Annotated in this window: 49 protein-coding genes and 1 riboswitch; of the genes, 16 read left to right on the forward strand and 33 right to left on the reverse strand. The window is 36.9% G+C overall.

Going from position 1 to position 44495, the window contains the following annotated elements:
• Positions 1–674 precede the first annotated feature (674 nt).
• Both ACFVS2_RS26715 and ACFVS2_RS26720 read left to right on the forward strand, forming a co-directional pair.
• A complete protein-coding gene (locus ACFVS2_RS26715) occupies positions 675–896 on the forward strand; it encodes an acetyltransferase (RefSeq protein ID WP_390239439.1) in 222 nt (73 codons plus the stop codon).
• 158 nt (positions 897–1054) lie between these two features.
• On the forward strand, positions 1055–1315 hold the full coding sequence (locus ACFVS2_RS26720; protein WP_390239440.1) for a hypothetical protein: 261 nt from the start codon (positions 1055–1057) through the stop codon (positions 1313–1315).
• Between the two features lie 733 nt (positions 1316–2048).
• Here the strand turns inward: ACFVS2_RS26720 and ACFVS2_RS26725 are convergent.
• Complete coding sequence (locus tag ACFVS2_RS26725; RefSeq protein WP_390239441.1) at positions 2049–2690, reverse strand: hypothetical protein; 642 nt, start codon at positions 2688–2690, stop codon at positions 2049–2051.
• A gap of 363 nt (positions 2691–3053) precedes the next feature.
• Here ACFVS2_RS26725 and ACFVS2_RS26730 point away from each other — a divergent pair, with 363 nt between their 5' ends.
• The 3 genes from ACFVS2_RS26730 (at position 3054) to ACFVS2_RS26740 (ending at position 4663) form a co-directional block, all read left to right on the forward strand.
• Positions 3054–3446 carry a hypothetical protein gene (locus ACFVS2_RS26730; protein WP_390239442.1) on the forward strand — a complete coding sequence of 131 codons (393 nt, stop codon included), beginning with the start codon at positions 3054–3056 and terminating at the stop codon, positions 3444–3446.
• Positions 3447–3491: 45 nt separating this feature from the next.
• A complete protein-coding gene (locus ACFVS2_RS26735) occupies positions 3492–4109 on the forward strand; it encodes a M48 family metalloprotease (protein ID WP_390239443.1) in 618 nt (205 codons plus the stop codon).
• 125 nt (positions 4110–4234) lie between these two features.
• A complete protein-coding gene (locus ACFVS2_RS26740; protein ID WP_390239444.1) occupies positions 4235–4663 on the forward strand; it encodes a hypothetical protein in 429 nt (142 codons plus the stop codon).
• A gap of 425 nt (positions 4664–5088) precedes the next feature.
• Here the strand turns inward: ACFVS2_RS26740 and ACFVS2_RS26745 are convergent, their stop codons facing one another.
• On the reverse strand, positions 5089–5430 hold the full coding sequence (locus ACFVS2_RS26745) for a hypothetical protein (RefSeq protein ID WP_390239445.1): 342 nt from the start codon (positions 5428–5430) through the stop codon (positions 5089–5091).
• 261 nt (positions 5431–5691) lie between these two features.
• On the opposite strand from ACFVS2_RS26745, the gene ACFVS2_RS26750 reads away from it, so the two are divergent.
• The 6 genes from ACFVS2_RS26750 (at position 5692) to ACFVS2_RS26775 (ending at position 10553) form a co-directional block, all read left to right on the forward strand.
• Positions 5692–6279, forward strand: a complete 588-nt coding sequence (locus tag ACFVS2_RS26750; protein ID WP_390239446.1) for a hypothetical protein — start codon at positions 5692–5694, stop codon at positions 6277–6279.
• 102 nt (positions 6280–6381) lie between these two features.
• Positions 6382–6600 (forward strand): hypothetical protein, encoded by a 219-nt coding sequence (locus ACFVS2_RS26755; protein ID WP_390239447.1) that lies wholly within the window; start codon positions 6382–6384, stop codon positions 6598–6600.
• Positions 6601–6750: 150 nt separating this feature from the next.
• The gene (locus ACFVS2_RS26760; RefSeq protein WP_390239448.1) at positions 6751–7989 is read left to right on the forward strand and encodes a hypothetical protein; all 1239 of its coding nucleotides are present in this window, start codon (positions 6751–6753) and stop codon (positions 7987–7989) included.
• 23 nt (positions 7990–8012) lie between these two features.
• Positions 8013–8615: a hypothetical protein gene (locus tag ACFVS2_RS26765; RefSeq protein ID WP_390239449.1), complete on the forward strand. Its 603-nt coding sequence runs from the start codon at positions 8013–8015 to the stop codon at positions 8613–8615.
• Complete coding sequence (locus ACFVS2_RS26770; RefSeq protein ID WP_390239450.1) at positions 8615–9118, forward strand: hypothetical protein; 504 nt, start codon at positions 8615–8617, stop codon at positions 9116–9118. Before ACFVS2_RS26765 ends, ACFVS2_RS26770 begins: the two co-directional genes overlap by 1 nt.
• A gap of 283 nt (positions 9119–9401) precedes the next feature.
• On the forward strand, positions 9402–10553 hold the full coding sequence (locus tag ACFVS2_RS26775) for a tyrosine-type recombinase/integrase (protein ID WP_390239451.1): 1152 nt from the start codon (positions 9402–9404) through the stop codon (positions 10551–10553).
• Between the two features lie 433 nt (positions 10554–10986).
• Here ACFVS2_RS26775 and ACFVS2_RS26780 read toward each other — a convergent pair whose 3' ends face one another.
• A complete protein-coding gene (locus tag ACFVS2_RS26780) occupies positions 10987–11475 on the reverse strand; it encodes a C40 family peptidase (RefSeq protein ID WP_390239452.1) in 489 nt (162 codons plus the stop codon).
• Positions 11476–11654: 179 nt separating this feature from the next.
• Between ACFVS2_RS26780 and ACFVS2_RS26785 the strand changes: the two genes are divergently transcribed.
• Positions 11655–12251 carry a hypothetical protein gene (locus ACFVS2_RS26785; RefSeq protein WP_390239453.1) on the forward strand — a complete coding sequence of 199 codons (597 nt, stop codon included), beginning with the start codon at positions 11655–11657 and terminating at the stop codon, positions 12249–12251.
• Positions 12252–12305: 54 nt separating this feature from the next.
• Here the strand turns inward: ACFVS2_RS26785 and ACFVS2_RS26790 are convergent, their stop codons facing one another.
• Entirely contained in the window at positions 12306–12743 is a 438-nt protein-coding gene (locus tag ACFVS2_RS26790; protein ID WP_390239454.1) for a hypothetical protein, read from the reverse strand.
• A 114-nt stretch (positions 12744–12857) separates the two neighbouring features.
• Here ACFVS2_RS26790 and ACFVS2_RS26795 point away from each other — a divergent pair, with 114 nt between their 5' ends.
• Positions 12858–13283 carry an ADP-ribosylglycohydrolase family protein gene (locus tag ACFVS2_RS26795; RefSeq protein WP_390239455.1) on the forward strand — a complete coding sequence of 142 codons (426 nt, stop codon included), beginning with the start codon at positions 12858–12860 and terminating at the stop codon, positions 13281–13283.
• 17 nt (positions 13284–13300) lie between these two features.
• A complete protein-coding gene (locus ACFVS2_RS26800; protein WP_390239456.1) occupies positions 13301–13618 on the forward strand; it encodes an ADP-ribosylglycohydrolase family protein in 318 nt (105 codons plus the stop codon).
• 82 nt (positions 13619–13700) lie between these two features.
• Here ACFVS2_RS26800 and ACFVS2_RS26805 read toward each other — a convergent pair whose 3' ends face one another.
• From ACFVS2_RS26805 to ACFVS2_RS26815, 3 genes are all read right to left on the reverse strand, one after another.
• Positions 13701–14012, reverse strand: a complete 312-nt coding sequence (locus ACFVS2_RS26805; RefSeq protein ID WP_390239457.1) for a hypothetical protein — start codon at positions 14010–14012, stop codon at positions 13701–13703.
• Positions 14013–14249: 237 nt separating this feature from the next.
• Positions 14250–14408: a hypothetical protein gene (locus ACFVS2_RS26810; RefSeq protein WP_390239458.1), complete on the reverse strand. Its 159-nt coding sequence runs from the start codon at positions 14406–14408 to the stop codon at positions 14250–14252.
• On the reverse strand, positions 14402–15721 hold the full coding sequence (locus ACFVS2_RS26815; protein WP_390239459.1) for a hypothetical protein: 1320 nt from the start codon (positions 15719–15721) through the stop codon (positions 14402–14404). Before ACFVS2_RS26815 ends, ACFVS2_RS26810 begins: the two co-directional genes overlap by 7 nt.
• Before the next feature lie 554 nt (positions 15722–16275).
• Between ACFVS2_RS26815 and ACFVS2_RS26820 the strand changes: the two genes are divergently transcribed.
• Positions 16276–16557 carry a hypothetical protein gene (locus tag ACFVS2_RS26820; RefSeq protein ID WP_390239460.1) on the forward strand — a complete coding sequence of 94 codons (282 nt, stop codon included), beginning with the start codon at positions 16276–16278 and terminating at the stop codon, positions 16555–16557.
• A 519-nt stretch (positions 16558–17076) separates the two neighbouring features.
• Here the strand turns inward: ACFVS2_RS26820 and ACFVS2_RS26825 are convergent.
• The 22 genes from ACFVS2_RS26825 to ACFVS2_RS26930 form a co-directional block, all read right to left on the reverse strand.
• A complete protein-coding gene (locus ACFVS2_RS26825; protein WP_390239461.1) occupies positions 17077–18837 on the reverse strand; it encodes a sensor histidine kinase in 1761 nt (586 codons plus the stop codon).
• A 111-nt stretch (positions 18838–18948) separates the two neighbouring features.
• On the reverse strand, positions 18949–19623 hold the full coding sequence (locus ACFVS2_RS26830) for a response regulator (RefSeq protein WP_390239462.1): 675 nt from the start codon (positions 19621–19623) through the stop codon (positions 18949–18951).
• Positions 19624–19827: 204 nt separating this feature from the next.
• A complete protein-coding gene (locus tag ACFVS2_RS26835; protein ID WP_390239463.1) occupies positions 19828–21756 on the reverse strand; it encodes a hypothetical protein in 1929 nt (642 codons plus the stop codon).
• Positions 21757–21955: 199 nt separating this feature from the next.
• Entirely contained in the window at positions 21956–22132 is a 177-nt protein-coding gene (locus ACFVS2_RS26840) for a hypothetical protein (protein WP_390239464.1), read from the reverse strand.
• Positions 22133–22149: 17 nt separating this feature from the next.
• A riboswitch (cyclic di-GMP riboswitch) is annotated at positions 22150–22235 on the reverse strand.
• Positions 22236–22407: 172 nt separating this feature from the next.
• The gene (locus tag ACFVS2_RS26845) at positions 22408–22674 is read right to left on the reverse strand and encodes a hypothetical protein (protein WP_390239465.1); all 267 of its coding nucleotides are present in this window, start codon (positions 22672–22674) and stop codon (positions 22408–22410) included.
• Positions 22675–22702: 28 nt separating this feature from the next.
• Entirely contained in the window at positions 22703–22942 is a 240-nt protein-coding gene (locus tag ACFVS2_RS26850) for a hypothetical protein (RefSeq protein ID WP_390239466.1), read from the reverse strand.
• Positions 22942–23268, reverse strand: a complete 327-nt coding sequence (locus tag ACFVS2_RS26855; protein ID WP_390239467.1) for a hypothetical protein — start codon at positions 23266–23268, stop codon at positions 22942–22944. The genes ACFVS2_RS26850 and ACFVS2_RS26855 overlap by 1 nt, the downstream gene beginning before the upstream one ends.
• Positions 23269–23418: 150 nt before the next feature.
• On the reverse strand, positions 23419–24147 hold the full coding sequence (locus tag ACFVS2_RS26860) for a hypothetical protein (protein WP_390239468.1): 729 nt from the start codon (positions 24145–24147) through the stop codon (positions 23419–23421).
• 328 nt (positions 24148–24475) lie between these two features.
• Positions 24476–24787 (reverse strand): hypothetical protein, encoded by a 312-nt coding sequence (locus tag ACFVS2_RS26865; protein WP_390239469.1) that lies wholly within the window; start codon positions 24785–24787, stop codon positions 24476–24478.
• 363 nt (positions 24788–25150) lie between these two features.
• Complete coding sequence (locus tag ACFVS2_RS26870) at positions 25151–25714, reverse strand: flavoprotein (RefSeq protein ID WP_390239470.1); 564 nt, start codon at positions 25712–25714, stop codon at positions 25151–25153.
• Positions 25707–26534, reverse strand: a complete 828-nt coding sequence (locus ACFVS2_RS26875) for a phosphopantothenoylcysteine decarboxylase domain-containing protein (RefSeq protein ID WP_390239471.1) — start codon at positions 26532–26534, stop codon at positions 25707–25709. The genes ACFVS2_RS26870 and ACFVS2_RS26875 overlap by 8 nt, the downstream gene beginning before the upstream one ends.
• A 126-nt stretch (positions 26535–26660) precedes the next feature.
• Positions 26661–27371, reverse strand: a complete 711-nt coding sequence (locus ACFVS2_RS26880) for a hypothetical protein (protein ID WP_390239472.1) — start codon at positions 27369–27371, stop codon at positions 26661–26663.
• The gene (locus tag ACFVS2_RS26885; RefSeq protein WP_390239473.1) at positions 27371–28981 is read right to left on the reverse strand and encodes an FMN-binding glutamate synthase family protein; all 1611 of its coding nucleotides are present in this window, start codon (positions 28979–28981) and stop codon (positions 27371–27373) included. The genes ACFVS2_RS26880 and ACFVS2_RS26885 overlap by 1 nt, the downstream gene beginning before the upstream one ends.
• Positions 28982–29091: 110 nt before the next feature.
• On the reverse strand, positions 29092–29859 hold the full coding sequence (locus ACFVS2_RS26890; protein WP_390239474.1) for a DNA cytosine methyltransferase: 768 nt from the start codon (positions 29857–29859) through the stop codon (positions 29092–29094).
• Positions 29860–29954: 95 nt separating this feature from the next.
• Positions 29955–31889 (reverse strand): group II intron reverse transcriptase/maturase, encoded by a 1935-nt coding sequence (ltrA, locus tag ACFVS2_RS26895; RefSeq protein ID WP_390239475.1) that lies wholly within the window; start codon positions 31887–31889, stop codon positions 29955–29957.
• A 719-nt stretch (positions 31890–32608) separates the two neighbouring features.
• Positions 32609–33208: a DNA cytosine methyltransferase gene (locus ACFVS2_RS26900; protein WP_390239476.1), complete on the reverse strand. Its 600-nt coding sequence runs from the start codon at positions 33206–33208 to the stop codon at positions 32609–32611.
• A 186-nt stretch (positions 33209–33394) separates the two neighbouring features.
• Positions 33395–34744 carry a phospholipase D family protein gene (locus ACFVS2_RS26905; protein ID WP_390239477.1) on the reverse strand — a complete coding sequence of 450 codons (1350 nt, stop codon included), beginning with the start codon at positions 34742–34744 and terminating at the stop codon, positions 33395–33397.
• Between the two features lie 247 nt (positions 34745–34991).
• Positions 34992–35282, reverse strand: coding sequence for a DUF2314 domain-containing protein (locus ACFVS2_RS26910; RefSeq protein WP_390239478.1), 291 nt, complete (start codon positions 35280–35282; stop codon positions 34992–34994).
• Positions 35283–35326: 44 nt separating this feature from the next.
• Complete coding sequence (locus ACFVS2_RS26915; RefSeq protein WP_390239479.1) at positions 35327–35635, reverse strand: hypothetical protein; 309 nt, start codon at positions 35633–35635, stop codon at positions 35327–35329.
• A 102-nt stretch (positions 35636–35737) separates the two neighbouring features.
• Positions 35738–39058 carry an ATP-binding protein gene (locus tag ACFVS2_RS26920; RefSeq protein ID WP_390239480.1) on the reverse strand — a complete coding sequence of 1107 codons (3321 nt, stop codon included), beginning with the start codon at positions 39056–39058 and terminating at the stop codon, positions 35738–35740.
• A 165-nt stretch (positions 39059–39223) separates the two neighbouring features.
• On the reverse strand, positions 39224–39733 hold the full coding sequence (locus ACFVS2_RS26925; RefSeq protein WP_390239481.1) for a hypothetical protein: 510 nt from the start codon (positions 39731–39733) through the stop codon (positions 39224–39226).
• Between the two features lie 327 nt (positions 39734–40060).
• The gene (locus tag ACFVS2_RS26930) at positions 40061–40690 is read right to left on the reverse strand and encodes an HD domain-containing protein (protein WP_390239482.1); all 630 of its coding nucleotides are present in this window, start codon (positions 40688–40690) and stop codon (positions 40061–40063) included.
• 198 nt (positions 40691–40888) lie between these two features.
• Here ACFVS2_RS26930 and ACFVS2_RS26935 point away from each other — a divergent pair, with 198 nt between their 5' ends.
• Positions 40889–42025 carry a DNA sulfur modification protein DndB gene (locus ACFVS2_RS26935; protein WP_390239483.1) on the forward strand — a complete coding sequence of 379 codons (1137 nt, stop codon included), beginning with the start codon at positions 40889–40891 and terminating at the stop codon, positions 42023–42025.
• 82 nt (positions 42026–42107) lie between these two features.
• Here ACFVS2_RS26935 and ACFVS2_RS26940 read toward each other — a convergent pair whose 3' ends face one another.
• The 4 genes from ACFVS2_RS26940 to ACFVS2_RS26955 all read right to left on the reverse strand — a co-directional run bounded on the left by ACFVS2_RS26940 (position 42108) and on the right by ACFVS2_RS26955 (position 44175).
• Positions 42108–42398: a hypothetical protein gene (locus ACFVS2_RS26940; protein ID WP_390239484.1), complete on the reverse strand. Its 291-nt coding sequence runs from the start codon at positions 42396–42398 to the stop codon at positions 42108–42110.
• Positions 42399–42708: 310 nt separating this feature from the next.
• Positions 42709–43074 carry a hypothetical protein gene (locus ACFVS2_RS26945; protein WP_390239485.1) on the reverse strand — a complete coding sequence of 122 codons (366 nt, stop codon included), beginning with the start codon at positions 43072–43074 and terminating at the stop codon, positions 42709–42711.
• A 60-nt stretch (positions 43075–43134) separates the two neighbouring features.
• On the reverse strand, positions 43135–43524 hold the full coding sequence (locus ACFVS2_RS26950; RefSeq protein WP_390239486.1) for a hypothetical protein: 390 nt from the start codon (positions 43522–43524) through the stop codon (positions 43135–43137).
• Positions 43525–43665: 141 nt separating this feature from the next.
• Positions 43666–44175, reverse strand: coding sequence for a hypothetical protein (locus tag ACFVS2_RS26955; protein WP_390239487.1), 510 nt, complete (start codon positions 44173–44175; stop codon positions 43666–43668).
• Positions 44176–44495: the final 320 nt, after the last annotated feature.

Below are 44495 nucleotides of genomic sequence, written 5' to 3' on the forward strand. Positions count from 1 at the left end.
ATGATTTACGGCGAAAACGGCGATGTTTGAGTGATTTCGCTGGCTGGATAGCCTATCATGCCCACCTCTCCAAGTAAATGCAATGTTATACATTTCATACAATCCCTGTTGTAGCAGTCTCTATATGCTGTTTTGTTCATTACATTATTCTGTTCATTGTGAAAAGGTGGTGTTGATCTCTGATCAAAGGTGAAGGTTGGACTTCGAATTACATGCGTTTACCGCAAAGACAATGGGCTAATAGTAGCAGGTCAGCATTTTGATGCAAAAGATGTTGAAGCCATAACAGAACGGATCGGACAGATGATTTTGTTAAATAATTGAGGGGTGGGTGAGAAGTGTCGATGACATGTAGCATATGTAACGGTCTGGGGTACACGCTTGAAAAGACAGGGGTTGTATCGCCGCATATCCCATATATTGAGGAAGTTGTCAAAGAACCATGTGAATGTTACCTAAAGGAGCGAGGACTTGAGTGATCAACCTGATTAAGGTTAAAGCGCTGAAAGCAATCCAGTCGCACACAATGACGAACTGGTGTACGACATTAAAAAGAATAAGTGGTGTCAAGGCTCTGAATTCTTCGATGTAGGGAAATCGCACATCAAGGAAATTTATATTGTCAAAGCAGATTAACAGATTGTGTACTCAGGATAATAGGGAGGGCTTCGTTTGTGATTAAGGCAATTCTAAAAAGCAATATTTCAGACTGTGTAATTGAGTCTTCTTATACACCTCATCAATTATTAAGCTTCTCTGGCGAGGAAGAGCTTATCGAAAAAATGTCTAAGTGCGATTGCCAACCGATAGGTGAAACAAATGTTGTTGAATGCAATTGTGATGAAGAGTGGGATGATTACACGTTAGTTCTTGAAGAAGAGAAGTTATCAAATTAGGTAGGGAGGAAATAGCTTGAAACTTTGTACATGTTGTCAGAAAGAAGAAGTGTTCCAACGTGGTCTTTGTGTGGATTGCTCTACTCCTCCAGTTGAAGAAGATGATGAAGAGTAGCTTAGCAAATTAGTTAAAGAATAAAACGAAGGAGATAGTTATTATGGCTAAAGTTTATGAGAGTGATTGGGCAAAGCTAAGTTTACCAACCAAGACTATACTTGAGAGAGTAGATATGACGCGAACAGACGAAGAGATTAAAATTGGCGAAATGGTTGATATTCCATTTTTTAAAGGTGTTCTAACCGATGAAATCGCAGATGAAATTGTCAACTACCAATACTCTGGCGAACAAAAAGGTTATTATACTGCATCAAAAGTAGATGGTGTGGTTAAGATCAAATTTTTGCAACAGGCATTTTAAGATAACGTGTATTATGTGTCCACTCAAAGCAGAAAGGAAAGGGAGACATGACTGGTCATATCACAATCGAATATACAGTTTGGTGTGCATCCTGCTCTAACTGGCACCAGGAGTGCAACATCAGCACAAAGACAGAAGCAATCTCCCGTTTTAGATTAATGTCCTGGAAAAAAGGAAAAGACGGGTGGCAATGTCCACAATGCCAAGGTATCTGTCAGTGTGGTTTTAAGTGGCAGGAACAGGGAATGAAGCATGGTGAACAATGTCCAAGATGTATTAATGTTATAAGAAAAAGAGTTGAGAAAGGATGATTGTAAATGGATGAAATTAGAGAAATGTTGGCAGGTAGTGGATATTCAGAGAAAGAAGTTAAGTCTATGAGTGATGAGCAATGCATGGAAGAATGGGATTGGCTTTGCTCTCGATATACAACATAGGAAGTAACGGACTCCAGGTAGTGTGTAGAATGAAAGCATATTAAAATAAGTAGCCTTAGTCTTATTATCAGGACTAAGGCTACTTATTTATTTCTTATGGTCCTCTTTACTTTGTGCGTTATTTCTTTTCTTGGAGGTTCTCGTGAAAAAATCCATTAATACAATCAAAGCTACTATAAAAATTGACTGCATTAGAGGTTTAACATAGCTGGATTGATCGTATATAAAGTAAGCTAATATCAAGTTGAGTATGAAGGTAATAAAGTATCCAAAGGTTTTAATTATCTCACCTCATCTCAGAACCAAGGGTCTATAATAGTAGATTTTCTCACATCTACTTCAAGATTGCCACCACTATAATTAGAGTTTTTGGTAACCCTTATTTCTTTTTTGATTTCATAGTCTCCAATGAAGTTTCCATTCATATCGAATTTACCTGCTGATAATTCTCTGTAGTAGTATTTAATAGCGAAATACAAGTTTTCTGTGTCAGTCGCTACGAAATAGTAGACACCAAATCCACCAGCAGCAGCTACACCAACTCTACGTGGATCTGGTAATCCACCAGCTTTTGCCCATTCGACCACAGCAGCGCCTAACGCTGTTTTTACTGCTGCCCTGAATTTCTTCGAAGTATTAATGTCATTTGTTTTCATGTGTACATATGGAGTAGGATACGAAGCAGCGGCTTTAATAAAGCTTGATTTAAATTCTGAAACAAGTAGCTGATTGACTTGAGAAATAGATTCAGTTGATGTGTTGACTAACTTCACGTTTCCATTTTCCACTGTGAAATCAATATTGTTCTTCTTCAAGATGGTAACAATTCTTTCGTTGACGACTGGGGTTTTTTCTTCGACTGCTGCGGAAGCACCAAGAGGAACACTGAAAACTACCAACATGCAAATGCTAAACAACATGGCAAAAAACCTTTTCATAATTCAACCTCCTATTGGTATATACTTGCATTTTTTATTTTAATTGGTAATTTTAGGAAAGTAAAGAACTGCCAGAAAATAGATTTCGACAAACAATTTATTGGGCGTTATTTTGAATATAAGGGAAACTCAGATATCGATACTTTCACTATTCAAGCTCAAAAGGGTTCTCTTGATGATCTATGAGGACTCCTATGTTTAAGGATTTCAGCACTTTTGTTTGCCAATCGCAATGCTTTTCTCTCTGAAGTTTATGAGGGAATCTGTTTCTTAGTTTATAAGGAGAATTAAATAGACATATAATCTTCTATGAGATAGTAATCAGGTATTCCATTGGGAATAAAAGCGTAAAGGGGAGAGGGTATGAATATAACAGGAATCATTGAAGAGATTAGAGAAGTTTTCATGCTTGAACATAACTTGAATAACTTCCAGGAAATAAATTGCGGCTATTGTGATCTGTTTGCCCAAGAGGTCTTGTGGAAATTAAACGATTTAAACTTCTATGAAATGGATACACATGAAATCGTGACTCTTGAAGATGAAGAAACAGATTATGGTATCATTGATGAAAATGAGGTCAGAATGAGATTTAACATAGATATTCCACCAAATCTCACAAATGTCCAGATCGGTTATCATGTTTGGATTACGGACAATAAGAGACATTATGATGCTGAATGTCCATTAGGCGTGACAAACATGTTTGAACTTCCGTTCTTTAAACGATATTATAGTCAAATCAAAAAGAGATGATGTTGTCTATCAAAATCAGATGTATCGAAGGGATGATAAATCAACATGGTAAATGTAATTGAAGGAGATCATTATACATTTGACTACGGTTTTGACAAGCTTATTGTTTTTACAACACACAAAGGGAAATATGAAGGGGAAGACGCATATTTTTATCAGACAATTACATGTCAAAATGGACAAGTGTTTGAAAGAATTTATGATATGGAGTTATTTCAACTCAAGGAGGTTCGACTGGCAACCATTAAAGAGATTGCCGAAATGAGAAATCTAAATCCTTACAAAATCGAGCGCTTAGAAAAATGGATTGAAGAGCTGATCATTGAAAACTGGAACATATCGAAGAAGCCTATTCTCGTATTTGATCCGGAAGAAGTGATGAACGTAGCTTTCAAAGGAGCATTTGAACCTTATACAAACAGTTTGATTTTCCGTTCAGAAATGATATCGGTTTTGAGTGAAGAGGAAATGAGAAAGGTATTATTACATGAACTTTGTCATTGGTATCTATATGAAACGAATCAAGCTTACCAGGACAAAGATGTTCGATTCGCACAAGAAATTATTCGTTTAGGAATTGAGGATACGATTAATATCCACAATAAAGAGGCGAGAGAGGCTTATGAAAAAGCAAAAACCCTATTAATATTGAAAGATCAATAGCTCTCTGTAATAGAGAGCTTCTCTGTTTACTTGGGTTAAGTCGCCAAGTGTTCACGAATTCCGTAATCATGGTAAAATATTACTTGCGAGCAATACATAACAAATGCGAGAGAGTAGGGAATTTAATGAAATTAGCTCCGTTAAAACAATGGTATTGTGATCAGTGTGGTAATGTAATTCAGAATGCAGATGATGGCTATTTTGAATGGAAAGAAAATGACGAAGGTTTGAATTACGGATTTAGAATCGTTCATTTCAAAGCATGCCAATATGATGAAAGAACCTTTGGAGCTGATGAACGTGTACAAGACCTTCAATTAGATGAGTATATTGGACATGACGGAATGGTTAGATTGCTCGATATTCTTGCGACGAGGAACTTAAAGGATAAAAATGAACTTCTTGAGGTCTTTTCACGCCTACAATTACCCTATTATGAAGAAGCGCGAACCTACTTTGAAAAAGCTCTTCAAGATGGATATATCGAGGATATTCATGATCAAGGAAATAAGTTCTCATATAACGCATTGGAAATCATCAAGAAATATGCATAAGATTTAATTCGGCTTGGAAGCTCTATTAAGGAGCTTCTTTTTACTTAATTGATGCCTTGCTGTGTAGATATGAGAGTAGTTTTTAGTATGCAACCACATTTGGTTCATAAAAAAATGAACCAAATGTGGTTGCATAACGTACAATTGAACCAAAAATGATTGCAGATATGCTAACAGCTACAACTGTCAGTTTTCAACCGATTTATGCAATCGCTCTGGGTTCATTTTTACGTAATACAACCTATTTTGCTTCATTTATGCAACCACTTTTGCTTCAACGGACAGAAGAAAAAGGGGGAACCTTAGTTCCCTTTAGAGAATTATATTTATTCCGAAAACACATCTTTTCGGAAATTCTTTACATAGGCATCTAATAAGACCCCAAATTGGAGTCTTATTAGATTTGACATACAACAATCGTTACATCATTTTTTGATTTCGGAGATTGCGTCCGTCAGCAATTCTTTATACGCCGATAAATCGAAGCCTTCAAAGAAAACTTGGATTTTCTCCATGAAATTCTCTTTGCCGTTTTTTAGGTATGAACCTTCTTGAAGTTCGTGAATCAGATCCTTCTTTAAAATATCCTTAATTTCGTGTTCTGACTCTAATTCAGTATCGACCGTTTCAAGCCAAGAGTATACAACTTCGATTGTTAGTTGTTCAAAACTATTATTATGCGAAGAATCAATCGTAACTCCCAAATCAATCATTTTTAGAAGAAAATAATTCATTCCTAACAAAGCGTATTTTGTGATTTGACTCATTATTCATTTCCCCTTTATTGAATTGATGTAAAAACCTCACCAGTTTATCTTGTACTCCTTCATTTTAAGCAGTTGTATGGGCAAATATATAAATAAAGACTTTATAATTAAAACAAGCTTTTGCCAAAATAATGATTCTGATATATAATTATGAAAATAAATTCAAATCCTTTACATTGACTATAGTCGATATTTATAGTGGTTTTATCAAAGTAAATTTCAAATAGTTTGAAGTAAATAAACAAGGAAGGGTTTTTGTGCATGGAAACTATTCAAATGATTACGCTACTAAATACGGATACAGGTGAAACACTAAAGTCAGACCTTTTGTTTGTACATGAAACAGGTGTTCCAGATGGATTTGTCATTGCTGACAACCTTTCGCGAGATGAATGGATTAAAATGCTACAAGATACCATTCAAAAGTTCACACCGAAAAGCAATACTTTTTACTCAAATATGCTGGATATCGATCACCCTGATGCTGAATGGTTTAAAATTCACTACATTCAAGATGGTGTAGCTCACTGTTCGAGAATTAAGGGACGTGATTTGAATGATGTGTATTTTGATCTACCCCTTGATCTCCTTAGAAAGATGGCAATTGAAGAAGTTAATCCCACAAAACGAATGAACGAAATCCTATCATTGATTTCTTCTTGTTACAACGAAGGTTTTAATGAAAAGCTAACAACAAACGCGGCTTTGGAGATCTTCTCCGCTCATGAAATTAGAGCTTGTTTACTGGAAAGATACACATTTAGCAATAATCCCTGTAATAGTATGGAGCTATGGATTGAGGAGTCTATCTCCAAGATGTTCCAAGAATACGAACAAGAGAATGAGTAAAATGAATAACCTCACTCACCTATGGTTTGTGGGGCTTTATCTACATATGGCAATCCTCATCGGATATATAGAAGCTAATCTAACACAGAGTGAGGTGTAAATATGAGTCAAGAATTAGCCGAAATTATTAAAGGTGGTTTTCGCTTTTCCATTGATCATTACACTGTATATGACAATCAATCAACTGTAGAAATCACCTGGGAGTTCATCCCGATTGGTCAATTTTCCTCACTCGTGGAAATCGTACCCTCAGTTATCATTCGTGATGAGTTTGAATTTGCGTGTTTTGTTGAACAGTGGCTGGATTACAGATCATCTTAATTGAAAGGATTGTTATGAATATGGTCATCACTTATCATTTTGGATGTTCCTGAAATGTCAAAGTAGTCCCTATTTTCTCAGTGAATTGAGCATACAGCTAATGATTGGGGTATACAGAAAAAATCCAACAAGAATGATAAGGAGTTTGCAATGACAGATATTAATTCTCTACTCAAATTGATAAAAAGAGGTATTGAAATAGGCTTTAATCTTCCCCGTTCAGGAACCTTTGACGACCCACAGGAGATATTTGGATTAGTAAATCGGAAAAAACTAATGCAAGATATATACTTCGAGGTTTTTGGGAATGAATCATTTACAAAATATATCGATAAATGTGCACATAAAAACATCGATTTTCCTGACGTACTTATACAGTTCGTTTCTAATCATAAAGGCTTTCGATTCTCAGCTGATAAATTCATGATTTGTTCTGTCGAAAATGAAAGCGATATTTATAAGGTTATCATTCCATTGCACAAAGAAAATATAGAACTTTTCCTTTATGGAATCATTCCAATGTCTGAACCAAGCAGAGTTTTAGATTGGGCTGAATACGGCTTCATTTCTAAAAGCAAGCTATCAACAAAAGAAAGTAAAATACATAAGAAATTCTCCTACTCCCTTGAGAAAGGAAAAAACGGACAAAAGGAAATTACCGCTGAACAATATTTCTTTTTATGTTTGCTTGAAGATGCTGCTTTGAAGAGCTTATCAAAAATCAATAATATTCGATTAGATCAAAGTAAGTACAATCGAAAGCAAATTGAAATGGTACGCATGTGGAGTATTATGATGGTCGATTGTCACAGCCAAAACTACATCGATATTGAACGATCAGAAAAAGATATTTCCATATGCAAAGATTGGAGTACATTCGATTCATTCGTAAATTGGCTTGCCGCTAATAATATGACCGATCAGATAGCATTTATTAGATCAGACCGAATGCAGGATTTCTCCCCTGACAATTGTATTTGGAGAACAGATATTGACATCATAACTGAGTCTCAATTTGTTACTCCAGAGCGTTATTATTGGCACTATTACGATCATCAATTTTACTCGACAACTTCAATCAGAAAAACACCAATAACCATTCATGGAGTAGAAAGACCATTGTTAGACTGGAGTGCAATTTACAACATACCTGGACACATCATCATAGGTCGCGTATACAGTGGATTAAAAGATGATGATTTGGTGACTCCTGTTGTTAAACGAACGGTTACATATTTGTACAAAGAAATTACCATCGATGGAACCACCAGAACTGTGAAAGAATGGGCTTCTGTAACTGGTATTCCGGTGAACACAATCATATCTCGGATTCGTTATGGATGGCGCGGCGCTGACCTGATTGCTCCCCCACGAAGTCGAAATAAATAACTTCAATTTTAGGAGCAATAATTATGAGCTTGAAACAATATCTATTCATCGCTAAATTGTACAATGGACTGTTCCATAATCGGATGACGATCTTTCTATATCTATCATCGCTTGGATTTGTGTTTTCCTTAATAACTTATCCCCTTACTCATGATTTATGGAGTTTCTTTCTATATATTTTAGTGATTTCCGCGATCTTAACGATTACGACCATTCGCCTGAGTAATAACAGCATTTATAGCCGGTTAACCAAGCACTTGAGCATGAATATCGCCGACTTCCAGGATTACCATAGTAAAAATTATCTCAACGATCGCATGGAAGTGGCGGAGTTATTTCAAGAGGAATTCATAACTGCCATCGAAACTGCCCATAGGAAACGATGCAAAACTATTCGGATGACTACTCACGCTTGGGTATATAGGCATGTTATGTTGCATCCAAGAGTTCAAGCGCGTTATCATGTTGAGGCAGAAGAATACGGTGAGTGCAAAATACCGTTAGAGGTACTCTTGTTGATAGCACCAATAGTCATTCAAAAAAACCCACTAAAAACATTTGAAATTGCAACTAAAAAACGAAAGCAATACAAAATCCTCCTGAAAGCAAAGACAGGTGTAAGGTAATGAACAAAACAGATCGTCCATGGAAAGGTTATCACACTACTCATGTAAAGAATCATCAAGATATAATCCAGAATGGTCTACTTTTTGAACAAAAAAGTGAGCTTCAGCCTGCTACGGAATTACTTTGCGAACTTTTATCACTGGAAAAACCGTCTTGGATTCCGTATTGGTTGAATCGAATGGAATGCGTATTTTTAAGTACGGAACCCCAAATATGCGAGATAGATCAAGTACAATTTGAAGTGAATCTCTATAAATTAGAGGAAAATCGGCTTTTCGTTGCTGATTTTGAACTTATTGATGATTTGTTTCAAGGAATCATTAAGGCAATTCAGAACAAAGATGTCAGTGATATCCCGACAAATAACATAAGCGCTTATTGGGATAGTATTCGCCCGTATGTCGCATTTCTATTAGAAGAAAATTCTCCTGATGTTGAACTGTTGTATTTTGGGAACATACCTCCAGAAGCGATTGATCCATTTATGAACAATACTCTATAAAAACTCTTTACATGAACCTCCTTCGTCGTTGAATTGTTATGATAGATTAACGACTCATAAGGAGGTTTTTATATAAATCAGACCCTATTTCATCCAGCAAAAATACATCTTGATAAATTAATAACTCGCTTAAAAATTGTCGAATTATGTCGAAAATCTAAATTTTCGGAAAAAGATTGATGACTATAATCAATACATACCCTCTCTTCTCATGAATGAATATTTGTAATAACCCTTGATATCGCACATACGTTCTCCTACAATGTGTATAGGAGCTGATTTTATGAAGAAGGCTATGGAAATCCAAATTAGAGAGAAATTGAGAGAAAAACTCGTTTTACTACCTGACTTTGCTGTTGATTACCTTTATCTCTTGGAAAACTCTAAAGAAGTGCAAACTCGATTTGAATATGCAAAAGACATTTCGTTGTTTTTAGAGTTCCTTCTCTACTCACATAAATGTACAAAATCAACAATTCGTGATATCGAGCCATCTGATATAGATAGGTTGGTTGATCGTGACTTAATCGATTTTTTTGATTATCTGACTTCCTATACAAAGACCTATCACTCCCCTACAGGTAAAGAGGTTGTCCAGGTCTTTACAAATGCACCTGTCGGGAAAGCACGTAAACTGGCTACTTTACGAAAGTTGTTTGCTCATTTATTTATGAAGAAATTAATTTCAAAGGATATTACTCCAAATATAGAAATAAAAATTCCTTCAAAAGTGAAAGTAAAACAAAGGCTAACTCCAGAAGAAATACAGAACTTATTTACAACAATTGTGGAAGATGTTGCTATTGAAGGTCAGCGTTTACTAAAATTTCATGAGAAAGTGAAATTTCGAGATTATATCATGACTCTTCTTCTGGCATACACAGGAATTCGCATTAGCGAGTTAGTTCAACTTGATATTCCAGACATTCAATTGCAAAAGCAAACGATTGTTGTCACCCGAAAAGGTGGCGATGAACAAGAAATTACAATGCCCGAACGTATTATTGAAGATATCAAAAGCTTCATCAACCACAGAAAGAACCTTACAGATGTACATAAGCGGGATCAAAACGCATTGTTTATTTCCTTACATAAGAAACGGATCGATCCAAAAACAGTTCGGGCACTACTTGAGAAATATCGATCCCGAAGTGAGATTTCTACTCGGATCACACCTCATATATTTCGTAGAACATTTGGAACAAATCATTATAACACATATGAAGACATGTACCTAACTGCACAAGTTCTTGGCCACGCCTCTGCTGAAACCACACGCAAATTTTACGCAGATCCTTCTGAGGAGCGGGTTAATCGTTCTATGAAACAATTCGATTATCAAAAAAATGACCCCGTTGAAAATACAGGTAAATTAGAAAAACTTGCTGAAAAACTTGGAATCAGTTTAGAAGAACTAAAGCGGGAGTTGGGTTAAAACTCAACTCTCTTTCAGGTTTTTTTGAGTTAAATTTCAATTTGATTTAAAAAGGAAAAGCCTACTTGCCTTCTCTTTAGAAGGCGAATAGGCTTTAATTGATTCCTTTTACAACTCTATAATATTCCTTTTGTACTTGGATCAATTTAAAATGAATATCTTCCATAATTTCTGAAAGCGTTGATGTAGCAGCGTTTAGGTTCTTCTCAATTATGGGGACGAAAATCTTGAAATCAACATTATAGATGATACGTTCTTTGTCGTAATACACCTGAGAAATTTCAAATCTCAATGTTTCTTTCCCTATTGATGAAGTCTGTAGAAGATTAAAGAGATTTCAATTGATTTTATAAAAAGAAAAAGATTCTTCGCATTATTCCCGATCACTACAAAAAAGGGTATCTATTAGATAGACAACCCTCTCGCTTAATCCTTATTTTATTCTTTTTGCTTCAACAAAATGTTTCGACCAATACTTATTTTGTTGAACATCGATAATGGTTACACCTTTTGTTGTCGTAACAAGAGCTACTTTGTTTTCACCCAAAGCGATTCCAACATGTGCCCCCTTTGAATCTTCCTCTGAATTTTTGAAAAATACCAAATCTCCTTCTTGCATATCAGATTGTTTATTTATTGTTTCACCTAATTCTCTTTGTCCATCAGTTGTTCGTGGAACTTTTATATCTTGCTTACTCATTACATATTGAGTAAAACCAGACGCATCAAATCCCTTTACCGAGTTTCCACCGTGAATATATTTCACACCAATCAACGGGGAAACAATTTGAGAAAGAGTTTCGGATTCTACTTCCACAGGTTGGGAAACAACTAATTTTTTTGGTGACTGAGCAAATGCAGGGGTAGCCATTACAACCATAGCTGTTACAGCGAGTACCGATACTTGTACGATTTTCTTCAATTTACATTCCTCCTAAATAGCTATTTGAAATAATATAGATAAATTTATCCTTTTCTATAACTAAGTAGTAATAAGTTACGGCTTATTTTATTCTGTCTTCGTATATAACATAAAGTAGCCCAAACAATATAATGATAGGAGATGATACATTCTGTACAACGTATATCCATGCAGGAAATATGGATCGGCTTTTGGCATTAGATGAAAAAGTATTCCTGCCAGAGCATCGAATTGATGCAACAACCACAAAACAACGACTCGAAATTAATTCAAAAACAGATATTGCCGTATTTGATGGGGAAAACCTTATGGGCTATGTTTCGCTTTATCCAATACCAGGAGATGTCTATGATCAAATTAAGACTGGTGTATTTGACGAACAGAAAGTAGAAGTATCAACGCTTCCTTTTAAAAGGATAGGTAGATACGATGCTTATCTATGCGGCATGGCAATAGACAAAGAAAGCTATCCACGATTTAAGGGGAATTATCTTATCGTCCAATTACAAAAACATCTATTATCCTTAAAGAAGAACGGATTCTTTGTAAACCGGATAATTGCGCATGCTGTGTCTATTGCTGGCAAGAAAACTCTGCTTAGAATGGGTTTCAAAGAAACACTGTCTAACATCTTCGTCTATCTCTGCTGCAAAAAGGGACTTTTATTCATTCGGGAACGCAAAGATTTCACGTCTGAACGATATTTATACATTCTTCCGAAGTTTAGCGATTTTAACTGTTGCCATAGAATTTCGGGATGGGATAGAGATACATAGCTCATCTTATCCAACAAGAAAGACAGCTCTGAATTAAGGCTGTCTTTCTTGTTTTTATTTTATAAGATTCACATGAATCAACTTTTCGTCAATGATTGTCTTTACCAGCATATTTTCTGGATACGGAAAGGAAGAACTCATTTTTTCTTCACAAGCCATATCTACTATTTCGAACTGATTCCGTTTCTGTGGGTTAATTCTTACGAGATAATACGAATTTCTTTTTGAATTACCGTATTGACTAACAATGAACATCTCCCCTTCGACGTATTCACAAATTTGATTCGCCTCGCCACTTGGCAAATAAACGCCTTCATGAACAACACCATATCCACTATGAAAGCCTATTATAGAAAAGATTTGCCGGATATATCCTCTACTGGTATCAAAGTGTTCACTCCAGTTTATTTTAGCTCTTGGAACCTTTTGTTCCGTTGTTTCTTCTTTGTACTCCTCTTCTTTAAATTCCAACTGATACTTTTTCCGAAACATTTAATCCCCCTCCTTTTTTGATTTTGTATTATAAGCAATTAGTGATTAATTACAAACACATATCATGTAAGTGAATTATAGATTACATAATAATTATTATGTCTACCTGCTGGAATGACTGGGTTTGGAACACATAATCAGCCTGTTGGAACCTGGTCTGATGACAGCTCGATGACATTCTGTTTAGTAGAAAATCTAATAGCGGGATACGACATTGAAGACTTGAAGAAGTTGTTCTGCAATTGGTATTATTACGGGCATCGGACACACAATCACAATCTCCCGTTTGATATCGGGCAGTCAACCTTTAAGGCATTATCGAATATTAAAGCGGGTGTCTCGAAAAGTGAATCCGGTCTTTCATCTGAAAATAGCAATGGAAATGGATCTCTTATGAGAGTGCTTCCATTAGCATTTTATTTAAGAGATGCTGAGGATGAGTCCAAGTTTACCATGGTCGAGGAAGTATCAGGCATCACACACGCACACATGCGATCAAAAATTGCTTTTGCATTATATGTTGAAATAGCTATTCATTAATGGATCTTCTCTCGTCAATGCATTCGCAGAGGCAAAAAATAAAATTCGATCTTATTAATATCACAAAGGCTACTCGGACGAGTTTCGATATTTCTATCGACTCTTTGACCAGGATATCTCTTCAGAACTACGAAGAGGCTGTGCTACTTGCAGTTAACCTTGGTGGAGATACAGATACTATAGGGGCTATTACGGGAGGCATGGCAGGTGTTCACTATGGAACCAAAGCAATGCCTGCAAAATGGATAAAGACCATTGCTCGTAAACATGATAGTGTCCAATTAGTAGATCATTTTTATGCAACGTTGACACATGAAACAACACTCCTTTCATAGAAATAGGAGTGTTTTACATATTCATCACATTTTCAATACAAAAAAGCGCCCCAATTTGGTAGCGCTATGCGTCATATATAAATTATGCGACTTTGAACTTTGGCTTAGTGGAAGCTACACGTTCTTTGAAGAAAAATACGAATCCTTCACCAAAGTCTCCAACCTCCATGACATCGTACCTGGAGATTTCTTCACCTAAATGCGCTGATAAAACATCAAAAATATCTTTCACTTCAACGGTTCTTACCAGTACACCATTTTCAAAGAACTCTACACCGTCTCCGTCAAGTTCCTCAGAATATCCAATTTTGCACTTCATATCTTTTGAATCCGTTGCAAACAGTTTAGTAATGATTTGATCCAGTTCTTGTTGTTTATAGAATGCGAATTTCATGTAAGATAACTCCCCTTTTTATTGACTTCATTGTCATTTTTGGTTAAATCTCGTTTCGCATCGTTGACTATAGTCTTAGTGTACACCCTATATAGGTTTTCTCGATTAGTTTTTTTTTGTTGATAGATTCGACAACAAATGACAAAACTCTCACTTATCTGAATACAGAAAAAAAGAGTGCAATTATGCACTCTTTCTCTCTACCAATTACTACGTTATTTATACTTCGGCACCTTATTAACCATTTTCGCCAAATGTATACATAATAATTGTTCCGCTTTTCACTGGTTTAACTGGCTTTACTGTTTTTGCATCAACTTCCCCTGCAAACGAGAGAACTGTTAATCCAAATACCAACGACAGTGCAACGATAGAACCTGTAATACACTTTAACATAATAGATCTTCACTCCTTTTTGTAGATGTCTTTATCAATTGTAACTCTTGATCTCTTATGCTATGCAGATTGTCCATCATTAATAACATACATCGGTTGTATCTTAACAAATTTTCTGATGCAATGGAAAGCTTAATTGCTTCGGAAAGAAAATGACATGCTCGCTGAGAATCGTTGTTTTTGAACAACACCTCTGCAAGTGCAACACATAAACGTGATTTCCTACGCTGATGCAATAACTTTACTGGATGGAATTGCTCTGACAATATATGTTGATACCTGTTTAACGATTGCAAAGCACCTTCCAGATTATCATTTCTTAGGTAACACTCAATCATCACAGGTAAAAACAGCTTTAATTCATCATCGTTTTGAATCCACTCGATAACAAGAGGGATTACAGTTTGATCACCAGCTTCTACCTCTACCAACATTTTATTGCCCTTAGCAATTCGAGAATAAAATTCGTTGATTTGACTAATCGCTTCGTTAAGCTTTAATGCCTCCTTTTTCAATCCTCTTTCTCGTAGGGATGAAAATTGATAGAGTAGGGATTCCGCATAATAGGATACTTTATCTCCAGCAGATTCTTGTAGCTTTAATGCATAATGTTCAACTTTGATCCAATCTTCAATCGAGTTAAAGTACCTGGTTATCAATGAGTAACCTTCTGATTGAAGATACTCTACTCGTTTGTCATCATTTCCATAATCATATTTTTCAACTTTCGGTAGTAGAAAAACCAAATCAATTAACTTGTACAAAAATTGTTTGGTTAGTTCCACGTCATCCCTTTTTCGCATAATTGAGTATTTCCGCATAACGGCTATCGCTAACCTTGATGAGAAGGATTCTTCGCGTTTAATAACATAGTCGTAATAGATTTCCGACTCATCCTGTTTATCATGTAAGTATAACCGTTCAGCTAATTCCAATGTCGTTTGTATCGTCTTTGTCTTATCAGTGTCTTCATACAATGCTTTTGTTATCTTCTCTGCTACAGAAAGCTTATTATTCAGAAAGCAAAGATACAAAAATTCACTTGCTCTTGTGTAGTGAATGTGACCATTAATGTAACATTCATCGACATACTCCTCGTAATAATGACCTGGAGGATAGCCGAGTGCATTTGTGATGATTTCGAGCTGTGCAGGACTCAATCCTTGTTCATTCTTAAAGATCAACCCAAGTGTAGTCGCATTAATTCCAGTGCATTTTGCAAATTTGTTTGTAGATACAAATTTGGAAGCGACTTCATTTTTAAGGGATGTCTTAAAGTTAGCTCGTCTCAGATGGATTTCTTCATGCTCCACATAGGACACCTTCCTTACACAAAAATACATTGACTTTAGAATACACGTTATTTCTCTTTAGGAATAGATGTTTCATTCAAAGCGTCTTACCACTCCCTTATTTAGTGCCTTTTTTCACTTCCTTTTTCCTAAGAATATTTCATTATACATATAAGGTATTAGCCTGATTCCTTCTTTCAATCTATTCATACAGTTGTCTATGCATTTTCATGTAACAGCCATAACAAGTAAAAAAGCTCTCGCTTTACGCAGAGAGCTTGAACTTAACATTTTCTTCAGTTTTTCTTTCCTGATCATTCAATATATCCGTGACATCCAAAAATGCTTGATGATATGTGCATGCCTTCCACTTATCTATTTCAGTAAGGGAGGCAACCGTAAAAAGCTTTCAAATCGTTGTAATAAATCGAGTTGTATGTGCTGAAAGACTCATAAATCGATTAGAGAATAGGATAAAAGGCTTATACTCCGGAAATTGAGTATAGAGCATAGTGACTATAGACGATATAATAAATTCAGATCAACGGAATGCCAACATCATTGGAGGGAAACGCATGATAAAATCTTTCATTTTACCTATTTCGGCTTTGAATGAGCTTGTAACGAATATATACAAAGAGTCCACTCATGCTTCCTATTGTGAAGTTGGCTTTTCCGAAGACCTGGAGATGGACGTAGTTGAGATTTATGTTGAGGGTTCAGCAGATCTCGAATGTGTCATTCCTTTTGATGATGCAATGATGTTAATTGGTGAACACTACAATGTAGACATCAGATTCTATGATGTGGATGAGGTCAATGACGGAAATGATGTTGGTTTTATTTTTTACCATTAATGGGTTCATAAAACACTCTTGAAGCTTTAATAGATATGACCGTTATCTGAGGGAAATTGCCTGTGATGTGTAACGCCAGTTCAGGGCTACTTTCTATAAGGATTGAAAAACAAAGTTCAAAGCTATATGAACCTACTATTTCAACAACATCATACAATTTGATGACGTTGAAGCTTTTCATTAGTAGGCTCGACTATCTGATATAGGTCTATCTGTGATGCCGCTGTTGGAGTAACGAAGGTTCTCTAAGACAATAAGAGTCAATCAATTAAAGTGAAACCAAATCCAAAGATGTCTTCAAAAACTTATTACGATCCAGTTTGCAGTTGTTGAGTTCATGTTTCGTTTACATTGGGGATATTGTACAGGGAAACCAGTAAGGACAAAAAAGAGATATCATGAAAAAATTCTCCCTTTACAATAACGAAACTGGGAGAAAATCCTATCTTCAATATCGATCATGGTATCTATTTTTACAGACCTTAAATCGCAACTGAGTTCCACTTATTTTCTAACTCTCTACGATGAAATGTGTACGATTTCACGTTGGGACAAAGGGATTTGTATTTCAAATGTTGTCCACTCGTTATTGCTTGTGACATCAATTTTTCCTTTATAACTTTCGATGATTCTCTTCGAACTCGACAATCCTATACCTGAACCTCCTTTCTTTTCTTTTGTTGTAAATCCATCTTCAAAAATACGAAGCAGATGATCAGGTTCAATCAATGGGCCGTTGTTGTAAATCTTAAACCGCATGATTTGATCATTCACTCTTCCTATCATTGTCACCTTTCGGTTATCGCTATCATTTTCTTGTACAGCATGAAAAGCATTATCTAAAATATTCCCAAGGATTCGAACGATATGTGTTGTTTTTTTAATATCAAGATTGACTAACTCAAATCGTTCAAAGTGATGCTCAAATTGAATTTGCTTGTCCACGCTTTCAGCCAATTTTGTTTGAAGCAAACCACTAAAAGCGGGAATGCTAATGTGAATCATGTCATTAAGTGTCACCTGAATTTTTGTAAGGTTTTTCAGATAGGCATCGACTTCTTCATATCGTTTCATGGAAAATAAGCCTTGTAGCGTAAAAATGTGATGATTGAAGTCATGTCTATGCTCTTTAATCGCAGTAAACATTCTCTCAATATTACCAACATACATATTCTGTACACTTTTCATCAAGGCACCTTGTCTATTTAAATAACGAGATAGAACGAGAATAAAGGAAGAACCAATTCCGAAACAAAAGATCGAATACAACATGATTTCAAACATTCTATCATTCAACTCATTTTGAATGGAAACATAATCGGAAGATGCAATAATGATGCTCTGATAGTTCTGAAAGTTGCCATCAATAGTAAGAGATATCGGCATATAAGATCTCAGTAACATCTTTCCGTTTACCTCAACAACTTCATGAACAGGTTTTTGTAAAGACACAGCTTTTTGAGCAAATTCTCTATCTAAATCACTTTTAAAACTATATGAGCCATTTAACAACAAACGGTTATGGTACACCGTTATATCCTTTTCTTTTTCCATTGGGTGCTTTTCGGTTTCATTCATCAAAGCATTGTAATTGAGGACGCTAATCTCAGCGATTTTAGGATCTTGAAGCCTTTTTTCGCGAATAACAGCATTTACCCCAGCTTCATTCTCGAATTGCTCAATTCTACTTTCATTCACAAAAGGATCAATGATGTAATCTGTGCTTCCATCGTTATAATATCCCCATTTATACACCTCACCTGGACGGGTAGAGTATGTATCTAACGGTCCAGACCAAAAACCAGGCAAAGCTTGACCAAAATTTTCCTCCAATTGAACTTCGTGACCCTCCATTAATTGAGAAAACATACGATTCCAGTTTTCACCGAATTCTTTTGTATGTACACCGATTTGATCGGGATCAGTTGATTTCACTCCGACAAAATCACTCGTATCTTTAGCAAACAATGTGATTTGGTCAACAAGCAATTTTTCTCTCAGTGCAACTAAATCCTCGTTTTTCACGTCTTTAATGTGCGGTGGCAGAGCATGTTGAATGGCAATGGAGGCGGCATGTAATTTTTCTGCAAGCATTTTCTCATAGAAAGATAATGCTCGATTGTTATTTTCAATCGTAATAGCAATGTTTGATAACAAACTATTAAGATCGTTATGGTGTTCAGCAAGTATGACATTGCGGTTGACGAAGTAGAACGCGGTATTAAACGTGACAAGAATCATGACCAAAACGATCATGACCGAAATATACATTGGCTTCATAGTAAATTCACCTTTAAGTTACTCTTATTTTCATACTCCGAAAAAGCAGTATGTCCACTTTTTGGTATATGATGTATGATGAAAATATGAAAATAATGGTTTTATTTCACATTAAAAAAGACCTAATTTCTTTGCTCTTTGTGCTAACTCTACAGCACTTAATTTACGAAGTCTCCATTTCCATCCTAAACATTTTTTTGCGATACCCTGTTGAAGATTTCGTACAGATTGTGTTTCGACACCCATGATGTTCGCTACTTCTTCAACCGAATAACCTCTGAAAAACATCTCCAAGACCTTGATGTGATGAGGTGTCAATTTTGCCATCGTTGTCTTTAAGCTTTCACGGTAGTCACGCAAAATAAAATCAATCAGAGAGCTTTCAAGTTTCGGCTCATTGTTATATGCATCTCGAATCACTTGAGGAATGATTCCTGGATTTGATTTTAATAAATAGTTGCAAGCTACTCCAATCCCCATTGTACTTCGCACAGTATCCTCGTTGATGATCCCACTCAACATGATAATTTTTGAATTCGGCAAAGAAAATGATAATTGGATTGCTACATCTATTCCAAATTGATCATCTTTTGGCGTAAGGTTGATATCGCAAAGGATAACATCAGGCTTCAGTTCATTTGCCATTACAAGTGCAGTGTCCTTATCCTTCGCATACCCAACAACTTCTATATCATTTTCATTATGTATAGACAAAAGTTCCATCTGTAAAGCGTCATCATCATCTTCAACAATCATTAACCGAATCGTCTTTGATGCTACATTCATGATGAGTACCTCCTAAAAATATCGACTTACAATAGTTTCGCTCCTTTTCTATTACCCTACTTCTGTAGACATTCAAACCACTATTTATCAAGGATAAATAGTGGAAATAATAGGCATTGGACAATGGCAACGTAGATAGTAGTGACTTGTTAAATTCACATGAAAAAGTTCCCCGTAAAGGAGAACTTTATTATACGTTATTGATTAAGAATTGTCTTGAGACTTTAGCCAGAATTTTTCATTGCCTGTGCGATGTTCTTTACATAGTTTGTTAAATCCACTTTTGCTAAGGTAAATACGAACATCAAATCGGATATCTTTCCATGGGTTTTTAATTGCCCAATCCATAGGATCAACGCTATCCAAAAGATGATTACCGCTATTTATCTTTTCTCTCCTCCAATTTTGAAGTAGCTCATGCAGTTCTGTTACTTCACAGCCACAAATGTCTGCCAGCATTCTCGCAGTTGTTGGGTAAAAGTGGCCGAAGAGGAATGCTTGTGAACCATTTACAACGCAAGTTGGATTGTATATATCAGATCCTAAACCTGCAAATCTGCACCAAATATTCCATCCTGCTGAATGAGGATCACCTTTTCTTGAGGCTACTCGAAGGATATTTCGATCCTCTTGATGAACAATCCAATCTCCTTTTCGAATATAGGCATCCTCAGTATCTCCTGAAACGAAGAACTTCCCAAATGATATAGCTTTAAGCAAATTTGGCAAGTTCTTCTTAACAGCTGCTCGATACCAATCCATCACTTCTTGTTCTCTCTGTCTGAATTCATCTCCTAATTGTCTGCTAATTACTTTGGCTTGATTGTATCTCGCTAAATATATGCGATCTTTTTGTAATCGTTCTTGACTTGCAAATGAAGATGGTGACATTTTTCTCATCTCAACTGACATAGATGCATCTTCTGCTCCACCTGTTAAATACAAAACTTCGGGATCTCCTAATACATCAAATACTTGTTCTGGAACAGGATATCTTTCAATCATCCAATCATGCTGACCAGTTGGATCAAATTGAAAAGCGTCTTTCACTTTGTCTGTCTTCATATCCTCTGATTTCAACTTGTTAACAATAAGTGGCTGATAATTATGAAGGACAATGCTATTTTCTTCTGCTTGTCTCAGGAGCAAGTTTGATTCTTGCATCATTTTTGCTGAATAAGAGAGTGTATCCACCTTAAAATTGTTGGCAAAAAACTTTTCAGAGAGTAAGCTGAACATCATGATAAGCCACACAACTTCATCATGCTCTAAATCCTTGATTTCCTTCAAAGGAACACCATCTTCTCTTGTCGCTAAAGCTGATTCCTCATTTACGTATGCTCTGTCATTATCTCCAAACGTAATATCCATTAAAGAATAAGGAAAATAATTTTGTCCAATACGTTTCGAAAATTCACGACCTCTCGCTCTCGTTCGTGAAAGTTCTTCACGGAGAGGATGTGACGTTTTTTCACGGTCAGTCACAATCGAAAGTGTCCCGCCATTCCGTATCGCAAAAACAAAATAAGAAGAGGACAGCTGAGACGAATCTTGAATTAGAGCCAAAACAATACCTGAATCAACAGACATCATCCATTGTAGCAAAGTATTGATATCCTTGAACATATAAACCCTGTCATAGATTTTCGGATTGTTTTTACTGGGTGAACCGTGTGAAAATTGACAGATCTCCAGCTTGTTAATCGCACGAAATGCACTAAAACGAAGCTCAGATAAGTTGTTTTCATCTTCAATTATTGATTCAATTACGGATTCATCAACTTTGTAGTGAACAATAGCATTCTTTAAACTCTGTTTAAAGCTCTGTTTTGTTTCTAAGGCTTCATTCATGTTTAAAATACTACGCAACTCATGAATCTTAGTTAACCATTTCGAAAAGGTATCGTAATCTTTCAAGATAGCCTTTAGAGGCAGTAGTCGCTCCTCAGCAAATTCATCCAGGTAACGCCCCAAGAGAATTAACGTGGTTACATACGTTTTGTCGTATTCCAAGGACTTCTTGAGCACTTCATTTGCTTGATGAATGTCTAAATCTCGCAACTTAAACTTTGTTTCATTTGGGCTAATTCCTGTAACTTCAATCCATAATTCTAATGCTTTCGTTAGATCCATCCTCCAACCTCCATCACTATCAAAGTAACCTGTTCACAACTAAACCTCCATTACTAAATCGTTCGGACAAACCAAATCCATGTTTCTGTTTCTTTTACATGGTATGCAATAATCAATCATTTCAAAGATTCGTGTAGTATTTTCTCTAATAAGCGGCAAAATATAGGACTCCCTTATTGGAAGCCCATATTCGTACATTTCAACTGACAACTTTATGTTTTTGTATCATTTTCATTGCTACTTGCTTTTGCTCCAAAGACGACAAATTAAAGAATTTTGAATCACTGATAGTTTCCTTTAGAAACTCACGAACTGCGTTAACATAATTATTATTATGTTCCCTTTTTTCTTTGGCAAATTGCATGGCGTCTTTCATACAAAATATCCTCCCTTTTCGGTTGCTGGCTGGCATAGTGTATTACACCGTAGCCCCTTTAGTTTTGCGTCCCCTATTTTCATAGGGTTTGCCTTTGTCGTTGGGTAATAGGTAAGTAATTTCTTACTCTATTTTACATGAACCTTATTGAATGTCGAGATTGTAACGGTTTAACCTCGTTCAACCCATGTCCCTTTATTTTTGCATAATTATATGTCTATGAAATGAAAAAGCCTCCCGATTTGGGAAGCTACACTTTTAAGTGGACTTGATTTTTACCAATACAAGTTTTCTGATTTATAGGGTGCATTAAAATAACTTCTTTTCGCACGTTTCCCGTATAGGATGTGTAGAATCGTATCTCTTGCCATCGTTCTTGAAACTGGATCGTTGTTGACATAATAGGACACACCATCGTAGGAAACAACGTCGCCATCAGTTATCCAACAAGTTGCTTCTCCTTCTGTCATATATTCCTCTGGAAGTTCCTCATTTACAATGATAGTTGCCCATTTGCGAAACAGCCGCTTTTTACCTCTCATGAATTAACATCTCCTCTCTATATTTCCCCTAATCTTTGATATCTTTTACATCATCAACTTCGGATAGAAATTCTTCACCATCTAACAGTATTACACCCTCAAGATTGGAATGAAAATAGATAATGATCCCTGACAAATCATTTTTCCTTGTCACATCATCAATCTCACCATCGCCATAATTTTTCGTGAAGATATGCTTTCCTCTCAAGGGCAACACCTGGTCTAATAAACCCTTTTCAATATCGGTAACTTTTGGATTCATATCCATTAAGCAACTCTCCCTACTTGTTTCATTTCTAACTCTTCTATCCTTAGTTGAGATGGATCTCCCCAAATAAATTCAAAACCCGCTGTTTGAAAGAAATACAAGCCAATTTTAGATTTGTAAAAACGGATTTCGTCGTTTTGTAGTCTCGCATTATCCTTATACTCTTCCCACTGTTCTCCATCGTCTAAGACTCGCTGCACGTTGCAAACCTGCAAAAATTCAGATTCGCATATCGCTTTCTTTGTCTGCATCATTTCCTGCCATAGCCGTTCTCCCGTTTCTGTTTTTCTAAAACGATCACAAACACCAAGAAATGAATAACTCATATATAACTCTCTCCTTAAAATGTTTTTGTAATTAAAATCCTGGTTATATAAACTCATGTATTGTATGTATTTTTCGATGTAATCATAAAAAAAGACTCCTCAAAAGTATGAGAAGTCCTTTCTTCAACACGATTTTCATTTATCGCAACACTACTTACGGTAATCCATTGTTAATTGATCACATCTTCGGATGAATTCTACAGCAACCTCAGCGAATATTGAGTCATGGTATCTACCCTGCGGTAGAAAACCTACATGCTCTTGCATAAATGAAGCGGTATTATCAACAAGTATGTCTTCTATTGTTGTTTCCCTCTCTTGTGACCAATTATGTTTCTTTCTCTCTTCTTCCATCCAACACTCAACACAATTGTAGATATTGTTCCGAAGAGGTAAATCAGAGTCATGTGAAATTGAATATCTTTGAAGTTCTCGTTCCAGTTGTTTCAACTCTGCATAGAGTCGTAAGTACGTTGTAATCAAATGTAGTCGTGTATTAAAACCAAAAATGACTCTTTCTCCTTGGATAATATTAAATCCATTCCAAAAATCACCTTGAAAGTATTTGTACAAACGTATGTATTCTTGTGAATTTTCCACAAAGTCACTCTCAACGCTTCCTCCATTCTGTATCCAACGGTCAATTTGTAAGTAAGCATCGTTATAACAAAGTATTTTCATCGACTCTGATTGTCTTGAAAACGATGGATTCACCGTACATAAAAGTTGATGCATAGCCGTTCGTAGCGGTGATTCGAAGGATTGCTTCGGATAAGATTCAAAATGATGATCAACCTCATTAATGACAAAGTACAGATACTCTATATTCCCAAGCATATGAAGGAAGGTTTTAATAGCAGGGATTCTTGTGTCAATCATCCATGTGCTCCTTTGCGTATGTTCAATAAATACTTTTATTGTATTCCAAAATTAGGAACGAAGTAAATTGAAACATCAATAGAGTAACAACCTAAACAGTGTAGATTGTCTGATTGAGGATGTCTTTTTAGATAGAGACATAGAAAATTAAATTTTCTTCGTTTTTGTCGAACGATAATGCTTGACGAGATAAGTTGCCATATGATAGTTTCCACCTCTATGAAGTATGGGATTTAGTTTGAATTATAACATGTCGGATAATATGCACATATCAAATAAAGCGACAGATTGTTCACTGTCGCTTCGCGTTCTTACATGTATTTTATTGTTACTGATTATTTATGGTTTCATGCTTCATTTCTTCTTCATATTCTTCTTTTGAGATTGGAATAATGTATTTCGGATCACAATTGCCATTTTGGGCAAGCTCATTTCGATATACCTCTTGATGAAAAAATTCATAGTCAATCGGGTTTTGATGTTGAATTATGAATGTGCAAAAAGCTTCTGTTGGCTCTCCATTTTCATTAAGACCTACGCGGAGAACCTTGTGAAGCTTGTAATAAAATACAGAAGTAAATTTTCCTACTTCATCTGAATGAACCTCTTTTATTTCGACACGCTTAATTATTGTACCCATATTTTTCATACCTCTTTTCGTTTTGGTCATATCTACTGCAAACCGCAGAAAGTGTTTACACCAAATGAAGTCTCCAACGTGATTTGGTCTGTTTTTAATAAGCATGCAATCTTCGTAGAAGAGCTTTCTAATAGTGATCGAATACCTCTTTCCAATGAAACATGGTCAATTACATACTTAGTAAAAGTACATAATTAGGGTAGAGTTTTTAATTTTCAGATTCGAGGATATGATCATCAAAAACACATTTTGTAGAAAAGTAATCCCAATTTGTCTAAAACCATGCTGATAATAGGAATTGCGTTTGAGAACGTTTCACCCTCCTTTAAGGTAGAGCCGATTATCTGTCAACTCTGCTTCAGGTTATTTGCCTACTCTGTTACTCAATATTTGCTCACATGCTGAGACAATCGTTCTTGTATCAGGCAATTTACCTTCCGCCTCATACCCACAGGCAAGATGCCCCTCTGCTGGTTTGAGGATACTGATCCCTACTCGCTCAATTCTCTCAAAATTCTCTTTCGTAAAAGGATTGTGCAACATGTTTACATTCATTGCTGGACACAAGAGTATCTTGTTCAGATCTGATGTTGCCAAAAGAACATTGGTCAACATATTATCTGCAATGCCTTGCGACACTTTCGCAATGGTTTGAGCTGTTGCAGGAGCAACTACAATCAAATCCGCTTTATCTGCATAGTGAATATGTGAAATATATGCAGGGTCTTCCTCTTGAAAGGTATCACACATGACCTCATGCTGAGATAAAGCTTGAAAGGTGATTGGGTTGATGAATCTTTGCGCATTCTTTGTCATCACAACATGCACGTTTGCTCCTCTTTGCACCATTTGGCTGCAAAGACTTGCTGCTTTGTAAGCGGCAATTCCACCAGTTACTCCAAGAAGAATGGTTTTGTCTTTAAACACGACGATCACCTACTGTGTGGTTCACGATGGCATTCGCAATTTCTTTGATGCCAACAAGTTCGACAGCTTCTCCATCTGGCATTACCAAGTAACCTTGATGACCAGATTCACGTATCAGACGAATATCATTGGCAAACACATAATCTGCCTTGTTCTTTATCTTCAATTGTGTAGCAACCTGAATCAATTCTTCCTTTGTGACATTTTCCAACAACTTGAACCCAACCAAGGTTGTTTCGGGCGACCATATTTTGATTTGAGAAATGATCTTTTCAGTAGGGGTTAACTGAATGCAAAGGTTGTCACTTTTAGAAGAAATCTTAGATGAATTATCGAGGCGATAATCACCCTTCTTTGCCCAACTGATCACGTCTTCGAGTGATACACCTTTTGGAGTCATATAACCTTTTTCGAGCAATCCTTCAACAGATTCTTGATCATTTTGTTTGATATAATTATAGATGCCCTCGACCATATCCTCTAATGTGTAAACATAATCAACGGTGTAATCGGAAACAGCCATTGCATGAATAACAATATCGATTTTCTTTGTTGTTAAGATCTCCTGTAGTGAGTCATATACGCTTTTTACAGATGTTGTTTCGATCCACTCAATCTTTGCGAACTTGCCTGTCAAGCCTATCCATTCTGCTTCCGCTTGTTTTGAAAAAGGACTCAAAAAATAGATCTTCTTTATATGAGGATGAAATTCTGCTACAGATGCAATTTCTCTTCCCAATGTTCCTTTTGACATATTAGTAATCTTACGTACCTTATCAATTGCTTCGCTTGTTCCACCTGCTGTAATTACGATATTCATCACAGTTCGCCTCCAAAAATGTTTAGTAGATAAACCTGATTAATGTTTAACGTTATATTATAGATGCTTTTCTCTTCATGTACAAAAATGAGAGTGAACTATTTCACCCCCATTTTTATCGATATATTACGAAACCAATTCCTTTTCCACTTGTTGCACCATTTCTTCTCCGTAGTGGTCAATCAGTGAACCACGATGAAGAGGGAGTCCACTTTCGATGATATATTTATTAACTCGTTCGCTACCAATTACAAGATTATACCTCGCCCTTCTGGTTTTAATTTGCTTAGGTTTTATTCCAAACCAGTTGCCAATCATTCGGTCTGTACACTCTTCTTTTAACCATAAACGCTCCAATAGCTTCTCCGTAATCAATGAAGGAGGCAAAGATCCGAATTTGGCATATAGAGATTCAATGGTTTTTGAAGAGTATTCAGATTGTAAGGCAATATCTATTTGTTCTTGAATGTCTTGAGGAAGTTTAATTCGATTGATTTTCATAAGGATTTCAGTAGCTTGTTTATCCGATTCTTTTTTATGAATGGTTACTGAGAAGCGATTGCCTTGTTGAAGACTCATTTCACCAACTATCTTTTCGTTACGATCAAGGAATCCGATATAATGAACGGCAGGAATGTCATCAAGTCTCTGAAAGTAATCCAAGTACACAATTGATTTCACATCTTCCATAATCAGAGAACCTTCATTTTCAACCTTAAAATCACTAACGAAATAAAAAGAAATTCCCGTTTTCACTTTTTGAATCCATTTTTTCACATTATCTGGTTCTTCATCAATCAAGATGGCAGACTCGAATGGATCTTTGAATTTAATCACTAAATAAGACTCCCTTCACTCTTTGCAATCTGTTTTAACTGTTTTAAGCTTTTTACCTGGAAATGCTCATCAACAAAAACAACATGTTCTTCTTTGAATTTTCTTGGCGATGTAAGACCAGCGGCGGCGGCTAACGTGAACAGCTCTTCACGAAGTGTCACGATGTAATTGGTAACACGATATTGCTTCTCATCTACCACGAGAGCCTTTTGAAGTTTTGGATCAGTTGTTGCTACCCCTACTGGACATTCGTTCGAATGACATTTCTCTGCTCCAATACAACCAACTGCAATCATAAGCCCCCTTGCGATTTGAACGATATCAGCGCCCATCCCGAGGGCAATGGCTATGCGATCAGGAGAGAATAGTTTCCCACTGGCAATGAGCTTAACCTTGTCACGCATTTTATATTTGGTTAATACCTCATGAGCAATCATGAGTGCAGGTTTAATCGGTAGACCTACTGAATCAGCCATGGACTTATAGGTCGCCCCTGTTCCACCTTCTCCACCATCAATTGTAATAAAGTCTGGATACGTATTCGAAAGTGCCATGTGTTGAACAAACTCTTCAAAGGAGCTTTCGCTACCGATTACAATTTTAACTCCAACTGGTTTTCCAGTTTCTCTTCGTATTCTTAAAACAAACTCCATCATGGTTTCAAAATCATTAAATTCTTCAAATCGATTCGGAGAATCAATTGTTTTGTACGGTTCTACACCCCTGATCTCTGCAATCTCTGTTGTCACTTTAGCCCCTTCAACGTGTCCTCCTCGAATTTTAGCGCCTTGTCCAAGCTTTACTTCAAAGGCTCTGATTTGTGGTATTTCCGCTTTTTTTTGAAGTTCTTCCCAAGAGAAGTTCCCTTCCTTATCACGATATCCAAACTTGCCAGGGCCAATCTGTGCAATGAGATCTACTCCACCTTTTAAGTGATGAGGAGAAACACCACCTTCTCCTGTATTCATATAGGCTCCCGCATTTTTTAATCCCTTTGATAATGCAGTGATTGCATTCTCACCAAGCGCACCATAACTCATTGCACTCATCCCTATGGGGCTTTTTAGCACGAATGGATGTACACATGTATGTTCACCAATGATAATGGCATCTTTATCCGCATACTTCCATGGTTTTACCTCTGTATCTACAATATGTTCTTGACGAGAGAATAGGGATTCATGATCGATGACATATTTCTTTGTCTTAATAAGAGTATCGTTGTCAGCTTCTAAATCTGGAATTTGCTTCGCAAAGAACCCATTGGCAATATAGAAGCCAGGTTTGTCAAAATCACGTTTGCTTCCGAATGCAATAATGGTTTTAATATATTTCGCAGACTTTACAATCGATTGAAAATCAATGCGAGAGAATGGTTTTGCTTCATTGTCTCCATCAAAAAGATACTGTCTTAACTCGGCTCCAATATGTTCTAACAAGTAACGGATTCGAGCCAGCAATGGGAAGTTTCTCCGAACAGAGTGTTGTGATTGATGCTTATCTTTTTTGAATGCAAGTATTAGTGCAATTACCGCAATCAATGTGCCAAGAAACGCTAATCCCAATATAATACCAAGCGTTACTATTACGACTGATGTTATTGTACTCACGGTTAATCCCTCTTTCAGATTGTTTATAGTCAGATATTATCACATTTATTGTCTATAGGCAACGAGAAAAGGGGCAGCCTTTTAAAAGACTACCCCCTTCATGATTTTTACTATGCAACTACATTCAATGAACCTTGATTTCCCAGCTCTTTCGAAAGAAACTGATAGAGTGCTACGGCAATAGCGGTAAAGGTTTTTGTACAAACTGACTGACCAATGCATTCGACAATCAGCTTATTGCTACTTCCTAAATAATAGGCTTTGTCTATTTCGTGTAAAGATCTGATATGTTCTCCTTTTAAATAGGCATACAAATTAGGCTCCGTCGGATGTTTTATCCAATTCTCAGGCTGAATTTTAAAATGATTTTTTGTTATGGTTCCTACGTAAGCGTCCTTTGTAATATCAAAAATAGTCATATAATGATTATGAGAAATTCCTTTTGATTCACGAGAGAGAAAATAATGGAGCGTTCCACTTTCCTCTGGTGTTACCCACTCTAATTCATCCACGGAAATTATTCCTGCTTCTTGAATTGAGGTAGTATTCTTTCCTTTTGGTTCTGGTAATGAAAAACCATCAAACGCAGTTGCCACCATAAAGAATCGCTCTCTTTTGGTTCTACTCCCATAATCCAAACTGTTCAATTTAGCTCTGGATACATGATAGCCTTCTTCTTTAAAGCACAGTTCCAAGCTGATACCCGCAACTTTTTCAAATTCCGCTACATTCTCAAGCAATATTGCATAAGGTCTTTCTTCTTTCGGTTTATCCCAAAATAGTCTCATGAGGTGCATGAACAAGTGCATCGTATGATATTCCTTTTTAGTTCCATTCGATGCTTTTGAGTAATCGGTATCCTGATAGGTAACGTTCACCCTCGACTTTACGGTGGGTTACTTGTTTTCCCCCAGGTCACACCGTACATGAGACTTTCACCTCATACGGCGTTCCATCAGTAGACTGTTAGTACCTAACCTACCTTTTTCGTTTTGCGAACAGGGTATTTCCTTGATTGGTTTTTAGGCATCTTACCATTTTTAAAGATCTCTCGATATTTCCGAATATTATCCCAAGTCTTCTTGCTCAGATGCGAGTAGTCCTCGTCATTGTGAATAGCGTTATGACATTCCATGCACGTTGTAACGAGGTTTAAAACCTTGTTTACCAACTTTGCTGGTAGTCGTGGGTTCTTATGGTGGATGTGTATCAGGTTGCTTGATGGCTCCCTGTTACAGACTCTACATTTCCCTTTGTCTCGATTAAAGACATATGGACGATTGAGGTAATACTCAAAAGTGTAGATAGTTCCAGCCGTCTTACCCGTTCTTAACCTTGCTATATCCGTCGAGAACAGTTCATCAGCCCTAACTAATAGCGGCTTTTTCCCCGTTCGTTTCAGATGTAGCTCTCGTCCTTTTTCCGAGTATGGAGTTTCCTCCTGAGTCTTGTTTTGGGCGTATTCATGGTAACAGAACGATAGGTTTGTCACACCAATCTTTAGCCCTTCATAATCAATCGTCGGGATTTTCATCCGATACTGGCTGTGTACGGAGAGTAGGTTGCTTGTTTCACAGGCGGGAATGAATCTTGGATTCGCCCCCTGACGAGTCAGCGATCTCCTTGCAGTAAATGCGAGAGAGTGCTGGTACTTCATCATCTGGTTGTATATCTCAGTTGCTACTTTGTAATATTGGATCAACCCTCTGACAACTTGGTTAATCCGTGTTATTTCATAGATGAGATATTCTTTCGTTGGGATGCTTCTCATGTTCGAGATTTCCTTTTGTAAGGTCTTAACCTTCTTATGAAGCCTTTCCCGATCTGCATAGGTTTTTGTGGTGTATCCACCTTTTGCGGATTTGTCGGGAACTCGTTTAATTTCGAACCCAAGGAACTTTACCATTTTCTTTTTGACGTTCGTAATCAACGTTTTCTCAAATGACAGGTCAAGCTTCAAGGTGTGTTTAAGATATTGCTGTACTTTGTACTTCAATTTCTTAGCACTCTCTTCACTGTCCGTGACGATAACCCAATCATCGGCATATCGGATGTAGTAGACCTGTTTGAAGTTTCCGTTGTTGCGAAGTGCCCTGTATTTCTTCTCAGGGCTGGCATAATCATGGCTTGTTTTCTTGTTTTCCCATTCTCTAACAACCCACTGATCGAATCCATGGAGATAAACGTTAGCGAGCAATGGTGATATAATTCCACCCTGCGGCGTTCCAAGCTCGTTCGTTTGAATCTGTCCCATTATTCCTGCCTTTAGCATTGACTGAATAATCATCAACACTCGTTTGTCCCTGACACCCATTTTCCAAAGCTTGTGCTTTAGGACGTTGTGATCGACGTTATCGAAGAAGCCTTTAATGTCTCCCTCGATCACCCAAGTATTTCCCGTTGTGTTCAGCACATTCTTCAATCTGCTCATTGCCATATGTGCATCTCTTTGTGGGCGGAACCCATAAGAGTGAGCGATGAATTGTGCTTCACAGATCGGATCAAGAACAATTCTTACACATTCTTGCACCACTCTATCTATGATTGCGGGTATACCCAACGGACGTTTCTTTGTCGGATCACTTGCTTTAGGTATCTCGACTCTTCTGACAGGACATGGGACATGATGAAGAAGTGATTGTTTTACCCTGAGAATGACTTCCTCGTAATCTTTCTGGAGGATGTCTTCCTGCATGGTTTCTCCATCTGAGCCTGCTGTTTTACTCCCATAATTGGATTTGATGTTATGGATTGCCGTTAGAATGGTAGGTTCGGCGGAGATGATCTCCAAAAGTCCTAAGAACTTCGGTTTCCGCTTTTCCACGATGGCTCGCTTTGTACTTTCGTACAACTGATCAAGGATATTTCTTAGTTCCTGTTCTGTTTCAGGTACATTAAGTTTTTGCACCAAGTTGATCACCCACTTTCTTTCAGGCAAGCTCGGTGTAGTCAGTTACGCTCAACGGCTTCCTTAATGTTGTAGGTGATACTAACAGTTCTACTGACTATGCCCCTTCGCTCCACGGACATTACTCCGCTTCAACACTACTACGGGCGGCTGTCCCTCAGATTCAGCAGTCATTTCCTACTGCTTAGGTCTTGGCATTGCAACCGTGTTACGACCTTCCAAGGTTCAAACGTTCCTTATCTCTTAGCTTTACATTCTACCTTAGCCCTCTCCTATAACCCGTTAGCCATTTCGTAACCCACTGTCGGAGGGTATCGAAACAAACTCCCTTTTTCGGGAGAATATAGGTACTGTAGACTGCAATACAGTATCTACGACTAAACCCGTTCATTGACGGGTGGATGCCTTCTTGATTAGACACCCCACAACTTTACGAGCCTTTCATACGGAGATTCCTGGTGTGTAGGCATAGTAGTTTTATAGCACCCCGATTACTTCGCTAACCACTTCACAGGTCTGCTTTTCACCGACTTCACCGAGTTTCGTACACCACGCTTGCAATAGCGATGATGCACGTCGGAGGATTAGGCACAGCTACCCGACATTGTAGCGTAGCAGGAACTTCCCCTGCCTATTCAGAGATAAAGTTAAACTCCACTTACCTTTTGGAGTTCTCTGCTTTTATTCGATGTCTCCATCGAGATTGGAGCAGAAACGTTTCACACACAGTCGAGTGTAGCAATCCAAACATCAGCATAAGGCAGATCAGCCGCCTTCAATTGTTGCATGGGAAGATTGAACATAATCGATTCTGGATGATTCTTTAGATAAATATCAGAAAATTTATCTTCGCTTCCTTCTTTTGGATTCCACTCCACGGCAGCTACTTCTTCAAATCCTGCTTTTTTCATGCATTCGGTGCTAATACCCGAACCAGCACAAAAGGAAATAGTTTTTAATCCTTTCGTTTCAGAGTTTCTTGACTTTCGTGTTGTTGAGGTTTTCTTGATTCCTTCAATGATGACGCGATCCTGAACAAAAGTAACTTTAATTTCATCACATTTTTCAAGCGCTTCTCGAATATCTCTTCCTTGTTTATCAATTACAGGTATATCTACTTTGTTCTTTGTTTTCTTTGATACTGTATTGGAGCCATGTTCATGAACCAAAAACTCGATTGTGTTTCGAATTGGATCAGTTGTTGTATTAAATTTTGTACCTGGTTGAAACCCTGCTTTAGAGAGCATGGATTTATCAATATAAATACGTTGGCCGTTATAGGTAGTTTTTCCGTTGAATTGGTGGATAACCTGTTTCATTAAGAAATCTCCTCCTAAAAGATGTCTTGATTGACCCCTTAGATATTGGCAATTCTTGATATTATAAAAACCAGAATAGCTATCTATTCTCCTGCTCCAATAAAAAATGCCCGATTTAGTAAAATCGAGCTAAATGATTGGTTCTTATTTAGTTAGAAGATAACATGTACAGCAACAGCGGTCGCATTATTCAATCATTTTAAGATACAAGTGCGGTACTCGAAATGTCATGAGATAATAAAGCGCCAAAAGCTGATCCATTTTATAAAGGATGTTCTCTCGTATAGACTGAACAGATTTTATTCTTATATCATTGGCTTTATATACATAGGTTAAAAACGATTCTCTTCCCTCTTTGTCATGTTCTTTGTAAAACTCTATAAAATCACTTGAATCTCGTTCATTAATGGGAAACTCAAAAAATTGATTTGATTGAGAATCTGCAATAACCCAAACAAAATCTTCACCTTTTAGATTTTCAATTTGGTCTATCAACTCATCTTTAAAGTTTGGCTCTTTATCGATTTGTTCATGTACATAACTTCGATCAAATGCACCAGTAGCAACTGCGTGAAATAAATTCACTTCAAACCCATATTGATTAATGGAAAATTGCAGACATGCATGTTTATGGAATTTAAATTTATCGTTTTTGTTTCCAACGCCTTTATTCAAGTAGTCCACTTCCGCTGGTGATTTTCCATAACGAACACCTAACCACCCTACCTTATCATGATTAAAGCTACATGGCATTATTAAGGAACAAATATTATCTTTTCGTTTGTGACAGAATATCCCAAACTCACGCTTAAATTCAGAGGTATAGATTGTATCATGGATATGCATCAATTTCTCACGCAATTCTTCTCGTTGCGACATTATCGTAGAGTCTTTTCTTTTTTGATTTCTCATAAAAAACAATTCATAATCCTGAAATTGAAAGTAAAAACCCTTCAGATCATAATCACTTTCCCCATAAGGATCGTCTGCTTGAGTGTGTGCTAACATCTTCTTTTTCATTTGGGATTCTAATAAGAGCAGCTCTTCTAACTCACTCTCATTGTTTTTATATGTTTCAATTATTTTTTCGTTTACGTTCGTTGAATTATTTCTGCAAAAACTGAAGAACATATCAAACTTTTGAGTTTCCTTTTCTTCGATATCTTTTATCATGTCAAATTCGATATTTCTCGAAATTCCGCCTTGGGTAAAGTTTGAAGAGCCAAAGATGACACGTTCATTTCCTGATTCGTCTTTCATCCAGTAAACTTTAGCGTGAAAAGGGATGGATTCTACAAGATAGATAGTTGCCAGTTCGTTTGCCTTTTTTAAGAGAGCACTTGGATTTTTATAAGAAAATAAGGGAGAAAGATATAATTCAACATTTTCTTTTTGTAATTTGTTCTTTTCAACAATTTCTTCTAACAATTGCAAACCAAATGTTGAAAAATATGCTGATGCTATTCTTAGTTTTTCAACATTCGATGATCCTTTTATTTCATCCAGGAGAGCACTTCCATGCCAATAATATTTCATAAGCTATGCTCCTTATCACCATTAGGGTTTCTTTCATTATACACAGACGGAAAGCTATGGAACTCGTTTTTTATCGAAAAACTTCAAAAGCTGGCAAGCATCATGAATTGCTACCTTTTTGCCCATCATCAACCATGTCCATTATTGATAGATAACCTGAATTGTGATGAATCGACTCCTTAAAAACGAAACAGCCCGATCTACCATGATCGAGCTGAATCCTATCATTCTCATTACGCTTTTACTTTTATAGAAACTGTTCCACCTCGGCATACTTTACTTCTACGAGATCGCCACATTTTACATTGGTTAAATGCTGAGGATCATTATCCAGTATACCTTTTAATTTTCTTTTGGAATCATCCAATTCAATAATTCGCACCCACATATGTTCCGAAACTTTTCCTGTTTGGGAAAACGCACATTTGACATATTTAGATTCTTTTAATTTCTTGTCGAATAAAGGGTCGTTTTGCAACTTTCTTTTACGTTCTTCCGCACAAACTCCATGAATCGAACCTGTGTTTTTCATCAACATCATCTCTCTCCTTAAAAATTGTTTTTAGCTTATGAATGATTAGACTATTCATTCTCAGACAATATCAATTCAAATGTTATGGCTTTACCTTTGACTAAAAGAGGTTTAAATTCACTTTTTCTCATCTTAATCCAATAATCCAATTGCCATCCATTATCGCCTCTATTTGTTTCTTCATAGCCCATACTTTCTAAAAGCTTTTGTAATGTGTAAGGGTTAAGCTCAGTATCACTTAGATCAATTTCCAAGAGTTCGGATGTATTTTCCATAGACTCCAATTTACTGATAAACTCTTGTATGACTGGCATAAATTTTTGCTTTACTTCATCCGTTAGTGCCCATCTGTTTGTCATAAGAAATCCTCCTACTCTTCTGCGTTGTCTTCACAACAGTATGATTCCATTTCATTGGAAGGTAAGCAGGTGTCAATTTAAGAACTCCTGCTCGTACCCGTATTATTCAGCCAAGCGCAGCATTTCTGCAATACGCCCCAATTCTTCTGTTAACCCACGCTCAAAATCTCTTGTTCGATCATGGGCTTTCGTAGTCCGATGCATATGTTCGTGAATCAACGTTCCCATTAAACAGTGGAAAGGATAACGCCTGTCGTCGTTGATTAAATCAAGCGAGACATAGACCATATCTGTTTCGAAATTGTATAATCCCAAGGTAATACCGTCTTGTGGATTATTCCCGAATTCTGCAACAATTTCTACTCTCTTCGCAACTCGGTTTCCATACAACTTCGTGTAGATTTTCATTGCTTTATTCCAACGTCTTTTCCCAGTGAGGGTCAATTCGCTTTCAGAAGCACGTTTCTTCACATCTTTTTCATCCCCTCGAAGTGTAACTGCTTCTTGAGAAGATGGTATTCCGCAAGAATGGAGAATGCGAGACAATAGATCAGGAACACCCATCAACAATTGGAACCCTTTATCTCTGGCTACACCATCATGATCTGTCCCTGATGCGAAACAACACTTGTTAAACAACTTCTTTGCTACCGCTTTCCATGCAGGCATCACCGACGTAAACGGTGAAAAACTCAACTGCATTTCGAGTTTGTTCGCGTTTTGACATTTCATAAATGTCTCGATAATGTCTTTATTACTGATCGATGACCATTTCAATGCCAATGCGGAACGCAGTTTTTGTTCATCTACCGTAGTACGGTCACGATTTAGCATGTCTTTCTTGTTGAGATTGTAACTGTATAGACTGTCGATGTTCCGAACAAAGCATCCATTGACAAATAATCCACTTCTTCCTCCCTTAATTTCGAATACTCCATCTTCAATTTCGACATAGGAGGTATTAAACGTAAGAAAGTTGCTTTTTGCAGCTTCGTGTTCTGATTGCTTTGAACCAAATTCAATTTCTGTGCCAATGCGTTTGCGTGATGGTTGCAGATAAATGACCAGTACATCTGCATGAAAGCGAGAATCCCGCTCCAGCTTTGCTTCATAACGCATGCCTTTCGTTGTTACAACAAAGGCACGATTGTTACGAGCTGCTACGAGTGCCGCCATTTTAAAACCTTCTCCAAACATTCCAATATTGGCATCTTCTTTCGACTTATTACTTTCTCCAAATAGCAAATGCTTTGTGGAAATGCCTTCACCTTTGTCAGTAATTACGGTCATACCAGTTTCTTTATTATACGTCACTTTTGCCACACGATCTGCATCCAAGGCGTTTGCAATGATTTCTTTCAAAGCCATTGGTATCGTCCAATTAGAAGCATAGCCTGAAGAGATCGGATACACAATTTTATTATCCAAGAGAATTCCTTTGCCACGATACTTGCTTGCAATCGAGGATGATGCAGGTATGCCTGCTTTCTCTAATATCTGACGTAATGCATACGGGACGTTTGAAAGCAACTCATAACCCGCCTGTTTCGTGATAAAATCTGAATCATCATAGCTACCAGAGGAAAACGCTGTTTTGGTAAAAATCTTTTTAGTCGCTTTCGTCCATAGAGTCGAACTTGCAGGTATAAATTGGATTTCATACTCAATAGCTCTCGAATTATCTTTCCATTTGCTAAGAAAAGCAGAAATGATTTCTTCGTTATTTGTTTTGCTCAAGAATCTTGCCAACCAATGACGGAATCTACTTTCATCTACACTATTTCGATCACGAGAATCAAGTGCTACTTTATCCAGCACATTGTAATTAAAGATTCCCGTTTTTTCAGCTGTCTCCAATCCATTGACATATATTCGCCCATTTCCTTCCAAGTACACCTCCAGGTTATCAAGGCTAACTGGTTTCTTTCGCAATCCTTGAAAGTGGATGAATTTGTTCTTGGCACTTTGAAGTTCTTCCTCTGTACACTCAAAAACAATCGAACTTCCTTTTTTTCGAGCATTCTTTACGTATTCAATAACCAGTAAATTCGATTCAAACTCTTCGTTGTATTCCAACATTGCTGTATATGTTGTCCCAACCGTTTCGATTTTCACATTGGAACCTGTTCTTGCAAGCACTAAGCATGCCATTTTGAGTCCTTCGCCAAATTTTCCAATTGCATTTGCCTGGTTGTTTTTACTTGTACCCCCAAGAACCATATTCTTTTTCATGATTCCTTCGCCACTATCTGAAATACGCGCCTCTTTACCGTTGTGAACCAAGCGTGGATCTCCAGCATCGAGGGCATTGGCAATAAACTCACGAATCGCGTCTTCTCGTTGCCAATCAGCTACGTAAGAATCTGAGATTGGATATACGATCTTGTTTTTCTTCTCCAAGCCTTCTCCATTGTACTGTGATGCAAAATGAGAACTTTCTTTGCATCCCAGTTGTCTAAAGATTTGAAGGAGATGATACGGAACATTACGAAGTACGGTGTACCCCATAACATGTGCAATCAAATCGCTTTTCAGATCACTGGACAAGCATACTTTTGGATAGAGTTTTTCCATTGCCTTTTTCCATGCATCGATATAATACGGTTTAAAAGCAAGTTGGTATTCGTAAGCAGTCGTGTTTGTCTGAAAGCTACTCAAAATCGTTTGAATGAACTTCTGATTCTTCGCTCTCTCCAGCACCTTCACAATATTTGCCTGTAATTTTGCCGTATCAACAATGTTGCGGTCACGATTTGTCATCGTCTTGTCTTCGATGTTATAACTGAAAAGCATGTTCGGCATTTTTGCAGTTCGAAGACCGAGTACGTAAATAGAACCACCTGGCAGAAAAATTCCTGCATCTACACGTTGAGGCTCACGAAGCTTCAAGAATAGCGAATTTGCTTCTTCTAACTCGCTTTCTGAACATTGTACCTTGATCAAGGTTCCAACTTTTCGCTTGTTCGGTGTGAAGGTAAGCTTCATAACCTTCGTCTCTTCATTTTCCTTCACCTGTTCAGGTGTCGCATTTTCGTTTAGAGAATCAAGAAGATTTTCCCCATTGAAATACAATTCATTGATTCCAACAGCATCCACTTGAATGTCCATGCCAACGGTACTTACTTCCACTTTGCGATTTTCACGCAAAAGTGTAATGAAACCAAGCTTCAATCCCTCACCAAATTGACCGATTTGAGATCCATTTCTTGTCGATTCGCCCAGGATAAAGGAACTCTTGGGAAGTCCATCACCTTGATCTTCGATATAGGCAAATTTGCCGTCATATTTCACCTCAAATTCTCGCTGCGTATCGAGCATGTTTGACAAAAATTCACGGAGTGCCGAAATAACATTCCAGTCCTTGTGACCGTAATTAAGAGAAATTGGGTAAGTCAAAACATCCTTTTCCATTACTTTTACCATGGTAAAATCCTCCTTGGCTCGTGTCGATTTAATCGACCCCGTTTTTATATAAAATCCATTTATCTTATGCGAAAATTGCTATCTCTATTAAATTTCTGGGTGAATAGCTTAATAATCCAGATTTTCGATTAAAAAATCGAAACAAAAAGAGCTGAACGTTTTCGCTCAGCTCTCCATCAAATAATTATCTAATAACGTGAAGGCTATTGCCTTGGCATTCTCAAATGTCTTAATCTTTTCTCCCTTGATATTCCACATCGATTCATTGTTAAAGATAATACCGAATCCTCCACCCGCAAATTTGCTCGGCATGATAGTCATGTGTTGTCCTTTGTACTTGAGAGTGAAGTTGCCTTTTTTGTTTCGTGTCCATTCTTTTCGCATGAAATTAACACGGCGATTATGTTTGTTTTTAAGACTTGTCTCTCTTTTCTTAGGATTTGTATAATCCTCTTCCATATTTTCCGCACATTGTTGTCCAACTCGCAAGTCTAAATCATAATTTGGATGTTGCATGATATGTACATAGCGTATCCCTTCATGCTTGCACATTTGACAGGTTTCATAGTAGTCTCTTCTTGATTCAGCATCTACTCCATCTAAATCTTCACCTAAATCAATCATCCCAATGCAAGTCCAGCCCTTATGGGGAATTCCTTTCTGATCCCATACCATATGAATTCCTCCCGCCACACGATAATTACCACATATTTCAAATGCTATCATTTTTCTGAGATTTAGCAAAGTAGTTCATATAAACAGAATTGCATGATGACTAAAAAAAAAGTTGACCTGTAATGGTCAACTCCGTGTTTGTTCTTCATACCCTTTCTCATAAGAATGTGGGGTCTACCACTTCGAAACGTGAATACTCCTTTCCATCTACGCCACTGGAAGACTTCATTTCTGCTTCATCTTTAAATTTTCGCAGATCAAGTATTTCAATAAAAAAAGAACCAAGTGGTAATTGGTTCCTTCTTCATAACTATCCCCCGTACAGCTTTATCGAGCCAATGCTTCTTCTGTGATTTGTTTAATATCAACCGAAGACATCATTTCCTCTTCAATCATATCAGGTAGGATCTCATTCAAAAAATACTCAACGCATTTTAAATTGATATCCTTAATGGCTCTTAATGCATCTCTATACATTCGAACGAATTCTTTTTCCGTGTTCCCTTTTTGAAGCTCAGCAAATGCCTCATATATCTGATCAAGCTTATCTGCTACTGCCAAGATTTGTCCTTCTATTGAATCATCTTTCCCCTCTCCCAATCTTTCATGAAAGATTGCTTTAAATTCCTCTGGAATGTTCTTGTCGATGAACTTCTTGGTCATTTGCTCCTCTACATGTTGCAACATAGCACGAAGCTCTGGCGACGCATATTTCACTGGTGTCTTGATATCTCCAATGAAAATCTCTGAGTAATCGTGATTCGTTGTCTTCTCATAGAGTTTCTTCCAATTAATCATAGTTCCATTTTGTTCTTCGACTGTAGCCAAGAACTGTACATATTGTGATACTTTCCAAGAGTGAGCGGCAACGTTATGGCTTTCGTATTTAAACTTACCTGGAGCACGCTCAATTCTCTCCAAATCATTAAAACTTCTAAAAAAAGCATGAATACCCATGAATAAACACTCTCCTGTATGAAATTTTCCCTAAACATAGTTGTTTCGATATAAACTCCTATTGCTTAAAATCTCCATATCTTATGCAATTACCCAAACTGGTATAAAAAATCTTCCCACTTTTCGTATTTAGATTGTCTAATTGGCGGAATGTTTGTAAACTAATAAAGATGAATACAACTAAAGGTGGTTTGCAGTATGACAACGAATATAGAGCGGCATGATTTGGAAATAAGTAATTTTGCTACTATTAGTGGAATTAGAGGAAAGCAATTCGGGAGAGAAATATTTAACACTCTTATCGAATTTAAAGATTTAATGACATTCTTAGAAGTGTTTCCAGAAGTTCAACGTGATATTTCTATGCGAAGAGTGAATTCGATAAAAAAATACGTGCTCTCAGGTTTAGAAGATATGAACAACCCTATAGCAAAAAGAGCAATGCGCTTTTTTTCAGCTATTACTGTGACAGCAAGAGGTCATATTTTCTATGAAGAAAGTTCACATCGATTAGCAATAGATACTACAAAGAGCAAATTATCAGTAAACGATGGACAACATCGCTTCCATGGCATTAGTGAAGCTATTCGTTATTTGCAAGCACTCTACAATCGAGAGATAAATGAAAAACACAAAGAGCACATCTTATACAATCTCAATACATTAAAAGAAATGGTTATCCCTGTGGTTATTTTTAATGGCGTAGACATACCTGAAGAAAAACAAATGTTTCACGATCTTAATAACCTGGCACAACGTCCAAGCAGATCAGCAACCATTCGGTTGGCACAAACTGATTTATTATCCAAATTAGCCCGTGAAATAGCAGAGGAAAATGTGTATTTGAAAACATTTGGAGTAGAAATGGATAAAATGAGTATCCATAAAAACAATAAAAACCTAATTCTTCTGACAACCATTCACTATTGTGTAAACGAATTAATACCAACTGGCGAAGAGCTTCTTGCTCCGAAAACATTTGACTATCATAAAAAGCATATTAGTAGCATTTTTGATTCTATCTTTGAGGCTCTTCCAACTGACATTGATCAAAAAGGTTTATACCTTTTAGAGAAGAACTATGCTTTTAAAGGAATCGCCAGATTTATTGTTCATGCTAAGAAGGACAAAGTTGCAGACAAGAGGATCTATCAAGCTATTAAAGATACAGATTGGACAAATAATCTCACAAATTGGTCGAGTTATGGAGCATCCGAAGGATCAACAGGAGTATTGTTTGCTGGTGGCGAGGGTGGCATAAAGGCAGTTTTCGAGTGTCTGTATAGCAAGTTGAATGCCACTTCAAACACGGTGCTTGCTGGCAGTGTAAACTGATAATCTTTTATATAGTTAACAAAAACTTTTGGGCAATAAAAAAGACCGTCTACACTATGTAGACGGCTCTTTGTTTTCCACATTACCACTCTCTGGATTTTCTCTTTTTCAGAACGAAATACCATACCAATAGGACAAAAGTACAGCCAATAAACATTGACCAGCTATGGACAAGTTTGGATACCCAACTGGTAATAGACTTTGAACTATTATCGATTTCTCCTCCTAAAACGAAAGAAATCTTGTCTGGAGCAATAAAACTTGCAAACATTAAAATGATATCTAAAGTCAGATATCCTCCTGCAATAATTGCACATACCTTTAAGATATTCCATCCAATATTATCAAGCATTTCTTTTAGTTCATCAAACATGCAGACCAACTCCTTCTTTAACTCTGGAAAATGCCCCCTCAAATTCCGCTAATATTTTCCACGACAACCAAAGATTCGACATGCAAACCGCCAATTCCTTTTCATTCTCAATTACTTCCAGAGGTCAAGCTTGTCCGGAAATATTATTGAATCGTTCGGATTCACGAAAGAAATAACTACCAACGGAAAGTATAACCCCCGATATTTTTTTAAGGATAAAGAGTGCATTAACAATAAATCCGTACTTTCACTGATTAAACTTAATTTTCGTTCGTGTTTATTGTCGTGAATGTTACTCTATGTTGAAATTTTACTGGAAGTCATTTTTCTGATTTTGATTTCTACTATTTTCTTTGGATTTTGCTAACAGGTCTTCATCTTCTAAAAACCTTTCAAAGATTTTGTCAGATTCATCATTATGGTACACTTCAAGCAATTTTGAGTATAACTCAATAGCCTCTCTGCATTGTTTCTCGCTAAAAAATAAATACTTCCTATTAACGTATACATTGTGACCATACTCTTCGGAATACACATATACGCTACCTGATGAGCTTTCGAAAACTCTGACATGAGAAGTATCTATTTCTTCTTGGACGATGCATTTTGTAGGCTCTTTATCTTCCCAAAATCTTATAGGAACACGGTAGACAATATCTTTTTCTTTAAACACCATCGTAGCTATCTCCCATCTTTATTAATTGGTTCCGAAATATCATTCAGTCGCATTTTATTTTCAGCAAGGAATCGTGAACGGGACTAAGAAATCCTCTTCATATTCACACTCACTTGCAAAAACTTTAAATGCTGTAGGTTCAAACACCGCACCCATTTTCAACCAAAATGGAACGGCATCAGGTTTTGACTCCCCCCATATTTCGAAAACGTTTTCGATGTTTTTCAAGTGTTCAACAAACAACCTGCCGCTTCCTTTTCCTTTGTCGATAGCTTCTATCATTTTTATTTCTACTGATCCATCTTCTAAAAAACGAATCTCACCTTTCGTAATCACCTCATCATTTTGCATAAAAGCAAACGGATACATCATTCCGCGAATATAACGTTGCAATTCACTTGATAAGGATTCAATTTCAACTCGGTTGGTAATGAGTCTTAAACCATTCATTAAGTTCACCTTCTCTTCAGTATTTCAACGAAATTCCCATATTGTTTTCTATATAATCTTATATGCAACTGTAAGATTAAAAACACTTACCGATTTACGCAAACAAAAAGACCAGTCGTTAGGACTGATCTCGTAAGGAAATTATTTCAACTCACCCAGCAGTTCTTGAAGAACTTCAATTTTTACATCTCTTGCATACTGCCATCGCTGATACTCCAGCTCACCACAATAAGTTGGGGCAATCTCGTTTTTCAATTCCTCGATCTTTTTATTGATAAGTCCATTTAAATCCGTACGATCTCCTGTAGATGTGATTGATTCTTGTTTCCCCTTTACTTGTATGTTGTAGTTGGGTGGAACATGAATCCAATGTGAGAACACGCTCTTTAATGTAAGAAGACCATATGTAGCAAATTCATCCGCCTGTGATTCACTGTTAACCAAAAAGAAATGCTCGTTAATAGAATCATGCGGAAAGCCCATCTCCTCATGAAAATTATAGAGAAACATTAATCCATTTGGTGATTGAACCAACGAAACCGTATCCTGATTTGTAGACAGGTATGTTTTGAGTGTCTTAAATGATTTCAGATCATTGTACGACCACTCATATCCCCAAATCTGATATTTCTTATCTTGCAATGTATCCATTTTCATTCCTCCACCAAGTCCTTTGTCGAGCAATTTTTTACTTAAACCGTTTTAGTTTTCAACGATCCCAATTCCTTTTGCAAAATATCCGTCTGCTTTTGTTTTAAGCACATCATACTTGAAGGGAAATCATTCGCAAAACCTCCTCAAACAATGTAATACAAGGTATCTCCTTTTGTCAGATAAACCTTATATTCTACTGAGTTCTATTAGAATTCATAAGAAAAGGCTCTTTTCAGTAATATTGTTGCTCTTAGAGAGCCTGTGATATAATATCCCCAGAACATTTGTTTGTAGGGGGCAACTCACAATGAACTGGC

Origin of the sequence: Brevibacillus sp. NPDC058079 (assembly GCF_042885155.1) — a bacterium.
Taxonomy (GTDB): domain Bacteria; phylum Bacillota; class Bacilli; order Brevibacillales; family Brevibacillaceae; genus Brevibacillus.

Bases quoted from the DNA above. Each gene is read 5' to 3' on its own strand.
- ACFVS2_RS26855 (WP_390239467.1), bottom strand. From the start codon at position 23,268: ATGAGTTATTCATTTCTTGGTGTTTGTGATCGTTTTAGAAAAACAGAA.
- ACFVS2_RS26785 (WP_390239453.1), top strand. From the start codon at position 11,655: ATGGATCGGCTTTTGGCATTAGATGAAAAAGTATTCCTGCCAGAGCAT.
- ACFVS2_RS26865 (WP_390239469.1), bottom strand. From the start codon at position 24,787: ATGGGTACAATAATTAAGCGTGTCGAAATAAAAGAGGTTCATTCAGAT.
- ACFVS2_RS26755 (WP_390239447.1), top strand. From the start codon at position 6,382: ATGAGTCAAGAATTAGCCGAAATTATTAAAGGTGGTTTTCGCTTTTCC.
- ACFVS2_RS26770 (WP_390239450.1), top strand. From the start codon at position 8,615: ATGAACAAAACAGATCGTCCATGGAAAGGTTATCACACTACTCATGTA.
- ACFVS2_RS26740 (WP_390239444.1), top strand. From the start codon at position 4,235: ATGAAATTAGCTCCGTTAAAACAATGGTATTGTGATCAGTGTGGTAAT.
- ACFVS2_RS26795 (WP_390239455.1), top strand. From the start codon at position 12,858: ATGACTGGGTTTGGAACACATAATCAGCCTGTTGGAACCTGGTCTGAT.
- ACFVS2_RS26905 (WP_390239477.1), bottom strand. From the start codon at position 34,744: ATGAAATATTATTGGCATGGAAGTGCTCTCCTGGATGAAATAAAAGGA.
- ACFVS2_RS26725 (WP_390239441.1), bottom strand. From the start codon at position 2,690: ATGAAAAGGTTTTTTGCCATGTTGTTTAGCATTTGCATGTTGGTAGTT.
- ACFVS2_RS26800 (WP_390239456.1), top strand. From the start codon at position 13,301: ATGCATTCGCAGAGGCAAAAAATAAAATTCGATCTTATTAATATCACA.
- ACFVS2_RS26950 (WP_390239486.1), bottom strand. From the start codon at position 43,524: ATGAATGGTTTAAGACTCATTACCAACCGAGTTGAAATTGAATCCTTA.
- ACFVS2_RS26875 (WP_390239471.1), bottom strand. From the start codon at position 26,534: ATGAATATCGTAATTACAGCAGGTGGAACAAGCGAAGCAATTGATAAG.
- ACFVS2_RS26910 (WP_390239478.1), bottom strand. From the start codon at position 35,282: ATGTTGATGAAAAACACAGGTTCGATTCATGGAGTTTGTGCGGAAGAA.
- ACFVS2_RS26825 (WP_390239461.1), bottom strand. From the start codon at position 18,837: ATGAAGCCAATGTATATTTCGGTCATGATCGTTTTGGTCATGATTCTT.
- ACFVS2_RS26730 (WP_390239442.1), top strand. From the start codon at position 3,054: ATGAATATAACAGGAATCATTGAAGAGATTAGAGAAGTTTTCATGCTT.
- ACFVS2_RS26940 (WP_390239484.1), bottom strand. From the start codon at position 42,398: ATGTTTGATGAACTAAAAGAAATGCTTGATAATATTGGATGGAATATC.
- ACFVS2_RS26805 (WP_390239457.1), bottom strand. From the start codon at position 14,012: ATGAAATTCGCATTCTATAAACAACAAGAACTGGATCAAATCATTACT.
- ACFVS2_RS26720 (WP_390239440.1), top strand. From the start codon at position 1,055: ATGGCTAAAGTTTATGAGAGTGATTGGGCAAAGCTAAGTTTACCAACC.
- ACFVS2_RS26860 (WP_390239468.1), bottom strand. From the start codon at position 24,147: ATGATTGACACAAGAATCCCTGCTATTAAAACCTTCCTTCATATGCTT.
- ACFVS2_RS26840 (WP_390239464.1), bottom strand. From the start codon at position 22,132: ATGAAAGACGCCATGCAATTTGCCAAAGAAAAAAGGGAACATAATAAT.
- ACFVS2_RS26845 (WP_390239465.1), bottom strand. From the start codon at position 22,674: ATGAGAGGTAAAAAGCGGCTGTTTCGCAAATGGGCAACTATCATTGTA.
- ACFVS2_RS26955 (WP_390239487.1), bottom strand. From the start codon at position 44,175: ATGGATACATTGCAAGATAAGAAATATCAGATTTGGGGATATGAGTGG.
- ACFVS2_RS26900 (WP_390239476.1), bottom strand. From the start codon at position 33,208: ATGAAACAGGTTATCCACCAATTCAACGGAAAAACTACCTATAACGGC.
- ACFVS2_RS26810 (WP_390239458.1), bottom strand. From the start codon at position 14,408: ATGTTAAAGTGTATTACAGGTTCTATCGTTGCACTGTCGTTGGTATTT.
- ACFVS2_RS26915 (WP_390239479.1), bottom strand. From the start codon at position 35,635: ATGACAAACAGATGGGCACTAACGGATGAAGTAAAGCAAAAATTTATG.
- ACFVS2_RS26760 (WP_390239448.1), top strand. From the start codon at position 6,751: ATGACAGATATTAATTCTCTACTCAAATTGATAAAAAGAGGTATTGAA.
- ACFVS2_RS26750 (WP_390239446.1), top strand. From the start codon at position 5,692: ATGGAAACTATTCAAATGATTACGCTACTAAATACGGATACAGGTGAA.
- ACFVS2_RS26935 (WP_390239483.1), top strand. From the start codon at position 40,889: ATGACAACGAATATAGAGCGGCATGATTTGGAAATAAGTAATTTTGCT.
- ACFVS2_RS26835 (WP_390239463.1), bottom strand. From the start codon at position 21,756: ATGGATCTAACGAAAGCATTAGAATTATGGATTGAAGTTACAGGAATT.
- ACFVS2_RS26735 (WP_390239443.1), top strand. From the start codon at position 3,492: ATGGTAAATGTAATTGAAGGAGATCATTATACATTTGACTACGGTTTT.
- ACFVS2_RS26850 (WP_390239466.1), bottom strand. From the start codon at position 22,942: ATGGATATGAATCCAAAAGTTACCGATATTGAAAAGGGTTTATTAGAC.
- ACFVS2_RS26830 (WP_390239462.1), bottom strand. From the start codon at position 19,623: ATGAATGTAGCATCAAAGACGATTCGGTTAATGATTGTTGAAGATGAT.
- ACFVS2_RS26820 (WP_390239460.1), top strand. From the start codon at position 16,276: ATGATAAAATCTTTCATTTTACCTATTTCGGCTTTGAATGAGCTTGTA.
- ACFVS2_RS26775 (WP_390239451.1), top strand. From the start codon at position 9,402: ATGAAGAAGGCTATGGAAATCCAAATTAGAGAGAAATTGAGAGAAAAA.
- ACFVS2_RS26745 (WP_390239445.1), bottom strand. From the start codon at position 5,430: ATGAGTCAAATCACAAAATACGCTTTGTTAGGAATGAATTATTTTCTT.
- ACFVS2_RS26790 (WP_390239454.1), bottom strand. From the start codon at position 12,743: ATGTTTCGGAAAAAGTATCAGTTGGAATTTAAAGAAGAGGAGTACAAA.
- ACFVS2_RS26920 (WP_390239480.1), bottom strand. From the start codon at position 39,058: ATGGTAAAAGTAATGGAAAAGGATGTTTTGACTTACCCAATTTCTCTT.
- ACFVS2_RS26925 (WP_390239481.1), bottom strand. From the start codon at position 39,733: ATGGTATGGGATCAGAAAGGAATTCCCCATAAGGGCTGGACTTGCATT.
- ACFVS2_RS26765 (WP_390239449.1), top strand. From the start codon at position 8,013: ATGAGCTTGAAACAATATCTATTCATCGCTAAATTGTACAATGGACTG.
- ACFVS2_RS26945 (WP_390239485.1), bottom strand. From the start codon at position 43,074: ATGGTGTTTAAAGAAAAAGATATTGTCTACCGTGTTCCTATAAGATTT.
- ACFVS2_RS26930 (WP_390239482.1), bottom strand. From the start codon at position 40,690: ATGGGTATTCATGCTTTTTTTAGAAGTTTTAATGATTTGGAGAGAATT.